General features: G+C 43.7%; 64 protein-coding genes and 2 tRNA genes. 23 read left to right on the forward strand and 43 right to left on the reverse strand.

What is annotated here, in order from left to right:
• The 5 genes from E7X57_RS00005 to E7X57_RS00025 form a co-directional block, all read right to left on the reverse strand.
• Positions 1-907: ribonuclease HIII (locus tag E7X57_RS00005; RefSeq protein WP_167880837.1), on the reverse strand; the 907-nt coding region annotated here is incomplete at its 3' end.
• 229 nt (positions 908-1,136) lie between these two features.
• Positions 1,137-1,211 (reverse strand) — tRNA-Thr (locus E7X57_RS00010).
• A gap of 70 nt (positions 1,212-1,281) precedes the next feature.
• Positions 1,282-1,803 (reverse strand): chorismate pyruvate-lyase family protein, encoded by a 522-nt coding sequence (locus tag E7X57_RS00015; protein WP_135609292.1) that lies wholly within the window; start codon positions 1,801-1,803, stop codon positions 1,282-1,284.
• A gap of 31 nt (positions 1,804-1,834) precedes the next feature.
• Positions 1,835-2,176 (reverse strand): DUF5611 family protein, encoded by a 342-nt coding sequence (locus tag E7X57_RS00020; protein WP_371413127.1) that lies wholly within the window; start codon positions 2,174-2,176, stop codon positions 1,835-1,837.
• 68 nt (positions 2,177-2,244) lie between these two features.
• The gene (locus tag E7X57_RS00025) at positions 2,245-2,940 is read right to left on the reverse strand and encodes a radical SAM protein (RefSeq protein WP_135609295.1); all 696 of its coding nucleotides are present in this window, start codon (positions 2,938-2,940) and stop codon (positions 2,245-2,247) included.
• Between the two features lie 197 nt (positions 2,941-3,137).
• Between E7X57_RS00025 and E7X57_RS00030 the strand changes: the two genes are divergently transcribed.
• Positions 3,138-3,434, forward strand: coding sequence for a hypothetical protein (locus tag E7X57_RS00030; protein ID WP_135609297.1), 297 nt, complete (start codon positions 3,138-3,140; stop codon positions 3,432-3,434).
• Positions 3,435-3,509: 75 nt separating this feature from the next.
• On the opposite strand, the gene E7X57_RS00035 is transcribed toward E7X57_RS00030, so the two are convergent.
• The 10 genes from E7X57_RS00035 to ala form a co-directional block, all read right to left on the reverse strand.
• Entirely contained in the window at positions 3,510-4,502 is a 993-nt protein-coding gene (locus E7X57_RS00035) for a methanogenesis marker 2 protein (RefSeq protein ID WP_135609300.1), read from the reverse strand.
• 42 nt (positions 4,503-4,544) lie between these two features.
• Positions 4,545-5,420 (reverse strand): nitrogenase cofactor biosynthesis protein NifB, encoded by an 876-nt coding sequence (nifB, locus tag E7X57_RS00040; protein ID WP_135610251.1) that lies wholly within the window; start codon positions 5,418-5,420, stop codon positions 4,545-4,547.
• A 138-nt stretch (positions 5,421-5,558) separates the two neighbouring features.
• Positions 5,559-5,909: a 6-carboxytetrahydropterin synthase QueD gene (gene queD / locus E7X57_RS00045; RefSeq protein WP_135609302.1), complete on the reverse strand. Its 351-nt coding sequence runs from the start codon at positions 5,907-5,909 to the stop codon at positions 5,559-5,561.
• Positions 5,909-6,625, reverse strand: a complete 717-nt coding sequence (locus tag E7X57_RS00050) for a 7-carboxy-7-deazaguanine synthase QueE (RefSeq protein WP_135610253.1) — start codon at positions 6,623-6,625, stop codon at positions 5,909-5,911. Before E7X57_RS00050 ends, queD begins: the two co-directional genes overlap by 1 nt.
• Entirely contained in the window at positions 6,625-7,182 is a 558-nt protein-coding gene (locus tag E7X57_RS00055; RefSeq protein WP_135609304.1) for a DUF366 family protein, read from the reverse strand. Before E7X57_RS00055 ends, E7X57_RS00050 begins: the two co-directional genes overlap by 1 nt.
• A gap of 19 nt (positions 7,183-7,201) precedes the next feature.
• A complete protein-coding gene (queC, locus tag E7X57_RS00060; RefSeq protein WP_135609306.1) occupies positions 7,202-7,900 on the reverse strand; it encodes a 7-cyano-7-deazaguanine synthase QueC in 699 nt (232 codons plus the stop codon).
• 156 nt (positions 7,901-8,056) lie between these two features.
• Complete coding sequence (locus E7X57_RS12310; RefSeq protein WP_167880838.1) at positions 8,057-8,209, reverse strand: hypothetical protein; 153 nt, start codon at positions 8,207-8,209, stop codon at positions 8,057-8,059.
• Between the two features lie 89 nt (positions 8,210-8,298).
• Positions 8,299-8,427, reverse strand: a complete 129-nt coding sequence (locus E7X57_RS12830; RefSeq protein ID WP_256369396.1) for a hypothetical protein — start codon at positions 8,425-8,427, stop codon at positions 8,299-8,301.
• Between the two features lie 211 nt (positions 8,428-8,638).
• The gene (locus tag E7X57_RS00065) at positions 8,639-11,029 is read right to left on the reverse strand and encodes a hypothetical protein (RefSeq protein ID WP_135609308.1); all 2,391 of its coding nucleotides are present in this window, start codon (positions 11,027-11,029) and stop codon (positions 8,639-8,641) included.
• Positions 11,030-11,347: 318 nt separating this feature from the next.
• Positions 11,348-12,328 carry an alanine dehydrogenase gene (ala, locus tag E7X57_RS00070; protein ID WP_135609310.1) on the reverse strand — a complete coding sequence of 327 codons (981 nt, stop codon included), beginning with the start codon at positions 12,326-12,328 and terminating at the stop codon, positions 11,348-11,350.
• Positions 12,329-12,443: 115 nt separating this feature from the next.
• Here ala and mptN point away from each other — a divergent pair, with 115 nt between their 5' ends.
• From mptN to truD, 4 genes are read left to right on the forward strand one after another with little or no spacing between them, the layout of a single operon-like run.
• Positions 12,444-13,373, forward strand: a complete 930-nt coding sequence (gene mptN / locus E7X57_RS00075) for a tetrahydromethanopterin:alpha-L-glutamate ligase (RefSeq protein WP_135609312.1) — start codon at positions 12,444-12,446, stop codon at positions 13,371-13,373.
• Between the two features lie 33 nt (positions 13,374-13,406).
• Entirely contained in the window at positions 13,407-13,754 is a 348-nt protein-coding gene (pth2, locus tag E7X57_RS00080; RefSeq protein ID WP_135609314.1) for a peptidyl-tRNA hydrolase Pth2, read from the forward strand.
• An 18-nt stretch (positions 13,755-13,772) separates the two neighbouring features.
• Positions 13,773-14,942, forward strand: coding sequence for a transglutaminase family protein (locus E7X57_RS00085; RefSeq protein ID WP_135609316.1), 1,170 nt, complete (start codon positions 13,773-13,775; stop codon positions 14,940-14,942).
• Between the two features lie 11 nt (positions 14,943-14,953).
• On the forward strand, positions 14,954-16,273 hold the full coding sequence (gene truD / locus E7X57_RS00090; protein ID WP_135609318.1) for a tRNA pseudouridine(13) synthase TruD: 1,320 nt from the start codon (positions 14,954-14,956) through the stop codon (positions 16,271-16,273).
• A 127-nt stretch (positions 16,274-16,400) separates the two neighbouring features.
• On the opposite strand, the gene pyrG is transcribed toward truD, so the two are convergent.
• Genes pyrG through E7X57_RS00105 form a run of 3 tightly spaced genes read right to left on the reverse strand, consistent with a single transcriptional unit; the run spans position 16,401 to position 18,918 of the window.
• Entirely contained in the window at positions 16,401-18,002 is a 1,602-nt protein-coding gene (gene pyrG, locus E7X57_RS00095; protein WP_135609320.1) for a glutamine hydrolyzing CTP synthase, read from the reverse strand.
• A gap of 15 nt (positions 18,003-18,017) precedes the next feature.
• Positions 18,018-18,695, reverse strand: coding sequence for a hypothetical protein (locus tag E7X57_RS00100; protein ID WP_135609322.1), 678 nt, complete (start codon positions 18,693-18,695; stop codon positions 18,018-18,020).
• 40 nt (positions 18,696-18,735) lie between these two features.
• Entirely contained in the window at positions 18,736-18,918 is a 183-nt protein-coding gene (locus E7X57_RS00105; protein WP_048195261.1) for a methytransferase partner Trm112, read from the reverse strand.
• A 115-nt stretch (positions 18,919-19,033) separates the two neighbouring features.
• Between E7X57_RS00105 and E7X57_RS00110 the strand changes: the two genes are divergently transcribed.
• Positions 19,034-19,975, forward strand: coding sequence for a nucleoside recognition domain-containing protein (locus E7X57_RS00110; RefSeq protein WP_135609324.1), 942 nt, complete (start codon positions 19,034-19,036; stop codon positions 19,973-19,975).
• Between the two features lie 97 nt (positions 19,976-20,072).
• Here E7X57_RS00110 and E7X57_RS00115 read toward each other — a convergent pair whose 3' ends face one another.
• The 15 genes from E7X57_RS00115 to E7X57_RS00180 form a co-directional block, all read right to left on the reverse strand.
• Positions 20,073-20,423: a F420H2 dehydrogenase subunit FpoO gene (locus E7X57_RS00115; protein ID WP_135609326.1), complete on the reverse strand. Its 351-nt coding sequence runs from the start codon at positions 20,421-20,423 to the stop codon at positions 20,073-20,075.
• Between the two features lies 1 nt (position 20,424).
• On the reverse strand, positions 20,425-21,879 hold the full coding sequence (gene fpoN, locus E7X57_RS00120) for a F(420)H(2) dehydrogenase subunit N (RefSeq protein WP_135609328.1): 1,455 nt from the start codon (positions 21,877-21,879) through the stop codon (positions 20,425-20,427).
• A 4-nt stretch (positions 21,880-21,883) separates the two neighbouring features.
• A complete protein-coding gene (gene fpoM / locus E7X57_RS00125) occupies positions 21,884-23,371 on the reverse strand; it encodes a F(420)H(2) dehydrogenase subunit M (protein ID WP_135609330.1) in 1,488 nt (495 codons plus the stop codon).
• Complete coding sequence (gene fpoL, locus E7X57_RS00130) at positions 23,371-25,368, reverse strand: F420H2 dehydrogenase subunit FpoL (protein ID WP_210409014.1); 1,998 nt, start codon at positions 25,366-25,368, stop codon at positions 23,371-23,373. The genes fpoM and fpoL overlap by 1 nt, the downstream gene beginning before the upstream one ends.
• A gap of 2 nt (positions 25,369-25,370) precedes the next feature.
• Complete coding sequence (fpoK, locus tag E7X57_RS00135) at positions 25,371-25,673, reverse strand: F420H2 dehydrogenase subunit FpoK (RefSeq protein WP_048195271.1); 303 nt, start codon at positions 25,671-25,673, stop codon at positions 25,371-25,373.
• Positions 25,673-26,023: a F420H2 dehydrogenase subunit FpoJ gene (gene fpoJ, locus E7X57_RS12835; protein ID WP_256369397.1), complete on the reverse strand. Its 351-nt coding sequence runs from the start codon at positions 26,021-26,023 to the stop codon at positions 25,673-25,675. Before fpoJ ends, fpoK begins: the two co-directional genes overlap by 1 nt.
• Complete coding sequence (locus E7X57_RS12840) at positions 26,016-26,285, reverse strand: NADH-quinone oxidoreductase subunit J (RefSeq protein ID WP_135609334.1); 270 nt, start codon at positions 26,283-26,285, stop codon at positions 26,016-26,018. Before E7X57_RS12840 ends, fpoJ begins: the two co-directional genes overlap by 8 nt.
• A gap of 1 nt (position 26,286) precedes the next feature.
• Entirely contained in the window at positions 26,287-26,694 is a 408-nt protein-coding gene (gene fpoI, locus E7X57_RS00150) for a F420H2 dehydrogenase subunit FpoI (protein WP_135609340.1), read from the reverse strand.
• Between the two features lie 4 nt (positions 26,695-26,698).
• A complete protein-coding gene (gene fpoH / locus E7X57_RS00155) occupies positions 26,699-27,733 on the reverse strand; it encodes a F420H2 dehydrogenase subunit FpoH (protein ID WP_135609343.1) in 1,035 nt (344 codons plus the stop codon).
• A gap of 5 nt (positions 27,734-27,738) precedes the next feature.
• Positions 27,739-28,863 carry a F420H2 dehydrogenase subunit FpoD gene (gene fpoD, locus E7X57_RS00160; protein ID WP_244603543.1) on the reverse strand — a complete coding sequence of 375 codons (1,125 nt, stop codon included), beginning with the start codon at positions 28,861-28,863 and terminating at the stop codon, positions 27,739-27,741.
• 9 nt (positions 28,864-28,872) lie between these two features.
• Positions 28,873-29,349, reverse strand: coding sequence for a F420H2 dehydrogenase subunit FpoC (gene fpoC, locus E7X57_RS12695; protein ID WP_244603544.1), 477 nt, complete (start codon positions 29,347-29,349; stop codon positions 28,873-28,875).
• A 9-nt stretch (positions 29,350-29,358) separates the two neighbouring features.
• A complete protein-coding gene (gene fpoB, locus E7X57_RS00165) occupies positions 29,359-29,913 on the reverse strand; it encodes a F(420)H(2) dehydrogenase subunit B (protein WP_048195283.1) in 555 nt (184 codons plus the stop codon).
• Positions 29,901-30,296 carry a F420H2 dehydrogenase subunit FpoA gene (gene fpoA / locus E7X57_RS00170; protein WP_048195285.1) on the reverse strand — a complete coding sequence of 132 codons (396 nt, stop codon included), beginning with the start codon at positions 30,294-30,296 and terminating at the stop codon, positions 29,901-29,903. Before fpoA ends, fpoB begins: the two co-directional genes overlap by 13 nt.
• 281 nt (positions 30,297-30,577) lie before the next feature.
• Positions 30,578-31,084 carry a hypothetical protein gene (locus tag E7X57_RS00175; protein ID WP_135609345.1) on the reverse strand — a complete coding sequence of 169 codons (507 nt, stop codon included), beginning with the start codon at positions 31,082-31,084 and terminating at the stop codon, positions 30,578-30,580.
• A gap of 24 nt (positions 31,085-31,108) precedes the next feature.
• The gene (locus E7X57_RS00180; protein ID WP_135609347.1) at positions 31,109-31,528 is read right to left on the reverse strand and encodes a DUF22 domain-containing protein; all 420 of its coding nucleotides are present in this window, start codon (positions 31,526-31,528) and stop codon (positions 31,109-31,111) included.
• Between the two features lie 287 nt (positions 31,529-31,815).
• Here E7X57_RS00180 and E7X57_RS00185 point away from each other — a divergent pair, with 287 nt between their 5' ends.
• The 6 genes from E7X57_RS00185 (at position 31,816) to cofC (ending at position 37,265) form a co-directional block, all read left to right on the forward strand.
• Positions 31,816-31,977: a 4Fe-4S binding protein gene (locus E7X57_RS00185; RefSeq protein WP_135609349.1), complete on the forward strand. Its 162-nt coding sequence runs from the start codon at positions 31,816-31,818 to the stop codon at positions 31,975-31,977.
• Positions 31,974-33,245 carry an NAD(P)/FAD-dependent oxidoreductase gene (locus E7X57_RS00190; RefSeq protein ID WP_135609351.1) on the forward strand — a complete coding sequence of 424 codons (1,272 nt, stop codon included), beginning with the start codon at positions 31,974-31,976 and terminating at the stop codon, positions 33,243-33,245. The genes E7X57_RS00185 and E7X57_RS00190 overlap by 4 nt, the downstream gene beginning before the upstream one ends.
• 241 nt (positions 33,246-33,486) lie before the next feature.
• Positions 33,487-34,479, forward strand: coding sequence for a 7,8-didemethyl-8-hydroxy-5-deazariboflavin synthase subunit CofG (gene cofG, locus E7X57_RS00195; RefSeq protein WP_135609353.1), 993 nt, complete (start codon positions 33,487-33,489; stop codon positions 34,477-34,479).
• The gene (gene cofH, locus E7X57_RS00200; RefSeq protein WP_135609355.1) at positions 34,476-35,546 is read left to right on the forward strand and encodes a 5-amino-6-(D-ribitylamino)uracil--L-tyrosine 4-hydroxyphenyl transferase CofH; all 1,071 of its coding nucleotides are present in this window, start codon (positions 34,476-34,478) and stop codon (positions 35,544-35,546) included. The genes cofG and cofH (E7X57_RS00200) overlap by 4 nt, the downstream gene beginning before the upstream one ends.
• Positions 35,546-36,616: a 5-amino-6-(D-ribitylamino)uracil--L-tyrosine 4-hydroxyphenyl transferase CofH gene (gene cofH / locus E7X57_RS00205; RefSeq protein ID WP_135609358.1), complete on the forward strand. Its 1,071-nt coding sequence runs from the start codon at positions 35,546-35,548 to the stop codon at positions 36,614-36,616. Before cofH (E7X57_RS00200) ends, cofH (E7X57_RS00205) begins: the two co-directional genes overlap by 1 nt.
• A 1-nt stretch (position 36,617) precedes the next feature.
• Complete coding sequence (gene cofC / locus E7X57_RS00210; RefSeq protein ID WP_135609360.1) at positions 36,618-37,265, forward strand: 2-phospho-L-lactate guanylyltransferase; 648 nt, start codon at positions 36,618-36,620, stop codon at positions 37,263-37,265.
• Here cofC and cutA read toward each other — a convergent pair.
• Complete coding sequence (cutA, locus tag E7X57_RS00215; protein ID WP_135609362.1) at positions 37,242-37,556, reverse strand: divalent-cation tolerance protein CutA; 315 nt, start codon at positions 37,554-37,556, stop codon at positions 37,242-37,244. The two genes, cofC and cutA, sit on opposite strands and share 24 nt — an antisense overlap.
• Before the next feature lie 307 nt (positions 37,557-37,863).
• Between cutA and E7X57_RS00220 the strand changes: the two genes are divergently transcribed.
• Together E7X57_RS00220 and E7X57_RS00225 are read left to right on the forward strand one after the other, a co-directional pair.
• Complete coding sequence (locus tag E7X57_RS00220; RefSeq protein ID WP_135609364.1) at positions 37,864-38,037, forward strand: 4Fe-4S binding protein; 174 nt, start codon at positions 37,864-37,866, stop codon at positions 38,035-38,037.
• Complete coding sequence (locus tag E7X57_RS00225; protein ID WP_135609366.1) at positions 38,034-39,254, forward strand: NAD(P)/FAD-dependent oxidoreductase; 1,221 nt, start codon at positions 38,034-38,036, stop codon at positions 39,252-39,254. Before E7X57_RS00220 ends, E7X57_RS00225 begins: the two co-directional genes overlap by 4 nt.
• Positions 39,255-39,309: 55 nt before the next feature.
• Here the strand turns inward: E7X57_RS00225 and E7X57_RS00230 are convergent, their stop codons facing one another.
• The 6 genes from E7X57_RS00230 to E7X57_RS00255 all read right to left on the reverse strand — a co-directional run bounded on the left by E7X57_RS00230 (position 39,310) and on the right by E7X57_RS00255 (position 46,598).
• Positions 39,310-40,749: a TrkH family potassium uptake protein gene (locus E7X57_RS00230; protein ID WP_135609368.1), complete on the reverse strand. Its 1,440-nt coding sequence runs from the start codon at positions 40,747-40,749 to the stop codon at positions 39,310-39,312.
• A gap of 20 nt (positions 40,750-40,769) precedes the next feature.
• Positions 40,770-42,104: a Trk system potassium transporter TrkA gene (trkA, locus tag E7X57_RS00235; RefSeq protein WP_135609370.1), complete on the reverse strand. Its 1,335-nt coding sequence runs from the start codon at positions 42,102-42,104 to the stop codon at positions 40,770-40,772.
• A gap of 128 nt (positions 42,105-42,232) precedes the next feature.
• A complete protein-coding gene (gene dnaJ, locus E7X57_RS00240) occupies positions 42,233-43,432 on the reverse strand; it encodes a molecular chaperone DnaJ (protein WP_135609372.1) in 1,200 nt (399 codons plus the stop codon).
• A gap of 66 nt (positions 43,433-43,498) precedes the next feature.
• Positions 43,499-45,358 (reverse strand): molecular chaperone DnaK, encoded by a 1,860-nt coding sequence (dnaK, locus tag E7X57_RS00245; RefSeq protein ID WP_135609374.1) that lies wholly within the window; start codon positions 45,356-45,358, stop codon positions 43,499-43,501.
• Positions 45,359-45,453: 95 nt separating this feature from the next.
• A complete protein-coding gene (gene grpE / locus E7X57_RS00250) occupies positions 45,454-46,032 on the reverse strand; it encodes a nucleotide exchange factor GrpE (protein ID WP_135609376.1) in 579 nt (192 codons plus the stop codon).
• Positions 46,033-46,184: 152 nt separating this feature from the next.
• The gene (locus tag E7X57_RS00255; RefSeq protein ID WP_091688434.1) at positions 46,185-46,598 is read right to left on the reverse strand and encodes a heat-shock protein; all 414 of its coding nucleotides are present in this window, start codon (positions 46,596-46,598) and stop codon (positions 46,185-46,187) included.
• A 137-nt stretch (positions 46,599-46,735) separates the two neighbouring features.
• On the opposite strand from E7X57_RS00255, the gene E7X57_RS00260 reads away from it, so the two are divergent.
• From E7X57_RS00260 to E7X57_RS00285, 6 genes are all read left to right on the forward strand, one after another.
• Positions 46,736-47,659 carry an ATP-grasp domain-containing protein gene (locus E7X57_RS00260; RefSeq protein ID WP_135609378.1) on the forward strand — a complete coding sequence of 308 codons (924 nt, stop codon included), beginning with the start codon at positions 46,736-46,738 and terminating at the stop codon, positions 47,657-47,659.
• A complete protein-coding gene (locus tag E7X57_RS00265; protein ID WP_135609380.1) occupies positions 47,656-48,645 on the forward strand; it encodes a hydantoinase/oxoprolinase family protein in 990 nt (329 codons plus the stop codon). The genes E7X57_RS00260 and E7X57_RS00265 overlap by 4 nt, the downstream gene beginning before the upstream one ends.
• Positions 48,646-48,661: 16 nt before the next feature.
• Positions 48,662-49,294: an amino acid kinase gene (locus tag E7X57_RS00270; RefSeq protein ID WP_135609382.1), complete on the forward strand. Its 633-nt coding sequence runs from the start codon at positions 48,662-48,664 to the stop codon at positions 49,292-49,294.
• A 101-nt stretch (positions 49,295-49,395) separates the two neighbouring features.
• Entirely contained in the window at positions 49,396-49,560 is a 165-nt protein-coding gene (locus E7X57_RS00275; protein ID WP_091688426.1) for an HVO_2753 family zinc finger protein, read from the forward strand.
• Between the two features lie 9 nt (positions 49,561-49,569).
• The gene (locus tag E7X57_RS00280) at positions 49,570-49,839 is read left to right on the forward strand and encodes an elongation factor 1-beta (protein WP_135609384.1); all 270 of its coding nucleotides are present in this window, start codon (positions 49,570-49,572) and stop codon (positions 49,837-49,839) included.
• Between the two features lie 81 nt (positions 49,840-49,920).
• Positions 49,921-49,992, forward strand: a tRNA-Ala gene (locus tag E7X57_RS00285).
• A 756-nt stretch (positions 49,993-50,748) separates the two neighbouring features.
• Here the strand turns inward: E7X57_RS00285 and putP are convergent.
• Together putP and E7X57_RS00295 are read right to left on the reverse strand one after the other, a co-directional pair.
• The gene (putP, locus tag E7X57_RS00290) at positions 50,749-52,236 is read right to left on the reverse strand and encodes a sodium/proline symporter PutP (RefSeq protein ID WP_210409015.1); all 1,488 of its coding nucleotides are present in this window, start codon (positions 52,234-52,236) and stop codon (positions 50,749-50,751) included.
• A 222-nt stretch (positions 52,237-52,458) separates the two neighbouring features.
• Complete coding sequence (locus E7X57_RS00295; protein WP_244603545.1) at positions 52,459-53,415, reverse strand: cache domain-containing protein; 957 nt, start codon at positions 53,413-53,415, stop codon at positions 52,459-52,461.
• Between the two features lie 376 nt (positions 53,416-53,791).
• On the opposite strand from E7X57_RS00295, the gene E7X57_RS00300 reads away from it, so the two are divergent.
• Both E7X57_RS00300 and E7X57_RS00305 read left to right on the forward strand, forming a co-directional pair.
• Entirely contained in the window at positions 53,792-54,376 is a 585-nt protein-coding gene (locus tag E7X57_RS00300; RefSeq protein WP_135609386.1) for a cache domain-containing protein, read from the forward strand.
• A 66-nt stretch (positions 54,377-54,442) separates the two neighbouring features.
• On the forward strand, positions 54,443-54,727 hold the full coding sequence (locus E7X57_RS00305; protein ID WP_256369402.1) for a cupin domain-containing protein: 285 nt from the start codon (positions 54,443-54,445) through the stop codon (positions 54,725-54,727).
• 639 nt (positions 54,728-55,366) lie between these two features.
• Here E7X57_RS00305 and E7X57_RS00310 read toward each other — a convergent pair.
• Positions 55,367-55,564, reverse strand: a complete 198-nt coding sequence (locus tag E7X57_RS00310) for a hypothetical protein (protein ID WP_135609390.1) — start codon at positions 55,562-55,564, stop codon at positions 55,367-55,369.
• Between the two features lie 79 nt (positions 55,565-55,643).
• Here E7X57_RS00310 and E7X57_RS00315 point away from each other — a divergent pair, with 79 nt between their 5' ends.
• Positions 55,644-56,348, forward strand: coding sequence for a phosphoribosyltransferase (locus E7X57_RS00315; protein WP_244603546.1), 705 nt, complete (start codon positions 55,644-55,646; stop codon positions 56,346-56,348).
• The last annotated feature ends 136 nt before the right edge of the window (positions 56,349-56,484 follow it).

A 56,484-nucleotide genomic window follows, 5' to 3' on the forward strand; every position in this document is an offset into this window, starting at 1 on the left:
TTGCAACTTCGTGTAACCTATCCCTGCCATACTTTTCAATGAACTTTGCACCAACCTTCTTAACCTTAGCCGATGCACCCTTTGGGAATGTTCCGATATACTTCTCGTTCATTTCCTGTATAGACTCAAGGAAAGCTGCACGTGCAAGGATCGATGCTGCAGCCACTGCAATTGACTGGTCTTCGGCTCTGGGTATCTGAACAGGCTTCACATCGATGTTCCATTGGCGAAGTTCATCCTTGACCATGCTGTCGTGGTATGCGAACTTGTCAATGATGATGCTATCGCCCTGCTGGTACAGGTCTTTGATCGCACTTACATGGTTTACGGTAAGCATGATGTTCAGGTTCTGAAGTTTTTCATAATATTTATTGTAGGCAACTGGCTCAAGGATCTTCACGGAGAACATATCAGCTGAAATTGAGCTCTTTATCTGCTTTGCAATAGAAATGTTCTGATGATCGGTCAACTGTTTGCAATCCCTGACACCGATCCCCTCAAGAATTGATTCAATTTCTGGAGTGGTCTTTACTGCAGCTACTACAAGAGGACCAAAGAAATCACCCTTACCTGATTCATCAGAGCCAATTACACCATGTCCATTTGTAACAGACAAGTCTATAGATGATGTTAACTTTTCTTCGGGAATTGAAATGTTCTTATTATTAGGTGAAGGCACTACACCTTCTCTTAGTGCAATACGTATTTCTTCTGCTTCAGGTGATGTGCCTAACTGGGATAGATCAACTTTAATTCCCTTCTTTCCATCGTATATTCTTATTACGCGGGAAAACTGTTTCTTTGATACGCTGAACTGAATACCGAAATTGATTTCCTTTGGTGTATCCACGTCAAACCCTGGGATCAGGATTGATCTTATCTCATTGTACTTGTCAGTTATTTTCATCTGATTCCCCTTATTGTTATTTCGGTTCTGTAGAAAACCTATCAAAATCACCATCAACGGGTGAACATAGGAAATAAGCATCAATATCTGCCATACATTTTGAATTATTGTTAACTTAAATTCTCGTCCAAATTTTGAGGATTTCTACAAAGCCAAAATTAGACTCGATTTTAATTAACTACATTATGGTAAAAATAGAACCAATGACTGGATAGTCTTGTAATAAGAATGGAGCCTCGGGTGGGATTTGAACCCACGACCTCGTCCTTACCAAGGACGCACTATACCCCTAAGCCACCGAGGCACCTTCATTGAGTGGGGGTGTGATGTGGTTCCCAAATACACAGAATCAATTATGAACCTTTCGGTCGGGTTTATAAATTCCAGCGCTCGTCTACCGGAAACTTCTCATTTATCCACATGAGGGTACTGTTATCGTGTACGATGCGGTATGACCTTGAAAGTGCTTTGCTGCTACCGAAAAGGAGGTTGTCTTCGTTGATCTCGATATTATCGAAGTCACGACGGGTCTCGATACCGCTGTTTCGGAGGATCTTGCCGATGGGGATATCTGCGCGCATGAGGTCCTGACGGATGTCTTCGGGCATTCTCTCAATAGGGGAAAGGGATAGAGCCCTGACAAAGGGTCTTGCACCTGCAAAAAGCGTCACAAGCCTGTAGTTCACATCAGACCCTACGGCAATGTCAAGAAGGGATGCGGTTTCCTCATCTGCCTTTATGAGATGCTGTGCCTCAGTGACCACAGAGACGTCCTTACGGGTCATTATCTCAAGAAGGAATGTTACAGACCCATCGGTACCTGCACATACCCTCAGGCACGTCGGTATGTCGAAGGACTTTAGTGCCTTAAGGAATTCCTTATTAACGAATGTCACAGCTGATCAATATCCCCTGGGATCAAAAGCCTTACTTGGATACTGCCTTTTTAGCCTGCTTAAGGCGTTCCTTAGCAGTATATCCTGTTGCCAGCTGAAGGAAATCCCTGAATCTCTTGTTCGTGTCAAGGATCATCTCGTCATCGCCGAGAGTAGCATCCGTAACAGTATTTACCACTACCTTCTTGCCGTCCATATAAACGGACAGTTCGGTCATCACGCCATAAGAAACTAAAAGCTTGTCACCCTCGCGTTTGATCTCGCTTGGGAAGCATTTTTCAATTTCTTCATAGATTCTTTCGATGTCCGGGGAAAAACCACGTTTTAATTTGTATTCCTGCATTGCTATCGTATTAGAGATAGCTATTAACACGAATAAATATTCCGGTATGGCAAGTCATTTGAGAAGCTTTTGGTTTTAGGCTACATTGATAAGATAAGTTACTTCTCAAGAAGCAGTTTTCCACCATCACCTAAGATCCTGACCTTTTGCACCTTCTCAAGTAACATCTCACCAAGCTTTCGAACCTCATCCCATTCCGGAGTTGGCTTATCATGTCCTTTGAACGGCAAGTCGAAATCAGGATTGCTCATGAACTGGTACAGCATGACCTCTGATGCATCCTCTATATCCGGCAGGATACGAGCTAGCGTTTCAGCATTGATAAACTCCGGAATTACCCTTATCCAGACCCTCAGCCATTTCTGTTTTGCAATATCCAGGGATTCGTGCAGTAAAGAGACGTATTTGATACTGCGCTCCTCCGAGAGGCCAGTAAGCTCCATGATCGCAGGAATATCATCAAGAGGTGCTTTGATCTCAATAACAAATCCCCTGACAAAAGGAAGTGCCTTCTCAAGTACATCCGGCTTCATGCCATTGGATTTGAGCAGTATACTTTTGCCGGCAGCGTGGAGTCCTTCGATAAGGGGAAGAAGCTCCTTCTGGAGCGTTGGTTCCGCACCACCCAGATAAACATCCTTACTTTCAGAGCTTTTTGCAAGATCCACAACATCCTCGATGGAATATTCCTTCTTGGGCTGGCGTATGTGTACACAATATGGGCATATCATATTGCATCCGGCAAATTCCACGCGTAACTGTCCCTTATTATCAGATAGGCCTATCAGTCTCATTGTGATTCATCCTGAATAATTCTAAAAAGATATCGTCATCTGAACATATAATACTTTTCTGCAATACCGGAGCAGGAAAGACATATCCATATATTTGATCGAAAAGTTCTTTAATTTCAGAAACCCGATCTATGGGGACCAGCGATTACTATATATGTAGAACGTGCCATCAGTTCTGTCATATAAAGGTGATCACAATGCCAAAAATGCTGACAATTGAAGACCTCGAAAAAAGGAAAGAGAATAAAGAGATAGAAGAGGAATTTGGAGAAGAGATCGAGGACCTTTTCGACCTGGTAATGCCTCCAGGAACACCATCATACATCATCTATGATATTGTAGAAGAATTTGGCCTGCAGCCAGTCGAAAGACAGATGACCGTTAATGTTGTAGAATCTGACAAAAGGGAAGTTATCGTTCTGAGAGGCAAGCTTGATGTCGTTAAAGAAGCAGAAGAATACTACTTCAAGGAAATGAAAGCATTCGTTGAATAATGCTGATATTTAAAAAAAGAGAACCTGTTAAATTGATCACAGGTTCATTCCACATTTTCTGACCATATATTTTGATTATATATCATCTGTTTCCATATCGATACCTGTAATGGCATCGGTGTTAAGATCAAAGACAACTGCCTTCCGGTCACCTGAATAAATATCCACTTTTTGAGAATCGTTGATCTCACCGACCACAGCCGCAGCAATTCCAACATCTTCAAATATCCGGATACACTCATCACAGTTCTCCGGTTTTGCAGTTAAAATATAGCCGGTTGCAGGATAGATTTTAAGCCACTGCTCCAGCTCAAGGCCTTCTGGCATAGGGATCTTTGTAACATCCACAGATGCGCCAACTTTGCTGGTCTCACATAGCATTCCAAGCGTTCCCACGGTTCCCGGATTGCTGATATCCTTTCCTGCTGTCAGCAACTTCTTCTCAGCGAGAGTCTGCATCACAAGGAAACGGTCGCGAACGGTTTGTGCATCCTTAAAAGAGGTAGTATCCCAGCTGTAAGGGGAATTTTTGCCCACACGGCCGTCCATATCATAGGCAGCTATTACTGCATCACCCGGCTTTGCCATGTCGCTTCTGACAATGCAGTCCTTCTTTGCAACACCAATAATAGCAACACCAAGTGAATTATAAGGAGTATCAGGATGAACATGCCCTCCAACCATGGGGACACCGAACTTCTTTACCCCATCCTTGATACCACGCATCATCTCTTTGCATGCTTCAGAATCACAGGAGGACATGACATTGACCATCGCAACAGGTCTTCCACCCATTGCGGAGATGTCATTAACATTTACAACAACGGAAGTATATCCTGTCCACCAGGGACTTTCAAGTGCGATCTTGCCCCAGATGGCATCGGCAGCAAATAGTATGACTTCATCGCCACCAGTATCGAGTACCGCTGCATCATCGCCAAAATCCACGATGGTCTCACCGTATTCACTGCGCACGTCCTCGAACATATTGACAATGTCAGCTATAGGTTTCTTGCGGGTCACACCTTCAAAGTTTCGAAGGTTTGCAGCCAGTTGTTCAATATCCAAGTATACCCTTCCCTTATGTTGTTCAGGCAGAACAGAAGAAGATCATTCTTCATGTTCCATCTTTTTTATAGACTCCATTTTGATAACGTTCCTGCGCTCCTCGCTCATCTGAGACAGGTCCTTGCCAAGAAGACCATATGCATCAGACCTGCACTGGCGGCAGTGGCGCATCTGTTGTACATAAGGCTCACAGAGAGCCTGTACTTCCTTGCGTTCTTGATCAGAAGGTGGCTCCATGTCTGCAAACTTTGCCTGACAGATAAGAGGCATTATGTTCATGATAAAGACGCCAAGTTCGCGTACTTTCTTTGCAACCTCTAAAATATGATCCTTGTTGATCTCCGGAATAAGTACCGTATTGATCTTGACAACAAGTCCGGCTTCAACTGCCATCTTTATGCCTTCAAGCTGATTCTTGATCAGGATCTCTGCAGCTTCCACCCCTGTGTAGGACTTGCCTTTGTAAGCTATATGGTCCACGATCTTTGCCTGTATCTCAGGATCAATGGCGTTAAGCGTTACAGTCAGTGTGCTGACACCCGCCCTTAGAAGATCATCCATCTTATCCGGAAGTGCCAATCCGTTTGTACTAAGACAAAGAGTTACATCAGGGAATTCGTCCTTGATGAGTTCAAGGGTCTCAAAGGTCTCATCATTGGCAAGAGGATCACCAGGACCTGCTACTGCAACTACCTTGATGAAAGGATAATCCTTGAGAACAAGCCTTGTCTTTTCTAGTGCTTCCTGAGGGGTCAGTACTTCACTTGTCACACCAGGACGGCTCTCATTTACACAATCGAACTTGCGATCACAATAATTGCACTGGATGTTGCATTTTGGAGCTACAGCCAGGTGAATGCGGCCATATTTGTGCTGTGCGTCTTTATTATAACAAGGATGTTCTGAGATCTTTCTCATAACATCAAGATCAACACCATTTTCATCGTGACATTCGTCAGGGATTTTATCAGTATCAGGCAAAGTTTGTCCTCCAGCATTAATAAAATGAAGTCTGCAATTCAATTAGAACGGTTATAGATATAGGTTGTGGAAAGATCACTCCAAACCATTCAGTTCACACCACTTACCATGACCTTCCCAGACCTTTACAGAAAGCGGATAACCCAGCTTTTCAGACAGGTCTGCATGAATATGCTCACACATATTCTCTGCACTTGGGAATGGGAGAATATCATTAAGGAGCTTGTGGTCATAGTTCTTCAGGACTTCACGCACGGTCTTCTTGATCTCATAGAAATCCATGACCATTCCGTTTTCCTTTTTCTCGCCCTCGAGAACTATCTCTATTTTATAAGTGTGACCATGGACAATGCCACAGGTCTCATGTTCAGGCAAATAATGTGCACTATCGATGTATTCTATTATTCCAAGTCTCATTTTTGTCATTATAAACAACCCCACATCTTATGTGTTTGAGGAATTATCAAAGTATCTATTGAATCAAGCAGATCCTTTTGTAACTTAAGCATAACATCAATTTCAGGAGCAAGATGTTTCTGTGTCACCGGTTGAAGTACCACACAGGAAACATATCCTGAAATAGCATCTACGATCCCCAGTACGTCATCAGATACCGTGTCCTTTGTGATGACCAGTTTGCAAAAGCATTCCCTTTCCTTCGTGTTGCGAAGCATGTGAAAACATTCTATGGTCCTTTCAAGATGAGCTGCAAAATCCTCTCCCTCGAACTCATTAATAAGCTTCACATCCCCTGACACATAGGAGACCTTGTCCTTGATCTTCTTTGCCATATGTGGAAGCGTCATATTAGATTCAAGGTACAGAGGCCTTGACACATCCAGCTCTGCAATAAAATCGGCCTCAAGAAGAGGTTCTCCGCCTGTGAGGGATATGGAATGAACATTCTCATAGCTATCCAGCAGCTCACTGACATCCCTCACGCTAAGAGGATTTGGCATGTCTTGGAATACGTTTGTCCCGGGAACTTTTTCAAATTTGCAGACGGTAGGTGTCTCAACATTTGTGTCACAGTATGAACAATTGAGATTACAGCCAACGAATCTTACGAAAGCCTGCCTCACGCCCACATGAGGACCTTCCCCCTGAACAGAGCAAAATATCTCACTGACCGGCACCTGCATCATACCACATCCAATGGCCGGGATTTGCGAAGGTCTTTTTCGATATCATCGATCTCAGATGCATATTTGTTAGATATAGCTCCAAGAAGTCCTACCGCTTTCACCTCATCGATACCAATATCCGCCAGGTTGCCATAAAAATCATGGGACACATTGATCCCGAAATGGATCTTCTGGGATACTGCAGAAGTACTTGCAATAGAGATCGTCAGTTTTTTGCCATCTGCAAAAAGGTCATCTCCCTGCCTTGTGGTCACTACACCATTCTCCAGAAGCACCTCTGCCACAATTGCAGTGAACAGTCGCTGTCGTGCATAGACGAGCTTAAGGTCAGTGGAATCAAAGTGTTCTATAAGAAAATGAAGCATGTCAGGAGAATAGATCAAATCTCCCATCCGCTTGTCCTCAAGATCGATCATATGTTCGAGCTTCACATCACAGCCACCTCTGAAAGCAACAATGGAATCCTGCTGGATACCCTTCAGGTTGTATGCCCACAAAGAGGAGATCTGACTTCCGTCATAATCCAATATTTCATCAAGAATTATACATTCCATAATAAGCACCTTCGAATCTTTAAATATCCAGTCCCAATCTAACCATAAGAGGATCCTTTAAGCCAGCCTCATGGAAACCACGCGCACGTCTTACACAGCTTTCACATACTCCGCATGGCTTATCTCCACCGTGATAACAACTCCAGCTCCACTCAAGTGGTGCCTTTGCATCCATTGCCTCATGCACTATAGTTGCCTTGTCCATATCAATTAGAGGTGCAAGAACTTTTACACCATTTGCAGTTGAGTAAGAGAAACACCCATCTGTTGCATTAACGAACTCTTTAGAATTATCAGGGAAGGTCTTTGCCTCCTCCCCATTGAATCCTGCAATAACATGATCGCAATCATAGCTTTCAGCAAAGCTTGCTGCAATGTTCAAAAAAACACCATTCCTGTTAGGAACCCATACACTCTTTGCAGAGTCTTCAGTGATGCTACCATTATCCCCGGAGAGATCCTCGACCGATAGCTCAGGAACATCCACATCCTCGTTTACAAGAGATGTATTCGTTATGTCCTGTAACCAATCCAGGCGGATGATCCTGTGCTCTATCCCATAATGCTCACAAATAATTATTGAATGATCGATCTCCCTCCGGACAGAGCGCTGACCATAATCGAACGTCAGTGCCAGAACCACATCAGAAGTCTTTTTTGCAATTGCAAGAGCAGCGATAGAATCCAGTCCACTGCTTAATAATGATATCGATCTCATAAAGAAACTCCAACTAAGCATAAGTATTACACCAGTAATACTCCAGTATTATTTAAAACTGCCGAATACTGAAGATCAAAATAAAAAGATAATACTAAAAGTAATTAAGATCGAAGTAAAAATTCCTATTTTAAAAAAATAAAGATTGGAAGCTAATCAGACTGATGCCGTTTGACTATTACCGCCTGAAGAACTTCCACCTGCAGATTCAAGACACTGTATAGTACAGTACATTTGCTTTTTCACATGAGTATCATACACAATGATCTCGCTTCCACAGTTATCACAATATACTTTTACAAGTTCCATTTGTACCACCACGGTTTATTTTTTCTTTGTAAAAGGAACATTAGTCCCAGAGTACTAAGTACTGGATGCAATTCTCGGGAATTCAGGAATTAACTGAGCATCTTCTGGTGATATACCTCCACATATTCAACCAGAAATTTTGCATCAGTGCCATTCCCATTTGTTGCGGTCAGGGATACATTGTAAACTCCAGAATTCTCGTAAACGAATACGAGCATGAAACGTTTGAATCCTTACCACCACCATTTATACCCAATTAAGATATTGGTTGGATTTGTATATAAATATATCTATAGAGAAGTGTATGCTCATAATAATGAGGTGATTTAAAGAGAGAAAAATGAGAAAAAAACAAAAAATAGATAGAACAGGAATAAAATGAAACCTGCTCTTTAACGATATAGGATCGATATTCAAAGTTAAATAAGCTCAACCATTGCTGTACAATGTACCGTTGTTATACATCTCCAGAACATTTTTAAGCTCCTCTCCGGAATCGTTCCATGCATCTTCAACCCCAGAACCAGTAGTACCTAATGGATAGGATTCCATCCATGCATCAGCAGCAGCGATGAAATCAACTGATTCACCATCTATTACATGAGGATAGTACGGACTACCGGCCATTACATTAAGTTTAGCTGCTACCAACTGGACAAACATAATGTATGGCTTACCTTCATTTGATCCCATGATATCGATAGCATCAGACTTGGTGTAAGTTTCGTTCCCGATGGTTATTTCTTCAACTGGCCAATCATCAGGATTATTCTTCCAATATCCTTGGCCCTTGAGCATCTCCACAAGCTCTTCATTAGTTATACCGAAGTAGTAACTTGGATCCTCATCTGTTGCCAGGAACTCTCCATAAGAGCCGGTCACATTTCCAATATTGCAGTACTGACCCACAATAACCGTACCACTGGCATTGTAAACCCAAACCTCACCGGGTTCGAAGTAGTTATCACCATCACCACCACGCAAGTATAATTCCGGACTGACACTGCTATCATTATCCTGCACATTTATGACGAGGTTCACATTTCCTGTGTTGGTAACATTGTAGGTCCATTCAACCGGGTAACCAACTAGAAGATATGGTCCTATAGGTTCATCAGCATCATAACCATCAGTGAACTTCTCAATGTCGATGGATGCATTTACACCGAAGTAGTGGCTAAGGTCTTCATCGTAGACTTTCTCATCTTCATAATATGCAGTGACATTGCCAAGGTTCACGTACTGACCGGCAATAGCAATATCGGATGCATTATAGACCCAGACCTCACCAGGTTCGAAGACACCATCGCCGTCATCACCGCTGATCAGACCACCGACTGAAGTACGGTTATCGAGTACGACAGGATCGGTAAGATTCACATTGCCGGTGTTATTGACATAATAGGTCCATTCAACAGGAGAACCTACAAGAAGATCAAGACCGGGAGCAGTATCATTGTCATGACCATTGGTATGCTTCTCAAGTTCAATGGAAGGGGAAGTTTCGAAGACAGACTCAGTAACACCGAAGTAGTGGCTAAGGTCTTCATCGTAGACTTTCTCGTCTTCATAATATGCAGTGACATTGCCAAGGTTCACGTACTGACCGGCAGTAGCAACATCGGATGCATTATAGACCCAGACCTCACCGGGTTCGAAGACACCATCGCCGTCATCACCGCTGATCAGACCACTGACTGAAGTACGGTTATCAAGCACAACAGGATCTGTAAGATTTACATTACCGGTGTTGTTGACATAATAGGTCCATTCAACAGGAGAACCTACAAGAAGATCAAGACCGGGAGCAGTATCATTGTCATGACCATTGGTATGCTTCTCAAGGTCAATGGAAGGAGAAGCTTTGAAGACAGGCTCAGTAACACCGAAGTAGTGGCTAAGGTCTTCATCGTAGACTTTCTCATCTTCATAATAAGCAGTGACATTGCCAAGGTTCACGTACTGACCGGCAGTAGCAAAACCGGATGCATTATAGACCCAGACCTCACCGGGTTCGAAGACACCATCACCGTCATCACCGCTGATCAGACCACCGACTGAAGTACGGTTATCAAGCACAACAGGATCTGTAAGATTTACATTACCGGTGTTGTTGACATAATAGGTCCATTCAACAGGAGAACCTACAAGAAGATCAAGACCGGGAGCAGTATCATTGTCATAACCATTGGTATGCTTCTCAAGGTCAATGGAAGGGGAAGCTTTGAAGACAGGCTCAGTAACACCGAAGTAGTGGCTAAGGTCTTCATCATATACCATCATGACCCCATGGTAAGCTGTCACACTGCCAATGTTAGTATACTGACCCTCTTCAGCTACGCCGCTGGCATTGTAGATCCAAACTTCACTCGAATCCAGGATCTCATTTTCGTTAGCATCACCACTGAGATACACAGGATTGACACTGCTATCATTATCTGCAACAGCGATATCCTGAAGGGGCAAGTCGCCTGTGTTGGTGACATTATAGGTCCATTCAACAGGAGAACCTACAATAACTTCAGGGCCAGGAGCATTGTCGCCATCATAGCCATTGGTATGCTTCTCAATATCGATAGAGATCTTATCATCGTCAGGACCAATAGTCGTACCACCACCGCTTCCACTTGATCTTGTAACTCCAACACCTTTATCCTTGGAAATTACAAAAGCATCCTCCCATTCAGAGAAAGTGCTATCATGTCGATCATCTGTAGGATTGGGGGCAAGCCCCGGCGAATTAGTTGAAATGCTAGTGAGACCACTCATTAGCAACGTGATGAAGAGTAGAAGACCTAATGGTTTGATTATTGGATGCATACCGAACCGCCACCGTTTATATTATTGTATATTAGTGGAGGTATAAAATACATTAGTATATAAATATATCTATGCCATAGTGTATAATTATTATCATTATTATGAGAAAACGTACTTGAAATAATAGCCATATCCGAGCAAACCACACGCAGTAACAATGAACTCAAATGAAGAACAGATTATGGAACATTAGCTCACAAGATCAAGATCCAAATAAATATTGAAAAACAAAAAAGATAGAAAAATCCACAAGTGAATTCCATGTCATTTTAAAGCTGAAAGGTCTTATTGAATGAGACGCGGCAAAATATCCTGCCATCAGAACATAGGAAGCTTTTTACCTACACTTTTGCCCTTTGCTGTATGATAGACAAGAAGTGCAGTTGCAACATCCTGTATCGCAAGACCCGTAGAATCAAATATCGTTATCTCCGAATTATCCAACCTTCCGGGTTTTAGCCCTGCGATAACTTCACCAAGTTCACAGCAGATATCTTCGACCCCAATAACTCCACTTGACAAAGGAACATTAACCTCACCTGAGTGTGATGCCTGAGCCATGTCATCCACAACTACCCTGGAACATACTAATATAGACGGTTCAAGTTCCTCCTTACCTGCAGCATCAGCACCAATTGCATTTATGTGAGTACCTGGTTTGATCCACTCACTCCTCACAATAGGTTCCCTTACAGGAGTTACAGTAACAAGAATATCGCAATCACATACATCCTCTATTGATGAACACACAGTAATGCTACAGCCTGCTTTACCCTCCATCTCCAGTTTAAACTGTTCACCACGAGTCCTATGTGCACTATAGACCTTGATCTCCTCAAGATCGAAAACGTTAGCAATAGCAAGCAATTGCGTTCTCGCCTGATTACCTGACCCCACGATCCCCAGGACACGGGATTCCGGACGTGCGAGATATTTTGCTGCAATACCACCTGCTGCACCTGTTCTGATATCTGTCAGGTAGGTAGCATCCATAACAGCAAGCGGAGCCCCTGTTGCTGTGGAATTCAGGATGAAAAGCGCCATAACGGTAGGCAGACCTTTCTCCCGATTATCCGGATGGACATTCACGATCTTCACACCTGCCACATCCTGCTCTTCAAGATATGCAGGCATCGTACGCAGGTCACCATTGTGGCTTTCAAAATACAGATAGGACTTTGGAGGCATCTGAACTTTCTTCCTGCCATGCTGTTCAAATGCTTTCTCAACAGCATCCATTGCATCAGGAATATTAAGCAATGACCTTACATCGTTCTGGTCCAGCCATAGAACATCCAAGATTTATCACCCATTAATAGATGGATAATGGGCCGTATAAACTTTCTGGATTACTTTAGCAGATCCAATTATATTTTGCGATATCTTGATGTACTTTTAATATCAGTTATTTATAATGAAAAAGATAGGGATCATTGTAACAGATCCTGATGATCCGACAGCTATTGCCTTTGGAAAAGCTTGCCAGAGGAACAAGGTTAGCCATCAGATCATGGATCTTAAGAAAGCAGAAGTATCAACCGGAGGTCGAACTGAGTGGCATATAGGAAAAATAGATCCACTGCAATTCGATGCCATCATTGTCAGGGACGTCGGTGCCGGAGCGTTCGAGGGAGTGTCTTTCCGCTTTGACATCCTCAGACAGCTCGAAGAAGAAGGGATCCTTGTTGTCAATTCACCCTCTGCAATCCAAAATGCTGCTAACAAATATTATGCATCCTGCCTGCTGTCCGGCAAAGGGTTACCCATCCCAAAAACAAAGGTAGTCCAGGATCCTGAAAGTGCAATAGAAGTGCTCGAAGAAATGAAGGATGCGGTTATTAAACCTGTTTTTGGATATAAGGGGATGGGAATCCACAGAATAAAGAACGGCACACTTATCCCTGGTAATGGAACAGACCAGAAAAAACTTGTTCCGGAAAAGATCGGCCAACTTATGGAACAGAGAGGGATGTTATACATTCAGGAATTTATCGAGAATCCGGGCAGGGATATCCGGGCATTTGTTGTTAATGGAAAGCTCATCGGTGCAATATACAGGACTGCACCGGAAGGATCATGGATCAACAACCTAAGTCAGGGCGGATCTGTATCCCAATGTAAATTGTCTGCGGAGCAGGAAGATATCTGCATAAAAGCTGCCGGATCCATCGGGGCTTTCTTTGCAGGAGTTGATCTTGTAGAAAAGAGAGATACAAGTGGCAATAAAGCAGACGAGAGTCTCATATTAGAGGTAAATGGTACACCATCGGTGGCAGGGATATATAAGGCATGGGGAATTAATGCTGCTGATGATATCATAAGGGATGTTATCAAAGAGATATAACATAATAATTCATATTCATCGGGGAACTTTCAAATGGCAGAATATAAACAGTGTATTGTGATCAGGGATGACCTGAAGCTCTCAAAAGGGAAACTTGCAGTACAGGTCGCCCACGCTGCGGTATCAGCTGCGGAATGGGCTGACCGGTCTGACCTTGAAAAATGGAAAGAGGGAGGACAGAAGAAAGTGGTATTAAGGGCAGAGAAACTTCAGGACCTTTTTGAACTTAAGGAAAAAGCAAGACGTGAAGGACTATCTACAGCATTGATCACCGATGCAGGTCTTACCGAGATAGCACCTGGAACGATCACCGTCCTGGGGATCGGGCCGGCAAAAGCGGAAGCTATTGACAAGATCACAGGTTCCTTGAAATTGTTATAACTTTTATGAGGCAAAGCAATGGTATGTCGTCACTGCCTGTTAATAACCATAATATATTTCCTGATAGTGGTTTCGATCGGAGCATTTGCCATATCCAACATTCCAATTGATTCCCAGGACATACAAGAGCTGCCCATATACAACTATTTAGCAGCCGACAGGGGCAATTTTGTCATCGATGCCGAAGAACTTACAGTTCCAAAGGTCGTTTATGAGAAAGCTGACCGTATCGAAGACAAACCTCGTGCCACCTCGACCAGTTCCCCGGCATTAGAGATCGCTACTTCATACTACTACACTAATTTCTATGAGAACAGTCCCGCAACAATAGAACTCATTGTTGAGAACAGGGCAGACACACCCATCTTCGTTTATAGCTATGGCGTCGAATTGTCTGATGAAAAATATAAGGGACAGGAAACAGGACATACCATAGAACCCGGTGAAAAAGAAAAGATCGGATTTATCTGTATCGATATTCCTGCAAATGTCGAATCCATGGACATAAAACTGGGATTCGGGATACTTGCAAAAACGAGCTCTGGCCAATGGTATGATTATGGATTACAGTTTTTGGAAGAGATAAGTCTTGAAGTAATGCCCATAGTGAATGAAACCACTATAGAGTACATATCTAACAAAGAACCGCTATTCACGATCACAAATGACAAGGTGGACCCAAGAAGTGAAGATGTGCGTGCACTTGCCGCCTCCGGCGCAATGGTATATCCCGGAGAGTACAACATATACCAGGTATGTTCACTTTTCGACCATGTGAAGAGCGAGATCAAATACATGAGCGACCCCAGAGGAGATGATTATTGGGCCACGCCTGATGAAACACTGAAAGTCTATGCCGGTGACTGTGACGATTCGGCCATCCTGCTTTCTTCTCTTATAGAAGCTATTGGCGGAAGTACCAGAATGTACTTTACCGACACTCATGCCTTTACAACCGTATACATAGGAAAAGATGATGAAGCAAGGGATAACATTGATGCAGTAAAAAAATACTACGAATGTGTTCCCGTGTATTATGCAACCGATGAATATGGATCATGGCTGATACTGGACACAACATCCGGCCTTTATGCAGGAGACCTTCCAGCCGGAGCAATGCCAACAGATGATGCATGGGTCTTTACGAATACAGAAACAGTTAATATAATAGATATTATTCCTGACTGAAGGAGAAAAACATGTACAAAGTCCCACCTGTAGAAGAACAGATAGGAATAGAACTTTACAGCAGCATTACCCCCGGCATAGGAGGAGCACTTCGAAGACAGATAGAGGACTTCGGAGTCATTGAGATCACAAATAGGGAAGAGGGAGATGAAGGAAAATACCTCATTGCCGAGCTTACCAAACACAATTGGGAAACACACCATCTGATAAGGGATATTTCAAGAATACTGGGGATCAGCCAGAAACGTATTGGTTTTGCAGGCACCAAGGATAAAAGAGCCGTTACAACGCAAAAGATAAGTTTTTATGATGTTACTGAGGAAAAGGTCGAAAAGATAAATCTCAAGGATGTTGAACTAAAGATCCTCGGAAGATCTAACAGGAGTGTAGAGCTTGGGGATCTTACAGGAAACGAGTTCGTGATAACTGTAAGGGAAATCGATCTTGAGAAGGCTGAGCTGGAAAGCAGAATGCAACAGACCACAGAATCCATAAAGGAACAGGGAGGAGTCCCTAACTTCTTTGGGATCCAGCGTTTCGGAGCATTCCGTCCCATCACTCATGTTGTCGGCGAATCCATCGTAAGAGGAGATATCGAAAAAGCAGCTATCGACTATATAGCAGCTGCCTATCCCGATGAGCCGGAAGAGACAAGAGAACTACGTGAAATGGTCTTTACCAAACGGGATTATGTAGAAGGATTGAAAGGTTACCCATTACAATTGAGATATGAGCGTGCTATGATGCATCATCTGGTCTCCAATCCGGAGGATTTTGCCGGAGCTATTGAGACCTTACCAATGAACATCATGAAAATGTTCGTTCATGCATACCAGTCATACATCTACAATACCATTATTTGCCAGCGTATAAAGAAGGGATTGCCACTTAACATGGCTGTCGTAGGAGATATTGTCTGCTTTAAGAACAAGTCAGGTCTTCCTGACAATTCCCGTATTGAAAGGGTCACCGAGGATAACATCGATGGCATGAACAATCTTGTAAAGAGGAAAAGAGCATTCGTGACAGCGCCTTTGATCGGTTATGACACGGAAATTGCATTAGGAATTCCAGGAGAGATCGAAAGAGATGTACTGGAAAAGCTGGATGTGCCTCTTGAAGGGTTTAAAGTGCCTGCCATGGAGAAGATGGGATCAAAAGGTCTTCGACGCGAGATCTTACTTGGAGTGGAACCGAAATATAGCATCAGTGAAGACGAACTGAACGCTGGAAAATATAGTGTTAAACTTGATTTTAGCCTTCCAAAGGGAAGCTACGCCACAACTGTTCTGAGAGAATACATGAAAGTGGAACCTTCAAGAATGAGCTGACCGGCAAAGATACAAAATAAGATCTAAAATCAGACCTTAAATAAGATCAGAGATCGGATCTGAAATACGCATAAGTCCAAGTATAAATATAAAAGCAAAAGTAAAAGAAAAAGGAATGATCTTTTGATCAGTCCTTTCTTTCCTTGCTCTTTTTAAGCATTGCATCCATAAATGCCTTGAACGGCGGGGATGGCCTTCCGGGTCTTGATCTGAATTCCGGATGGAACTGGGATGCAAAATAGAAATCATTTGCAGGAACCTCTGCGATCTCCATCCTGTTCTTGTTCTTCCCGGAGAAGATCATACCAGCTTCCTCAATACGATCAACATAGTTCGGATTTACCTCATACCTGTGCCTGTGACGCTCGATAATGGTACTTTCACCATAGATATTCTCTGCAAGTGAACCTTCCTTGAGGGTAGCTTCATAGTCACCAAGACGCATTGTTGCACCCATATCAACCACATTTTCCTGCTCAGGAAGCAGGTCTATAACCGGATAAGGCGTAGCTTCATTAAATTCGCTACTGTTTGCACCTTCAAGTCCAACTACATTCCTTGCAAACTCGATCACTGCAAGCTGCATACCAAGACAGAGTCCAAGGTAAGGTATATTGTTCTCCCTTGCAAATTTGATAGAGAGGATCTTGCCCTCAGTACCACGTTCCCCGAATCCGCCCGGAACAAGTATTCCATCAAAACCAACCAGATCTTCAACAGCTTTCGGATCATCATCAAAGGCTTCTGCGTCGAACCATGTTATATCGAACTTGCAACCAGACCCAATAGCACCGTGTTTAAGAGATTCCACAATACTAATGTAGGAATCTTCAAGGTGGGTGTATTTTCCGACAATTGCAACCTTAACCTTACCGGTTGAGTTGTTCATCCTCTGAACCATCTCTTCCCACTTTGTATCTCCCAGAGTGGATTTAAGATCAAGTTTCTTTAAAAGGAAATTACTGAGACCTTCCCTCTCCAGCTGGAGCGGAACCTCATAGATGTCAGCAGAATCGTGGGCACTGATGACCGCTTCCACCGGAACATCACAGAAAAGAGCGATCTTGGAACGGGTGCCTTCCATAAGTGCAGTTTTACATCTTGCAACGATCACATGCGGAGTTAGACCCAATTCCCTTAGCTCTTTAACAGAATGCTGTGTAGGTTTTGTTTTCTGGTCACCCTGTGAATCCATAGGTACCAGGGTCACATGAAGGAATGCAATGTCCTCAGGAGACTCTTCCCTGTACATTTGCCTCAATGCTTCAAGGAATGGCATGCTCTCGATATCACCAACAGTACCTCCAACCTCAATGAGACAGACATCTGCACCACTCTTTGCTGCTATCCTGCGTATGCGGTCCTTTATCTCATTGGTTATGTGAGGAATGATCTGTACGGTCTTACCAAGATACTCTCCTCTGCGCTCTTTGTTTATGACTGCCTCATAGATCTTACCGGTTGTCAGGTTGTGATCCCTTGTAAGTTCAGTATCAAGGAAACGTTCATAATTTCCAAGGTCAAGATCAACTTCGCCGCCGTCTTTCAGAACATAGACCTCGCCGTGCTGATAAGGACTCATGGTACCTGCATCAATATTGATGTAAGGGTCGATCTTTATGGCCGTAACATTGTAACCTTTATTTTTTAGATTTCTGCCGACAGATGCTGTGGTGATCCCTTTCCCCAGACCACTCATAACTCCACCGGTGACGATGATATATTTCATGTGGATTCAACTACCTCATTTATTTTTAAATATTGGAAGCCTCGTTAACAGGTAAGCAATTAAAGATGTGAATACTATGGTAAAAGCTAATGCTGTATAAAAGTCGACCTCAAGTCCAATTTCCATATTGTTGCCTGATACCAGGCGTACAGCTATATAGATCAGAGCTAAAATAATTAATAATGCCGAAAATAATACAAAATTCCGTGCGTCAAATACCTGAATAAAAGACTCGGAAATTCCCGGAAATATATCTGACAAGTGCTTTCTTGTATCGGATCTTTTATTTCTGGCCATGACCGGAGCAGGTGATGACAAACTTTCATCTATATCGACCAGAGCAGGAACATTGCCAGTGTCCGACATTCCGATATTTACAGTGAAACTTTCTGTTTTTGAACCATACCCCACCGTTACAAAGATCTTACCTTTGTTCAAAATGCGCCCGTCAAAAGGAATGCGTGCAATGACAGGTATATATTCCTCATGTGAGACATAGGGATTATCCTCCAGAAATGTAAGGTTATCCTGAAGTCCGTCGCTGGCAGATAAATGTACATGGGTCGGTGAACCGTAATTTATGATCACTATCTCAAAACTGTGCTCTCCACCGGGAGATAAGGGTATATCCACTATATCTGATTCAAATTCAATGGAATTTACACCAAGACGGTTTATGTGTACCTGTTGCAAGTGTACTCAACCTCGTTTATTAGATAATTCCTTTTTTAGATCATTCCCTCAGCTCAGGAGGGAGCATGTTAGGGATACCATCCTCAATAGGGAAATACTCGTTACATTTCGAACAATAGAGTGTTCCAGAGATGATTTCCTTTTCGTCTTCTTTTGAGATATTCAGGACAAGATCACCTTTGCATATAGGACATGCCAAAATATCCATGAGATCTTTCTTCATTTACTATCACCAGACAAAAAAGCATTACAATTCATATCAAGGTTTTGGTTTTTTACAAAAATATGATCCCTTCATTCAAATAGATTAATCTACCAGTTATTCTCATTATAGGATTATGTTCGATCTGCTTATAAGGGTGCTTGATTTTGCATTCCCTATAATAATTACTATATTTATAGGACTTTTTGGAACCGGCTTCCTTATTGAGATGGGACTTATGCAAAAGTTCTCACGGTTCACAGAACCTCTTTTCAAGCATACACACCTCCCACAATCCTGCGCATCTGCGTTCCTTGTATCACTGGGATCGACCGTCGCAGCGAATAGCATGGTTGTGAAGATCAAGGACGAAGGATGCCTTGATGAGCGTGAAACAATGCTTTGTGCGATCCTGAACAGCACGCCTGCGTACATAAGGGAGATATTGACCTACCAGATACCTATCGTGCTTCCTGCACTTGGTCCCGTGGTAGGCGGTTTTTATGTTATGGTCTTCATACTAAGTGCCTTCGTGAAGGTCTCTGTCGTTATCATCCTGAGCAGGATCTGGTTCAGGGAGCACGATTGTGCAGTTCCTAAGCCTGAAAAAGCAGAACGCCCACATGTAAAGGATGCTATTGGAAAAGCATTCAAAAAACAGAAACGCCTCTTTACAAAGATAGCTGTCATTTACCTGACAATGACAACACTTGTCTTTGCTTTAAGGGAAAGAGGTCTCTTTGAGATGTTCAGCGTCCTCCCACTTGCCGATATCTTTGGCATACCGCCGGAGAGCATAATCCCCCTTACAACATATGTTGCAAGTCCTATCCTCGGAGTATCACTGCTTGGACCTATGATAAGTGATGGAGGAATATCCCACCTGCAGGCAATGATAGTGCTTATGCTCGGAAGCATGTTCATGCTACCCATATTCAGTGTCAGGGCAATAATTCCACGTTACGTATCGATTTTCGGACCAAAGATCGGATTGAGGATAGTGGCATTTTCGACCGGAATGAGCATGCTTGTAAGATTCATACTTTTGATCGTATTGTTATCCATAGCAAGAATATGAGTTATGGATAAGAAAAGTTGATCAAAAAGAGAAAACGAACACAAAAATAATAAAACCAGTACAAAAAAGAAGAAAGAAAGGTCAGTTAAACTGACCTTTAGTGATGTTCACCTAACAGTTCATCCTTATTTTCATAAGCTTCACTGCTTTGCTCAAGGCATTTCATGCAGATCTTTTTCCTCTCGATCTCATAACCTCTTGAGAAGGAGGGGATGTTTATCTCAACATCCTGCAACTGCCCTTCTGTGCCGCAAAGGTCGCATTTTCCAAATGTCCCTACAGCTTTGCTTTCGGTAGCGTCGTCAAATGCCTTTTTGGCATTCTCAAGACAGCCTCCACAAAGACCTTTCCATACACCTTCAGGATAGGAGTTCTCGAACTTTGGTGCGAAAACCTTTACCGGGCATACGGTTGGAATTGCTACTCCGCAAAGATCACAATCTGCCATTTTAAATTCCTCCTGGGATCAAAACTTTTGCGGCTTCCATTGCCATGTTCACAAATGGTTCCGGCCAGATACCTATTGCCAGTACACCTACAACAGCAAGGAGAAGTGCAACTACATATGGCGCAGGTTCTGATACCTTGTCACCCTCTGCCGGCATAGCATACATGTATCTGACAACTCTTGCGTAGTAGTACAGTGAAAGTGCGCTGTTAAGGATAGCGATCACTGCAAGCCAGACAAGACCGGATTCAATGGTTGATGAGAACAATACAAATTTGCTCATGAAACCTGCTGTTGGTGGGATACCGGCCAGTGCCATTACAAAGATGGTCAGGCAGAGTGCAGTTATAGGCATCCTCTTGCCAAGACCCTTGAAGCTGTCAAGATGATCAGCTTTCAGTATATCCTTGTTCTCCGATGTTGCCATGTAAACCACAGCAGCTGTTGCAATAAAAGCTCCTGCTTTCATGAAGCCGTGTGAGAGCGCATAGAGTATACCACCGGTCAATGCCATTGGGGTCATGACCACAAATGCAATTGAAATGTATCCTGCCTGAGCAAGGGATGAGTATGCAAGCATGCGCTTTACACTGGTCTGGGACAAAGCCACGATGTTACCGTAGGTCATTGTGATAACTGCAAGGATAGCAAATGCCATCTGCCAGTCTGCCTGAAGGGCGATCAGACCTGTGATAAAGACCTTGAAAGCTGCAACAAAACCCATCTTCTTGGAACCAGCTGCCAGAAGTGCAGATACCAAGGAAGGTGCACCCTGATATGTATCAGGTGCCCACATGTGGAATGGTACAAGAGCGATCTTGAAACCAAAACCTGCGATGAGCAGCACCAGGGAAAGGATTCCCATTGGACTGCTTGCCAGAAGACCGATGTTCTGGGCAACTTCAGGAATGTTAGTTGTTCCTGTTGCACCGTAAACATATCCGATACCGAGCAGCAGCAGAGCAGCTGAAAGGGATCCGATCATGAAGTACTTCATTGCGGCTTCGGTTGATGCAGGGTTCTTCTTCTCGAAACCTGCAAGAGCGTATGTTGCAAGACTTGCGAGTTCGAATGCTACGAAGAGAACCATGAGATCATTTGCTGATGCTACCATCATCATACCGATGGTTGCGAAGAGCATGAGTACATAGTACTCATCAGCATGGTCGTTGCCATCAGTGTATTTAATGGATGCTATGGACACAAGTGTCGCAACGGTAAGGAACACGAGCTTGAAGAACTGTGATAGTGCATCAATGCTCAGTGAGTTCGAGAACATGACCGCAGTGGTGCCAAAGCTGTTGAGTGTCAGCGCAAAGGCAATTAGACAGCCAAGTGTTGCTATGTATCCGAGTATTTTCTTAGAGTGAGCTGAAAGGAATAATCCTAACAGCAATACAGTAAGTCCTGTTACCAGGAGCGTTATTTCAGGTGCGAGTAACATTAGGTTTACCATAATCTCACACCCCCATTACAGCCATAAGGCTGACGATCTTTTCTGAATTCGTTATCATCATATCCAGCACCGGACTTGGGTTTATTCCAAAGTACAGTACAAGCAGGGCGATTATTCCCATGGACAGTGTCTGGTAGGACGAAATGTCCACGATCTCACCAAGCTTCTCATTGAAAGTACCAAACATTGCCCTTTGCAATGCCCAGAGGTGATATGCTGCTGTGATCACGATAGCCAGCAGTGCAATGATCACATAGATCGGCACATTAATGAAACTGAATGTCAGCACAAGGAACTCTGCAATGAAACCGGTAAGGCCAGGCAGTCCAAGTGATGCCATGAAACCGAGTACCATTATCACTGTGAGCTTTGGCATCTTCTGTGCCAGGCCACCAAGTTCGTTGATGATCCTTGTACCTGTTGCAGTCTGGATCACTCCGCATGACATGAACAAAATGCTCATGATCAAGCCGTGTGAGAACTGCTGGAACATTGCACCGGATACTGAGAGGCTCACAAGACCAGCGCAACCAAGGGTAACGTATCCCATGTGACTGATACTGGAGTATGCGATCATTCTCTTCAGGTCCTTCTGTGCAAGTGCAAGGAATGCACCGTAAAGGATGCTCACTGCACCAAGAGCTCCCATGATCGTGATCATAAGACTTGGAGTTGCTGTGAATGGTAACATTGGAAGCATTACCCTGAACAGTCCGTATCCACCGATCTTGAGCAGTATGAAAAGCACACTGCCAGCGGTTGGTGCCTCGGAATATGCATCCGGCAACCAGGAGTGGAATGGAACTACAGGAAGCTTTACAATGAATCCAAAGAGCAATGCAAGGAATATTGCATCTCTGAGAATTCCGGATTCAAAGAACTGGAACTGGGTGATCAGGTGATCGATGCCCATGTTCGGAGAACCGGTAAGTGCCCATGCGTTGAAGTACAGTCCAAAGATACCCAAAAGCATCACAAGGGATGCAACGTGAGTATAGATGAAGAATTTGATACCTGCATGCTTCTTGTTGGAGCCACCCCAGATATTCACCATGAAGAACAATGGTACGAGGGTAAGTTCCCAGAAGATGTAGAATACGAAGAAGTCAAGTGATACGAAAACACCAATGACTGCTCCCTGCATTGCAAGCATCAGACCATAGAATCTGTTAGGAGCTGATCTGACATCATCCCATGTATAAATGATCAACAGTGGGATCACTATAGCATTGAGCAGTATAAGAGGCATGGAAACGCCATCAACACCAAGGTGATAGTTGATACCCAGGGATGGGATCCAGTTTGCCATTTCCTCGAACTGCATAGCTGCGTTCGTACTGTCGAATGAGAAATACATGTAGAGGGTCAGGACCAGCGTGATGAGAGTACCCACTAAAGCGGATATCCTTGCCTGTTCCTTTGTTTTTGTTAAGAATGTCACGGCTGAGAACAAAATTGGTATCAGCACGATCAAAGATAATATTGGTAACATTAGAAGACCTCCATGACCAACTTGATCAGAACGACCAGTAGTCCTACACCTGCAACAACTGCTGCTGCATAGTGCTGTATGACACCTGTCTGGAATTTCCTCAGGGAGTCACCTGCCTCAATAAGCACGGTACTGGTACCGTTGACAAGCCAATCCAGCATCTTGTCTGAATAGAAACCTGCGAGTGCTAAGCCCTCATAGATTATCTTTATAGAGAAGATCTCAACAAAGATCTGGTGCTGATAGTACCTGTTGTAGAGCAATTTGTAAACAGGGTTGTTCCTTGAAACAATTCTGCTCATGTCAACTACTCTCCTGTTGTAGATCAGGTAAGCAATTACAAGACCTGCGACCGCTACGATCAGAGGCATCCAGAGGACAAGAAGTGGTTCAGCTCCATGGTGTGCGAGATGGTATCCGCCAAGCTCTGCAAGTGCTTCGATGTCCATGTGTGCAAAGTTCTCTTCGATGAAGTGATAGAACGAAGTCCTTGTCAATGCACCGAATACCACTGCGAGCACAGCAAGGATAGCCAGAGGCACTGTCATGGATGAAGGAGACTCGTGTCCACCATAATTTGTCCTTGGTTTCCCTGTAAAGGTCATGAAGATCAACCTGAAGATATACAGGGATGTAAGGAATGCTGCTGAGATAGCGAACAGATATGGTAACCAGTTTCCGGTAGATTCTGCGAAAAGGTATGCACCCTCGATTATCGGATCCTTACTGAGGAAACCGCTGAAACCAAGTTTTGTACCAGGAATACCGAAACCTGCCAGTGCAAGTGCTGCAGCTGTCATTGTGGCAAACGTGATAGGCATTATTTTACCTACACCGCCGAGCTGTCTCATGTCATGTGTACCTACAGCGTGGATGACGCTTCCTGCACAGAGGAAGAGCAATGCCTTGAAGAATGCATGGTTGATGAGGTGGAACATTGAAACTCCAACTGCCTCTGCACCGATCACTGCACCAAGACCAAGACCAAGGACCATGTATCCAAGCTGACTGATGGTTGAATAAGCAAGTACTCTCTTCAAATCGTTCATTACGATACCCATTGTCGCTGCGAACAGTGCAGTGAAAGCACCAAGATATGCAACGATGATCAATGAATCAGGCGCTGCAAGGAACATTGGGAAGGTACGTGCTACAAGATAGACACCAGCTGTAACCATTGTTGCTGCGTGGATAAGAGCTGAAACGGTCGTTGGACCTTCCATTGCATCAGGCAGCCACACATGAAGCGGGAACTGACCTGACTTACCAACTGCACCACCGAAGAACAACAAGGTAACAAGTGTCAGATGACTTACTTCCATACCCAGTATCGTTGAATTGATAGCAACGAGGTCAGGGATCAGTTTGAACATTTCGTTGAACTGAAGGACATATACGCCTTCCGGAAGATTTCCATTGAATACTGTGAATATGTCTGAAAAGAGCAGGACGATACCTGCAAGGAACATAACATCTCCGACCCTGGTGGTCAGGAATGCCTTCTTTGCTGCGGAAGCTGCTCCAGGTTTATGGAACCAGAATCCAATAAGCAGATATGAGCTAAGACCTACAAGCTCCCAGCAAATGAACAGCTGAAGAATGTTGTCTGAAAGGATCAGACCAAGCATAGCTGCTGTAAAGAGAGCGGTCTCTGCAAAGTACCTTGGCTTAGCGGGGTCGTGTGACATGTAACCCACAGCATAGATGTGAATAAGCAGGCTCACAAAACTGACCATTGAAAGCATTACCGCTGCAAGCGGATCGATCAGTATTCCGAGATTGAGTATTGCGAACCAGTGAACTGACTGAATAACGACATTCTCAGGGTTCTGCAACAATCCAATTGTGATAGCCAGTGATATTATACATGAAATGGCTATTGCCACGATCGGAATAATTGCACCGCCAGATGGCAATTTCTTCCCAAGGAAGAACGTAACCACAAAGGCAAGTGCGGGAAGTAGTGGTATTAAAAATGCAAGGTTTTCCATTGCCATTTTTACCACCTCAATATGTTAAGTTTATCAACATTGATCATATCTCGCATCCTGTAAATTGACATGAGTATTGCAAATCCGACAGCTGCTTCTGCTGCAGCCAGTGCAATAGAGAACAGTGCAAATACCTGCCCTGTCATGTCATCATTGTAACTTGAGAAGGCGACCAGGTTCATGTTTGCGGAGTTTAACATAAGTTCCACACACATAAGCATCCTGATACCGTTCTTCTGTGACATGAATCCATAGAGACCTATGGAGAACACGATAGCTGAAAGACCAAGATACCAATTTAACGGGATCATCAGTTATCATCTCCTTTTGCCAGATAGATGGCACCTATCAGTGAGGAAAGTAACACTACTGAAAGGATCTCGAATGGTATCACAAAGTCTGTAAAGATAAGGACACCCAATCCTTTGATGTTACTTGGATCAGCGATATTCTGGGGAAGCTGTTCAACAGTTGTCCATCCTGTACCATAAAGTGAAACCAGTACCACTGCAAGGAACAAGCCTGCAATGATCATCCTTGTAAATGACTTAACGATGGTCTCGAGTGAAGGAAGCTTCATATCCATCAACCTTAAGATCTGCCTCTTTGGGTTGAACTGATGGACAATTGAATCCATTATAGTTGGACGTTCGTTAGTCATTGTTCTCACTTCCCATATTCTTCTTAGTCAGCATAACTGCGAAGAGTATCAGAACTCCAATTGCTCCGACATACACAAGGATCTGGACAACACCCAGGAACTGTGCATTGAGCATAATATATACGATAGCCACTGTGAACATCGAGAGAACTAGTGCAAGTGCTGCACGTACTATGTCCCTTGAGACTATTGTCAGGATCGCTAACGAGATCAACACAAGAGCGACAATAGCAAAAATGGCACCTTCGATTATACCTGTCATTTCACTCACCATTCTCCCCTACCGGAACTTCACGTGCCAGCATGTCCGGAGTATATAGTAATTCCTCATGTGTCCACCTGATCACACCTGTGGTGTAGACCTTTGTGCTTGAAAGAGCACCGTGTGGACATTGATCAATACAGAGACCACAGAACAGGCAGTGACCGATATCAATGGCAGGGAACCATCTTGTCTTTTCACTGTCCGGACTAACCCTCGCCCTTACGATCTTTATCGCACTGTTAGGGCAGGTATTAGCACAAATTCCACAGCCTATACATTTACTTTTATCAAGTTTTTGAAGCCCTCTGAACCTGTCAGGCAACTCGGAGGGAACCTCAGGATACCGTCTGGTAATAGGGGGCTTGTAGATGTTCTTAACAGCTCTAGCAATATTTTTCAATACCATGGTATCACACTCCCAGGTAAATACCCAAAATTATTGCCCATCCAAGGTTCAATAATGATAATGGGAGAAGTCTTTTCCAGCTAAGGTCAACAACCTGATCGATCCTGAACCTTGGAACTGCCCATCTTAGCATGATGATTGTCAAAATGACAAGAGCAACCTTCAACAGGAAGTACATTGTTGGAAGCAAAATTCCCAGGATAGTAATGTTTGTCAGGGCTGCAGGTAAATTCCAGCCACCGAGGAACAATAATACAACAAGCATTGAACCAAGGATCAGGTGGATATATTCTGCAAAGAAACCAAGACCGAATCTCATACCACTGTATTCAGTGATCCAACCTGCTACCAGTTCTTCTTCAGACTCGTTCTGGTCGAATGGAAGACGTCCCATATCGGCCATCAAAGCAACGAAGAAGACAAGGAAACCAAGAGGTTGAAGGAATATGAACCAGATCGGGCTCTGTGCCTGTGCGATCTCAACAATGTTCAGTGAACCTACCATGATAGCTATACTTACCATAGTGATACCGAGTGGAACCTCGTATCCGATCATTCTTGCAAAGTTCCTGAAAGCACCCAGAAGTGAGTACTTGTTGTTTGAACTGTATGCATACATGAACGCACCGATAATAGAGATAGAAGATACCGCTTCAATGTAAAGAAGACTTATATCCATCTCAGTTGCCACGATCGGGTACTCTACACCATTAATGACAACAGCACCGAATGGGATCGCAACAAGCATCATGAAAACAGATCCCATGAGAGCGATAGGTGCAGAAACGAAAAGCAACTTATCAGCTTTTGAAGGGATCAGATCCTCTTTGGTCATCAGTTTGATAGCATCAGCAACAAGCTGGAATATACCAAAAGGACCTACATATTTAGGACCAAGCCTGAACTGGATATCGCCTGATAGTTTACGCTCGAACCATACAACTAACATTGCACCGCCGAAAACCGCGCCGATCAAACAAAGGCCAAGTAAAGTACGGAGCCAGGGGTTGAATATAATATCAATACTTTCTGCTGACATTGTAATCACCTGTCCGCCTCACTGGTACAACCGTCCATACTACCTGCAATAGCTGCCACATCAGCAACAGTGGTTCCTTTTATGAGTGGAGGCAATGCCTGCATGGTCGGATAGACCGGTCCCCTTATCTTTACACGATGAGGTTTATCTGAGCCATCTGAAACGACATAGAAGCCCATCTCTCCACGTGGGTCTTCTACCCTGTGGAAAACATCGCCTTCAGGAACCCTCATTGTAGGGGTCCTAACACCATACAGGGAATCCTCATAGAAGAGGGGTCCACTTGGCATCTGGTCCAGACACTGTTCTATAATGTACATGGCCTCTAGCATCTCATCGAGCCTTACTTCGATACGGGCTGCAATATCACCGTCTGTAGCTGTGCACACCTTGAAATCAAGGTCCTTGTAAACAAGATATGGTTCATCTTTCCTTATATCAAAAGCAACACCTGTTGCACGAAGAGCTGGTCCGGATACACCCAGATCCCTTGCGGTCTTTGCCTCAAGGATACCTACACCGAAACAACGCTGCTTGTAGATCTCATCGCCATTGAACAGTCTTCTGTAGTCAGCGATCTGTTCCTTAAGACCGGCGAAGATTACAGCAGATTTTTCCTTGAATCCTTCAGGAAGATCGCCACGTACACCGCCGTACTTGAGGAATGTGTGTGTAACACGTGCTCCTGTTACCATGTCCATCAAAGTCAGAATATCTTCCCTTTCCTTGATGGTGTACATGAACATTGATACAAAGCCAATGAACTCACCGAACTCACCCATACCAAGCAGGTGGCTCTGAAGTCTTGAGAGCTCCTCGAGGATGACCCTAATATATTGGGACCTTTCCGGAACTTCGATATCTGCAAGTTTCTCTACAGCACCAACGTATGCTTCTTCGTTGGTCATTGCTGTTAGGTAGCAGATCCTATCAACGATAGGAATACCCTGGAGATACGTCTTGTTCTCTAAAATCTTTTCAATACCCTTGTGAATGAAGCCTAACTCAATCTCAGCATCAACTACAGTTTCTCCCCTGAGCCTCAGGTTCAACCTGAAAGGTCCGGGCTGCATTGGGTGCTGTGGTCCGAGGTGGACTATCATTTCTGATGGGCCTACATTTTCATCCATATTTAAGCCTCACACCAAATTTCTGGCAGTCGTGTTCGGGAAGCCTTCATAATCTTTTCTCAGAGGCCAATCCCCTAACAGCTCCTCTGGAAGAACAAGCTGTCTGAGGTCCGGGTGGTTGTTGAACTTAACACCGAACAGTTCGTAAGTTTCTCTTTCGTACCAGTTTGCATTCCAATAGACAGGAACAATGGACTCGATCTCCGGAGCATCCCTTGGAAGCTTCACCTTGATGGTAAGCAACACAGGATGGTCGTATGAAGCTATGTGATAAACAACAACGATCTCGTCTTTTTTAGGATAATCTATTGCAGTTTCGCTTGAAAGATGGTCAAATGCAAGTTCATCTTTCAGGTACTGGCAAACATCTTTGATCTTTTCAGGTTCCAGGTAAGCAGATATCCTTATGTCAGAATCTACTTTTGCGTCCGTAAGGGAATCCTGGAACTTGTTGACCAATGAATCAATAATGCTTTTTGCATCCATGATATAACCTCAATAATCCGTCCCATGGTCCTTTTTAGCCATGATCTTCTTCTGAAGCTCAAGGAATCCCTGAAGCAGGGCTTCCGGCCTTGGTGGACATCCTGGAATAAAAACGTCTATAGGGAACAATTTGTCAATGTTCTGCACTGTACTGTAGGATTCATAGAAAGGACCACCACTAATAGAGCAGTCACCCATGCATATTACCCACTTTGGTGCAGCCATCTGTTCCCACAGTTTCTGGAGTGCAGGAAGGTACTTCCTTGTCACGTATCCACTGATGATCATGACATCTGCGTGCCTTGGGGAATTACGTGGAATGATACCGAACCTGTCAGTATCATAGTGAGCACAACCTGTAGCGATCATTTCCACACCACAGCAACCCATTGGCTGAGTCATGAACCATAGGGAATTTTTCCTACCCCAGTTTATTGCATCCTGTGCTTTTGTCTTTTTCAAGAAATCAGTGATAGCCATGGAAGTGGTGGTAATGACACCTGGAATCTCTTCCACGTACTCCTCCTGATCCTCTACTGGTACATTATCGTTTAATTCATCCATTTAAGAGCACCCTTCTTCCATAAGTAGGCATATCCAAACAACAAAACGAAAATGAAGATCAACATCTCAACGATCGCTGTTACCATATCGACACCATTGCCTATGTATACCATAGCCCATGGGTAAAGGAAAAGAACTTCGATATCGAACAGAACGAATGCGATCGCATAAAGATAATACTCAACATTGAACTGTATTCGCGCATCTCCTAACGGATCGGAACCACATTCATAGGTCGCATATTTATTAGGTGATTTGCTTCTGGGGCTTAGCAACTTGACCATAGCCATTGTTGCAGGTGGCATCAGAAGCGAAACTACAAGAAACACAGCAACCGGAATGTAACTATTGATAATATTGCTACTATCGATTATTACTGACATGATGAATCACCTGATGATTACTAATCGTAGATATTACAATCGTAGATATAGTATTCTCTATATAACTATTTCCAAAAAAGAGTCATTCATGATAAAACATGACGATATATAGCATAGAAAGTATACAGAATGAAAGAATAAAATAAGTAATAGATATTTCTATTTTGAGTAATAATAAACAGGATTTACAACAAATAATAGGAATGATAAAAAAAGCGATCAAAAAATATTAATAAAAATAAGAATGCTGAGAAGCAGGTAACATCCTACTTCCCCGTTCTTCAGACCATTTTTGGCGAGAAGTATTTCTTTATCATTGCACCACAGTTCGAGCAGGAGATCACGAGCCATTCGCCAACTTCTTCCGATTCATACTTGTCAAAGATGGATGAGCCGCAACTGGGGCACATATAATGCTCCTTAAAGTAGTAATGATAGAACTGAGGAGTCTGCTCAAGCCAGTCAAGAACTTCATGCATGCGCTCAAAATAACGCTGTTTTGAAGGTGTCTTGCTTTCCTGAATAGCATCTTCAGCACGCTCAGTGACACCTTTTGCATATTTATGCGATTTAGAGGTTATCTTCTTGTAATCGCTTACATAGCGGGTAGTATTGTCCAGATAGTGCAGATATCCTTCATGTGCTTTTGGTTTTGAAGCATCCTGCACGGTCTTCATGAAATACTCGCCCATTACATCTTCCATAATATCTGCACATGCAGTACAGATATTATAGCCCTCATATTGCTTATAGTCCTGATCTTCTCCGCAGATCACGCATTTTTCCATATAGGACACCCCCTGCAGTAATTCTTATTTGACCAGTACAGGCTTCATAGCTTCCCTTGTGAACATGATCGGGAAGATGTTAAGTACTCCAAGCAGGTCTCCTGCACGAACCTTTCCGGTCTCCTGTCCGAAAACATAGACATATTTGATCGTTCGTGGCTTCTCAACAAGACAGTTACCTTCCTTGGAAGCTACCTTCAGGACAGAAGCTACCGCGTGGTAAGTAAAAGCACACGGAATTGCAAGAGTATCCGCATCCAGTGTGACCTCCTGGATAGCGATCTTCTTGTATTCGCCAGCACGGAGTTCTACATCCTCATCAGAGATCATCATCCCCCACTTCGCACGGGTGGCGATAGTGAATTCATAGGGTGCGGCCTTGAACTTCTTTGAAATCAATTCACCGTCTTTACGAGCTACTACTTGTATCGTTTCCGTGGACATAAAATCACCATAATATATGTTGGTATTTTAGTATAAATAGATTATCATTATTGTTAATGAACAATTTAAAGTTGACACTAGCAGAAGTTAAAAAAAGAATTGAACCAGGTACCCAAAATAATAACTATAAGATAATATGGCATTTCAATATTAATAATTATTTCAAGACTGCCATATAGAAAAGAGCAGATTCAAAAATGAAGCTTCAATTAATTGCTGACATATGAATTGAACAAAATCCTTTTGAGCATTGAAGGACTTAAAAGGACCAAACTCGAGGGAAATTAATGAAAGTCAATGAAAACTGTGTTGGATGTGGCCAGTGCACTGCATTTTGTAAAAAGGATGCGATCATTGTTAAAAGTAAGGCACATATCACAGATAAATGTGTAGAATGCGGAATATGTGCAGCATACTGCCCCATGAAAGCTATAGAGGTAGCTGAATGAAGGTCATAGTGATAGGTGCGGGACTTGGCGGTTTGCTAAGCGCGGCAAAATTATCAGGATCAGGATATGATGTTGAAGTCTTTGAACGCCTGCCTATGACAGGAGGACGGTTCACCAATATTGATGTTAAAGGATACAAATTGACCACAGGCGCGCTCCACATGATACCACATGGCCCCACCGGACCATTGGCACAACTCCTCGAGGAAGTGGGCGCAGAGGTCACCATCGAGCGCGATGAAGGAATGGCTTTCATGCGCATCTTCGAAGACATTGAGAACAACATTTATGAAGACGTACCTTTTGGAAAGTTCGGAAAGATGTTCTCACTCTGGAACAGGATAAAACTTGCATTTTTCATGATGACCACCAGAAGAAATCCCCCCAGAGACTGCTCCTTTGCAGAATGGCTTTCAAAGCACCTCGATGAACCTCTTGCACATCAAATGGCAGATTCTTTCTGCGGCTGGGCCCTTAGCCTGAAAGCAGCTGATGTTCCTGTGGAAGAAGCATTTGAGATTTTTGAGAAACTATACCGCCACGGCGGTCCCGGAGTGCCGATCGGAGGCTGTAAAGCTGTTACTGATGCACTAGCGGATGTTGTCAGGAACAATGGTGGAACCATACATACTGATAAAGAGGTCTCAGAGATCATCATCGAAGATGGAAAAGCTTCAGGCGTCATTATAGACGGTCAAAAATATCCTGCAGACCTTGTTCTCAGCAATATCGGACATAATTTCACACATGGCCTTTGCAAAGATGTTGATATTAACGAGGAACACCAGCAGTACCTGAACAAAATAAAAGTAATAAAGCCTTCTGCCGGAGTTAAGATCTGCCTTGCTGCAAATGAACCACTGATCGGACATGGAGGCGTTCTGTTCACACCCTCGGCCAGACGTGTGAATGGTATCAACGAGGTTACCAACATCGATCCTGATCTTGCACCACAAGGCAAACACCTTGTTATGGCCCACCAGACAACCCAATGGAATAGGATCCCTTATCTGGAGGATGAGATCGACTTGGGCATAAAGGATCTTAACGAGATCTTTGCAGGCAAGGATTTCGACGTGCTCCTCACACAATCCTATTATAATGGCTGGCCTGTCAACAGGTCATCATCAGGTTCAGACATCGGCAATACAACACCCATAGAAGGATTGTACGTAGTGGGCGATGGTGCAAAAGGCAAGGGCGGCATCGAAGTTGAAGGCGTAGCCCTTGGTGTAAAGAACACCATGAATCTCATTCTGGACAATTAAAACCTGAACATAAATCATTTTGATGGCGGAGCGCTAACCGTCAACAAAATTTTACCATTTCTGCTCAAAGAGAACTGCCACCATCAGCATATTTCCATTATTACTTTGACCTCTGGAAACCCGGTATGATATTTTCCAACACATTTTAGTTATTACCAAAATTTACCCTCAGGTATGATCTGCATCACAAATGTACCTTCGATTAAACTTATGTACTAATTCCTTCATTCATTCACCAATTATGCCCGAATTTGTGACCTTCTCACGCAATGTTTTCATCCCTGTTACGAACATTTGCAGGAACCGTTGCGGATATTGTACCTTCAGGCGCGACCCGGACCACCCGGAAGCCCGTCTTATGAGTGCAGAAGAGATTATACAGATCCTGAAAAATGGAAAAGAAGCAGGATGTACTGAAGCGCTTTTTGTTTTTGGAGAATATGCCGAAGAGGTTCCCGAATATAGAAAGGAACTTAAAAAAATGGGCTATTCCAGCACCATTGAGTATGTCACTGAACTTTGTGAACTTGCCATCGAGATAGGAATGTTGCCGCATACCAATGCAGGCATTCTCACCCGGCATGAACTCGAGATGTTAAAACCACTAAACGTTAGCATGGGCCTTATGCTGGAAACAACTGCAGAACTGAAAGCCCACAGTGAATCTCCCGGAAAAGCTCCTTCAAAACGGATCGAGATGATACGCACTGCCGGAGAACTGCAGATACCTTTCACAACAGGCATACTGGTAGGCATCGGAGAAAGCATAGAGGACAGGAAGCATTCCCTGGAAACCATCGCAGCGATCCATAAAGAGTTCGGACATATCCAGGAAGTCATCATCCAGAACTTTATGCCTAAACCGAACACACCGATGGCAGATCATGCCCCACCTGCAAAAGAAGAGATGATTCGGACAGTCTCCCTTGCGCGAGAGATACTACCGGATGATGTCTCTGTTCAGGTCGCACCAAATCTTATTAAGCCCCATATACTGATACAAAATGGAGCTACCGACCTTGGAGGAATTTCTCCCACCACCATCGACTGGATCAATCCCGAAGCAGAATGGCCAAGTGTGATCGACCTTCAGCAGATGACAGGAGGGATACCCCTGAAGGAAAGATTACCGATATATCCACATCATATTAGGAAAGGCTGGTATAGCAACGACCTTTCTGACCTAATCGAAACACTTACCGATAAAAACGGATTCAAGAGGAAACAGCAATGATCCCTGAAGATATCGTAGAAAGAGCATACATGGGTACCACTACCAAAGAAGATGCTCTTAAATTACTGGAAGTGAAACCCTTTGAACTATATGCACTGGCAGACAAGCTAAGATATGAAGCAGTTGGAAATAACGTCACCTACGTTGTCAACCGTAACATCAATTTCACCGACAGATGTGTCGGAACATGTGGATTCTGTGCATTCAAGGATAAAAAGGGATACCTGCTCTCACCTGAACAAATAAGGGAAAAGATTGATGAAGCAATTGCATCAGATGCCACCGAACTGTGTATTCAGGGAGGATTGATGGAGGATGTAAAACTCGATCTCTACCTGGACATTCTCAGGGCAGTAAAAGAAGACCACCACCACATCCATACTCATTGTTTCTCACCAATGGAAGTTTACCATGCTGCCACTTCCAATGGACTGACCATTGAAGAAACCCTGGCTGAACTTAAGAAGAACGGATTGAACACCATGCCAGGGACCGCTGCAGAGATACTGGCAGACCGGGTGCGCGACATCATCTGCCCGGAAAAGATCACGAGACAGCAGTGGATAGACATAGTAACATCCGCACACCGGGCAGGGATACCCACAACTGCCACGATGATGTACGGACATGTAGAAACATGGGAAGAACGCATTGACCACATACTCGCCATCCGTGAGATCCAGAAAAATACCATGGGCTTCACAGAGTTCGTGCCACTTCCCTTCATGCCTTACAATAACAGGATCGGAGAAGAGATGCTTAAAAACGGCCAGTTCATGACGACAGGAGTGGAAGACCTGAAAGTATATTCACTTGCACGCATTTTACTCAATACACATATAGAGAATATTCAGGTAAGCTGGGTAAAACTTGGAAAGAAGCTTGCACAGCTTGCCTTGCTATGCGGTGGCAATGATCTTGGAGGCACACTAATGGAAGAAAGTATTTCGAGATCAGCAGGTGCATCTAACGGGGAAGTCATCACAGTGGAAGAGCTCGAATGGATCATAAGGGGTGCGGAAAGGACACCTGTCCAGAGAGACACACTTTACAGGAGCATATTATAATGACAATTCCCGAAGATATCATTGAACGGGCCTACAAAGGAAGTGCAACAAAAGAAGATGCACTTAAACTTCTGGATGTAAATCCCTTTGAGCTTTACGCACTGGCAGATGAACTCCGCAAGGAGGCTGTCGGGGATACAGTGACCTATGTCACAAACAGGAATGTCTACATCACCAACATGTGCAAAGGAAACTGTGGATTCTGTGCTTTCAGGGAAGGTGAAGGATACATCCTGACCATCGAAGAGATACTTGAGCAGGTCGGGCAGGCAGAAAAGGCCGGTGCTGTGGAGATCTGCATCCAGGGCGGTTACCTCCCACAACTCGACCTTGAATTTTACAATGAGATCGTAAAGAGCATACACACCACCTATCCAAATATGACCATACATGGATTCTCCCCAATGGAGATCCATTATGCATCATCCCTTTCAGGAACACCTCTTGAGGATGCTTTTGCCGAACTGAAAAAGAACGGACTGGGCACACTTACCGGAACATCTGCAGAGATACTTTCGGACCGCGTTCGAAAGATCATATGCGAGGATAAGATAACAACCGACCAGTGGATAGAGACAATCAAAGCCTCCCACAGGGTCGGCTTGCGTACCAATGCCACCATAATGTACGGTCATGTGGAAACATGGGAAGAACGGTTCGACCATATACTGACAGTGCGTAATATCCAGGAAGAGACCGGAGCATTCACCGAACTGATAACAATGCCTTTCATGCCTTACAACAACCGTGTTGGTGAGGAGATGCTGAGTTCAGGGAAGTTCATGACCACCGGAACGGAGGATCTCAAACTAATAGCAATTGCAAGAGTTCTGCTCAACAAACAAGTGGACAACCTTCAGGCATGCTGGGTCAAGCTCGGCAAGAAGCTTGCACAGGTAGCTTTATCCTGTGGCGCAAATGATCTGGGAGGTACACTTATGGAAGACCAGATCACTCTTGCATCCGGAGGAGCGAACGGGGAATACCTATCACCGGAAGAACTGGAGTGGATCATCACAAGTGAAGGCCGCAAACCGATGAGAAGGAATGCATTATACGAGGAAATCTAATATGCGGGCAGTGATCCCATATAAGAAAGAGAATGCCAAATCCAGGCTATCTCCGGTACTTTCACAGACAGAACGTGAGGAATTCGTCGAACTCATGTTAAGGGATGTGGTCAGCTCATTAAACTCCGCAGGGATCACAAAAATAGACATCCTTACCACCTCCAGTGAAGGAGTGCCCGATGATCTGGATATAGATCTTATTGTAACCGACCCCGGACTTAATGCATCTATCAACTCATACCTGCAAAATGTTGATGAACCAACCATGATCATCATGGCAGATCTCCCCCTTGTGAGAAGCAGTCACATCAAAAAAATAGTATCATATCCCGAAGATGTTGTTATAGTTCCCGGGAAAGGTGGTGGTACAAATATACTGTTCATCCGGCAACCAAATGATTTTACAGTAAAATACCATGGCTGCAGCTTTATAAGCCATTATGAGATCACAGAAGACCTTGGGAAGAGCATACGGATCTTTGACTCATTCCTTGCAAGTATCGATATCGATGAACCTCATGATATTGTAGAGCTACTCTTATACGGAAATGGCCTTTCAAAAGAATATGCTGAAAAAAGATTTTGTGCCGAGACAGGTAAAGGGCGCGTGAAGATATCATCGCTTTCAAAGCTTTCTGATTTCATCTGAGATCCAGTGGAGATACTTATTTTCACCATTTATCTCCCATGAAATTATGCATGGTAGCTCATAGCTGTGAAGCGATACAACGGTTTCTTTAATTTCCTCGAATCTTTCAGAGGTCGTTTTCAACATCAGTGCAACTTCATTATCCTCCACCATTTCATCGTTCCACCTATAAATGGAATTTATCGGATAGATATTAGCACATGCGGCAAGCCGCCTTGACACCAGTTCTTTTCCAAGCATGCGCGCTTCGTCCATATTTCCGGCTGTAATGTAAACTATAATATGTTGCATAATACAAAATATTGGCAGAGAACATATCTAGATATCGTCTGCTCATCTGCAGGTGACATATACTATCGGGCATGAGGAGTCATAATATAACTCAATGTTAACAAACATATGAGAAATATGCAAGACATTAGTCTCGAAGGTTACAAATGTTTACAACCGTGTCCAAAAAAGACATATTTTTTCTTATTATTAGCTTCCGAGAAATAATCACATATAAAAATTTCCATAAGCCAGTGAGCAACTCACGAAACCTATATTATTGTCGAAGTAATAATGGTACATCACATCTGACTATCGGTGATAATGAATGAGCATCATTATAAATAAATATAAATGTGGGTACTGCGGTGCATGTGTGGGCGTCTGCCCAACTGGAGCATTAGAGCTCATCGAAACATGGATAGAAGTAGACAATAAATGTACAGGATGTGGCATCTGCCAGAAGATATGCCCACTTGGAGCTATCGAGGTGGACAGATGAAAAAAGAGTATGATCTTATTGTAGTTGGTGCAGGTCCCGGAGGATCCATTGCTGCCAAAACCGCTGCAAAGGAAGGACTTGACGTACTTTTGATAGAGAAAAGACAGGAGATCGGAGATCCGATCAGATGTGCTGAAGGAGTGGGCAAATACAACCTGAAGCAACATATCGAACCTGATCCCAGATGGATATGCGCAGATCTGAAAGGTTCACGCATATTTTCCCCGGATGGAACTGAGATCGAAATGGCAGAAGAGATCGCAGGAGGAGAGGTTGGATATGTACTTGAAAGAAAGATATTCGACCGGGCACTTGCAAACGAGAGTGCTATTGCCGGGGCAGAAGTGATGGTCAAGACCAGGGCCACTGACCTTATAATTGAGAATGAGACAGTCTGCGGTATCAAGCTCATGCATATGGGTGAAGAATATGAGGTGCGATCAAAGATCGTCATCGGTGCTGACGGAGTGGAATCAAAGGTCGGCCGCTGGGCAGGAATAGACACATCAGTAAAGCCCGCAGACATAGAAACATGTGCACAATATCTGGTATCCAATGCAAATATCGATCAGGAATTCTGTTATTTCTACCTTGGGAATGAGATCGCACCTGCAGGGTACATATGGTTGTTCCCAAAAGGTGGCAACAAAGCCAATGTTGGAATTGGAATACTGGGTAGTAAATCCGGTGAAAATAGACCTATTGATCTTTTGAATGAATTTATTGAAAAGAACATGCCTGATGCAAAGATCATCGAAATGGCAGTCGGAGGAGTACCTGTATCAGGTTCCATGGACAGGACAATTGCCAATGGCCTTATGCTTGTCGGCGATGCCGCCCGACAGTCAGACCCTATCACCGGCGGAGGTATCATTAATGCCATGGATGCAGGAAAGATCGCCGGAGAAATTGCTGTAAAAGCAATAAAGAAAGGAGATTATTCTACAACTACCTTGCAGGAATACGAAGAACTCTGGAGAGAAACAATTGGCAGGGAGATCGACAACAGCCTGGTAGTCAAGGAAACATTTGTCAATTTCACAGATGACGACCTGAACTCACTTGCTAACTCGCTCAAGAACGTTAACTTCACAAGCATGAGCCTTATGGACCTCTTACTTGCTCTTTTCAAGGCAAACAAGAAACTTCTCTGGGACCTCAGAGGACTCTTTAAGGACATTGTTAAGAACGATATTGACTTTAAATATAGATCCTGATCCGACATTTTTTTGTTCCATTCTGAAAATGGATGGAACAATATCTCATTTTGAATTATTTTCTCCAGAACTCAGGAGTAAGCATAACTATAACAGTGAAAACTTCAAGCCTGCCTATCCACATATTGGCGATCAGCACTAGCTTTCCAATAGCAGGGACAGTACTGAAGTTTGCCATTGGTCCGACCATATTAAAACCCGGACCTATATTGCCAAGAGTTGCTATGGATGCTGTAACGGAACTGGTAAGATCCATTCCAAATATTGAAAGGATGGCAGAGCTTATCAAAAATATCAGGAAGTATATCACAACAAAAGAGATAATCGCATGCATGATGTCAACTGGAACGCTCTTACCATTAAATTTGATAGGCCTCACAGCTTTAGGGTGGATAGCTTTAAAAAGCTCGCTTCGTGCGTATTTCAGCAAAAGGAGAAGACGTACGACCTTTATACCACCTGCAGTAGAACCAGCACAACCACCAATGAACATCATCGCCAGTAAAACAACCTTCCCCGAATCTGTCCACAAGTTGAAGTCAGTGGTCGCGTACCCTGTTGTCGTCAGTATAGAGACAACCTGAAAAATAGCATACCTGAAAGATGTGGGGATAGAATCGGGCGTGTCCCTCCAGAGGATCAATGTCAGAAGGACAGTCGCAAGACCTACGATCACAAAATAAAACTTGAACTCATTATCCTTTAGAAGGCTTTTTTTATCAGAATATAAGGTCTTGTAATGCAAAGCAAAGTTCGCACCTGCAATGAACATAAAAAGCGTGATGATACCTTCGATGAGAGGACTGTTAAAAGCTGCAACACTGTCTGCATAAGGTGAAAAACCGCCACATGCCATCGTAGTAAAAGTATGCGTGCAGGCGTCATAGAAAGACATACCCGCAATGAGCAGTAGAAGAAGCTCAACTACGGAAATGGAAACGTAAACAGTCCAGAGTATCTTTGCGGTTTCCCTTATCCTTGGCTTTAGCTGGTCCTCTTTGGGACCCGGGGCCTCAGCGCGGAACATCTGGCGACCTGCAACTCCAAGCTTTGGGAGAATAGCAATGAACAACATGATAATTCCCATGCCACCAATCCATTGGGTCATACTTCTCCAGAACAGCAGACTTCTTGAATGAGACTCAATGTCTACGAAGACCGTTGCTCCGGTCGTTGTAAACCCTGACATTGACTCGAACAGGGCATTAAGAAAAGTTACTCCGTCGAACATATACGGAATTGAACCAAATAGTGCTGCTGCAAACCATCCAAAAGCAACTATAGCAAAGCCTTCACGTTTCTCCCATTCCCTTTCATCTGATGAAGAATACCTGAATGAAAGTATAGATCCAACGACAGTAGTAAATGAAAACGCGACTGCAAAAGGATATGGAGATTCACCATAATAAAGGGCAACACCAAGAGGTAGTAGCATCATTGGACCAAGAAAACGAAGAAGTAAGCCCAATACATTAAATACGATACCAAAATTCATCAAAACACGCCTATTTAAAATTACTTGAACAATCTTTCGACAGCCTGATGTGCAGAAGGCAATGAGAATATAAGCACACGGTCACCTTCCTTGATAATATAGTTACCGCGAGGTACGAAAGTATCGCCTTTATGAACAACCATACTGACAAGTGCACCTTCAGGGAACTTGACGTTCTTCAAAGGTCTTCCAACTACTTTTGAATTGCTTGATGCAGTATATTCAATGATCTCCGCTTTTTCGCCCTCGATCATGGTCAGGGCTTCAATGCCTGTTCCCATGGTCAGTTTCAATACTTCATTAATGGTAGCTTTCCTTGGACTTACAGCACGATCCACACCTACAAGTTCGAACAGTGGAACATAATCAAGATGATCAGCACGTACAATGACCTTTTTAGAACCAAGCTGCTTTGCAAGCAGAGCACATAACAGATTCTTTTCATCACTATCCGTCACAGAGATAACGACATCCATATCCTGAACACCTTCTTCCTTGAGAAGGTTGATGTCCGTCCCATTGCCTTTCAGAACAAGTACTTTTGGGAGTGCCTCAGCAATGAACTCGCACCTTTCCCGATCCTTTTCGATTATCTTTATAGTTGCATGGCTTTTTTCAATAAGCTTTGCAAGATAGAAACCAACGGTACCTCCACCGATGATCATCACCCTACTGACGTTATCCTCATGACCCGCAAAGAGACTTCCCACATTAGCCATGGCATCCGATTTTCCGATGACAACAACATGATCAGCACTATGTATGACATCATCCCCATGAGGAATAATAATGTCGGATTGCCTGTAAATAGCACTCACAATGCAGCAATCAGAAAGATCTAGGTCCTTCATATTCTTGTCCACAAGATCGCTTTCTTCAGATACAACGAATTCCATCATCTTGATCTTTCCATCTGCAAATATCTCAGCATCAATAGCTGATGGAATAGAAAGGATCTCGGCGACCTCTGAAGCAAGGGATAGTTCCGGACAGATCATGACATCGATGCCTATCTGTGTGCGGGTTGCAATCGGCCTGTCAATATAATCAGGATTTGTTACCCTTGACATTGTTTTGAATGGCCTGTAAGAAGGAGCCAGCAGTTTGGCTGCGGTACATGCAACAATATTCACTTCATCTGAACCGGTCACAGCAACAAGGAGATCAGCATCGTTGATCACCTGGCCTAATATGGAGATATTAGCACCATTCCCATGAATGACCTGTACATCAAGTTCGTCTGCACGTGCACACGCATCCTCATCATTATCAATGACGATAACATCATTGTTGAGATAAAGGGAACTTGCTATATGATACCCTACCTCTCCGGCTCCGACGATTATGATTTTCATAAAGATCACACTAACCTATGAAAATAAATTGGAAGTATAAGATATGGTTAATAACCGGTATCTGTGTTAAAGTTTACTCCACAGAAAGAGAAATATAAAAAAAATAAGAGAGGTCTCCGACCCTGTGATCAAGAATTTACAGAGTCGGAGAAAGTATCTGAAATTGCAGTTTCAAAAGCGTCTTTAACCTTGTCAAAGAAGCCTTTGCCACCTTTTGATCCTTTGGATTGAGTACCACTGACCTTGTCAAGCTCTTCCAGAAGACCTTTCTGTTTGTCTGTGAGATTCGTAGGCGTCTCAACAACGACCTTCACAAGCTGGTCACCCTGACCGTGTCCATGAAGATGTGGCATTCCCTTACCTTTCATACGTAGTATTGAATGGGTCTGGGTTCCTGCTTTTATCTTCATCTTGACCTTTCCATGAAGTGTCGGGACCATTACTTCAGAGCCAAGAGCTGCCTGAGAGAATGCGATCGGGACTTCATAGACAATATCATCACCTATGCGATCGAATATCTCATGAGGCTTTATGTGGATCACAACATAAAGGTCACCTGATGGTGCACCCGGACTTCCTGCTTCACCCTCACCGCTTACCTTCAGACGCAAACCAGTATCAGAACCTTTTGGAACCCTTACTTCGATCTTGCGCACTTTCTTCTGCTTGCCTGAACCTTTACAGACAGGACACGGGGATTCGATGATCTGACCCCTACCATGACAATTGTCACATGTGGTAGTGGTCATGAAGTTACCAAGAGGTGTCCTTCGTGAATGGGTCATCTGACCGCTGCCACGACATTTCGGACAGGTGGTTGGGCTTGTACCTTCCTTTGCACCTGTACCTCCACAGGTTTCACAGTTCTCTGCCCTTGGAACATTGATCTTAACCTGTTCACCGAAAGCAGCCTGCTCCAGAGTTACAGCCAGATCATATCTCAGATCAGAACCCCTTGTAGGACCCTGCCTGCGACGACCTCCGCCGCCAAAACCTCCGAAACCGCCAAAGCCGCCTCCGAAGATACTGCCAAAGATATCACCAAGGTCTTCGAAACCGCCAAAATCAGCATTCCTGAAAATATCTTCGGTGCTATATCGACCGTCTATACCTGCATGGCCAAACCGATCATACTGTGATCTTTTCTCATCATCGGACAGCACAGCATAAGCTTCAGATATCTCCTTGAACTTTTCTTCAGCACCATCATCCTTGTTCTTGTCAGGATGGAATTTCATCGCAAGTTTGCGATATGCTTTCTTGATCTCGGTCTCAGAGGCATCCTTGGCTACACCAAGTATTTCATAATAATCACGTGTGGTCGACATTAAATCTCCTTCATGGATAAATTAAAGTGCAGATGGAAAGCATCTGCACCTATACCTTCAAGATATTTATTTGTCTTCGTCGACAACCTCATAGTCCGCATCGACAACAGTTTCATCGGATCCGGAGTCAGAAGTGGATGCACCTGCATCTTCAGAAGCTTCAGCACCTGCAGCTGCTTCCTGCTGTGCCTTCTCGTACATTGCAGAGGATACCTGATAAACAGCTTCCTGTAATGCTTCGGTCTTAGCCTTAATAGCTTCGACATCTTCGCCTTCCAGAGCCTCTTTCAGATCAGCCATAGACTTTTCGATCGTGGCTTTCTGTTCATCGGTTGCGACATCTCCGGCTTCTTTCAGGGTCTTCTCAGAAGCATTGACAAGGGATTCTGCATTGTTCCTGATATCCACCTCTTCCTTACGTGCCTTATCCTCTTCTGCATGGACTTCAGCATCCTTTACCATCTGGTCGATCTCCTCATCGGACAATCCACCAGGTTTCTGGATAGAGATAGACTGTTCTTTACCGGTACCAAGATCCTTTGCATTCACATGGAGGATACCATTAGAATCAATGTCAAAGGTCACTTCGATCTGTGGCATTCCCCTTGGTGCAGGTGGTATACCATCCAGTACAAAGCGGCCAAGTGTCTTGTTAGCAGAAGCAATTCCTCGCTCACCCTGCAGGATGTGGATCTCCACAGATGGCTGGCTATCTGCAGCAGTTGAGAATATCTGGCTCTTCTTTGTAGGGATAGTAGTGTTCCTCTCGATAAGCGGTGTTGCAACGCCTCCAAGGGTCTCAATACCAAGTGTCAGAGGTGTGACATCAAGCAAGAGGACATCATGGACCTCTCCACCAAGTACACCTGCCTGAATAGCTGCACCGACTGCAACTGCCTCATCAGGATTGATGTTCTTGTATGGATCCTTACCAATGAAATTCTTCACAAGATCATATACTGCAGGGATCCTGGTAGAACCGCCGATAAGAAGTACCCTGTCGATGTCCTTTGGAGTGACCTTTGCATCACTAAGAGCCTGTTTCATGGAAACAAGTGTCTTTTCTACAAGGTCTTCGGTCATCTTCTCGAACTGGGCCCTTGTAACATCAATATCAATGTGTTTTGGCTGTCCGTTAGAATCTGCTGTAATGAAAGGCAGGTTCACGTTAGTTGAAGCAACGCCTGAAAGTTCGATCTTTGCCTTCTCAGCAGCATCATTAAGACGCTGGAGTGCAGCTTTATCGTTTGAAAGGTCAATACCTTCAGCTTTCTTGAACTCATCGATAAGGAATTCTGCAAGCCTGTGGTCAAAGTCATCGCCACCAAGATGCGTATCCCCACTTGTGGAAAGTACCTCAAAGATACCCTCTCCAAGCTCAAGAACGGATACATCAAAGGTACCGCCTCCGAGATCGTAGACCAGGATCTTGTGGTCGCCTTCCTCTTTGTCAAGACCGTATGCAAGAGATGCAGCTGTAGGTTCGTTGATGATCCTCATCACCTCAAGTCCGGCGATAGTACCGGCATCTTTGGTAGCCTGCCTCTGGGAATCATTGAAGTAAGCAGGTACAGTGATAACAGCCTGTGTGATGGACTCACCAAGATATGCTTCAGCGTCATCCTTGAGCTTGCGAAGGATCATTGCAGAAACTTCCTGTGGAGTGTAATCCTTATCATTCAGGTTTACTTTATAGTCACCCTCACCGATGTGACGCTTAATGGAGCTTACACTGTTATCAGGGTTGGCGATCATCTGCCTTTTTGCAACCTGTCCTACAAGCTTTTCTCCTTTCTTGGAAAAACCAACAACTGAAGGAGTTGTCCTTGCGCCCTCTGCGTTAGGGACAACAGTAGGTTTTCCACCTTCGATAACAGCCATACAGGAATTAGTAGTTCCAAGATCAATACCTAATATCTTTCCCATGATAATACCTCACTTGTCTTTGATTATTAAATAGTTAATAGCAATTTGATTCTCTTTATGACATTACTAAAGCAATAAGCTCATAATATCAGATGTTAGTTCTCATCCGGATTATCTGCAATTGTTACCATTGCATGACGTATGACCTTCGAGTTGAGTTCATAACCGGGCTTGCAGACATCAACAACATGATGATCAGGATATTCCGAGGTCTGCACATGCATCATTGCCTCATGAAGGTGCGGATCGAATTCCTGACCGGTGCAATCGATCTTTTTCAGGCCTTCCTTCTCAAGGATAGAGACAAAATGCCTGAATACCATCTCAACGCCCTCAATAACTGAATTCACATCATCGGTCTTCTTTGCAGATTCAAGAGCACGCTCAAAGTTATCATACACTTCCAGCATTTCGACCATCATATTCTCCAGAGCGAACTTGCGGAACTCTTCCTTTTCACGCACACTTCGCTTTCTGAAGTTCTCGAACTCAGCCCTCTGCCGGATCAGTTGTTCTTTGAGTTCCATCATATCAGAATCCGTGGAAGTGACATCTTCGTTTTGGTCATCGGCTCCATTACCAGCCAGATTTTCCGACATATCGTCGTCTTTGCAACCAGTACACGAATCCTTCTCTTCTTTAAGTTTAGATTTCTTTCCAAATTTACCTGCCATTGATCACGACTCCGCCATAATTTATCAGCGGTATAATTAACAGCAGATGATTGTTTGAAGTTCTATAAATACGTTATGGTTTGGTTTGCACGCTACACTAAAAAAGAACAGACCAAAAACAAGCCCCAACAAGCGCCTTTGGTCAAATTGGTTCAGGCATATTCTGCCTGCATCTTATAAGATAGTAATTTTACAAGCAACATGCTTGCGATCATACAGATGGCAAGTGCTGACACCAGTCGATCCCACCCCAATACACTGAGGCCGTCCTTGAGGACAAAATCAACGCCTCCAAAAAATGAAAAGATGGAGATGGTAGCTGCAAGTGACACGACACATCCACCGATAAGTGCACCTATCTGGTCGGCACCCCTCTTCTCAAAGAATACTGAACCTACTATGAACACCACAGCAAATATCAGCAATATTACAGAAGAAGGCATTGGACTGATGCCACTGGAAAGAATGTTCATAACTCCAAGAGCCATACCGATCATAAAAATGGACATGGTACCTGAAACAGCAAGCGCCTGTAAAAAAGGATTATCTGAAATTTCCGCATTCATCCTTCATATCCCTCGCGTTGTAATTTGTGTTGCTGATATATATAGTAATTGTCGAAGACACACAATAAATAGGGAATATATTCACAGCACCATGATCCACAGTAAATAACAAATAAGATGATAGAATCTCACCTTACATGAAAATACTCCTTTCGGAATATGCCCTCAGCACCGGCATGGGTGGAACCTACCTTTTAGAAGGTAAAGCAATGCTCCACACCCTGACATCCAGTTTTTCGCGCCTTGGACACGAAGTAGTATACACATCGTCAGGACCAACGATAGAATATGGCAACCCAATTGATTCCAACGAGGACAATATCAATGAAATTCTGGAGAAACAGGCAAAGGATTGCGATGCAGCCCTTGTGATCGCACCTGAAGAGCTTCTACCCGATATCACAGCCATAATCGATGACAATACACTGAACCTCGGCTGCCCCTTTGAGTCAGTATCTATTTGCTCGGATAAGCTGGAATGTACCAGAAAACTGGAAAACGCATCAATTGCGACTCCGGGAACTTATTCTGCTGACCAGGAAATACCAAAAGAGAAACGCTGGGTAGTAAAGCCAAGATACGGGTGTGCATCAGAGGATACATTCGTAAGCCACTACCCGAAATTGAAAAAAGGTCAGATCGCAACAGAGTATGTCGAAGGAGAACATTTAAGTGTCAGCCTCATCTGTGGAAAGAAGACACTCCCATTAACAGTGAATAAGCAAATGATAGATATCGATCCCGAAAAGGATTCGTCTTCTGTTGATTACTGCGGCTGCACGACGCCATACCCTACCGAAAGGATGCAGGAGCTTTATGAAACAGCTATCGAGGCAACCAGCATACTGGGATGCAATGGGTACACCGGAGTGGACATAATACTGAGAGACAGGCCATATATAATAGACATTAATCCAAGACCTACGACATCTCTTGTAGGCATTACTAAAATAATGGACAGGGAGATAGCAGAGCTTCTGATAGCTAATGCTCTTGGGCAACCACTCCCACAGATAAATATTACAGGAAATTACTCGTTCACCAAAGAGGAATTGATATGAAATATATTGGAATAGATATTGGCGGAGCCAATACAAAGGTCGCCTCCTCTGATGGGGAAATCAAAGAACTGCTCTACATCCCGCTATGGAAAGATACAACACTTCCATCAGCACTTAAGGAACTATCAAAAAAGCTCAACCCCGATGGCCTGGCTGTTGTAATGACAGGAGAACTTGCAGACTGTTTTGTAGACAAGGATGAGGGAATCAGCTTTATTATGAACGCTGTGAACAACGCTTTCGATTGCAAGATAGAATACGTGAACAACAGTGGGCACTTCCAGGACAGTACCCAGAACACAAGGGACCTTGCTGCTGCCAATTGGGCTGCATCTGCCCGCATGATAGGAAAAGAGGTAGGAGATTGTATTTTTGTAGATGTGGGCAGCACCACCAGTGATATTATTCCCATTAAGAACGGCAAACATATGGCAGGATATACCGATTTTTCCAGGCTGCTTCGCAGTGAGCTGGTATATGCAGGAACCCTGCGCACGAACCTTGCAGCCCTGCTTAAGAGCGTAGAACTAAAGGAAGGAACATGCCGCATCTCTTCCGAACTTTTTGCAACCACTGCTGATGCATACATGCTTCTTGGTGATATAGACAAGGAGCTGTTCACATGCGAAACCTCAGATGGTGCCGGCCGGGACAGAATTGATTGCATGAGAAGGCTTGCACGAGTAGTATGTGCCGATCTTGCAGAAATATCTGAAGAGGACCTGCTTATGATAGCAAAAGATGTGAAGGAAACACAGATATCCCTGCTTTGTGATGCAATATCCACTGTTGCTGAGAAGAATGGTCTTGACACTATTGTCTCCGCAGGACTGGGAGAATTCATGATAGAAGAAGCTGCAATGCGTCTTGACCTTGATTGTTTCTCAACTTCCGACAAGTGGGGACCTGAGATATCAAAGGTGTTCCCTGCTTATGCTGCTGCAAAGCTGCTTGAAGAAGAGGAAAACGAAAAAAATACGAATTGAGATCCTGCGATAAGAAATGAAAGTAGTCCTTAAGATCGGTGGAAGCCTGATAGAGCAAGCTGATGATCTGCTAAAAGCAATCATGGAACAAATTGTCAGCACAGAAAGCAAAGTAAAGATAGTGGTCGTACCAGGAGGAGGTGTCTTTGCCAATGGAATTCGAGAAGCAAGCAGAGCATATTCGATCGGTGATGAAGCTGCCCACTGGATGGCTGTGGCAGCAATGGAACAATATGCGTACCTTCTTGTGGACAAAAGTGGCATGCCTTCAATTGATGATACGGATAATGTGCCTGAAGGAATGTCCATCCTGTTGCCATATAAATTACTAAAGACAACTGATGAGCTCGAACATTCATGGGATGTTACATCAGACACCATAGCAGCATGGGTTGCGCATCGGATCGATGCAGCACTTATCAAAGCCACAGATGTTGATGGAGTTCTAAATGAAGGTGAACTTATCGAAAAGATCACTGCTAAAGAACTTGAGAGCATGGGAGAGACATGTACTGACCGGATACTACCGCACATATTGGATAAATATGGCATGGACTGTGTCATCGTTAATGGAAACATTCCAGAAAGAGTGGTTGCTGCTATCGAAGGGAAAATGGTTAGGAGTACATACATCAAGGGGAATATTTAAATTATATACCGCGTATGTACAGAAACCGTTATAGCTTATCGCGACACGAAGCGTTTCGTTCAAGCATTATACATATTTACAGAATCAAAAGGAGTATTACAATGGCAAAAGTTGAACAATGCACATCATGTGGAGTTCGCCTTGTTGAGAAGGGTTTCACAAGATTCCCATGCCCAGCATGTGACACCGAGCTTGGAAGATGTACCAAGTGCAGACAACAGAGCAACCCTTACACATGCCCTAAATGCGGCTTTGTAGGACCCTGAGGGACCGATATGGGAGAAGTAGCAGCAACAATGAAGATCATGCCAGAAGGTGTCGACACCGACCTGGATGACCTGAAGAACAAACTAGAAGCAGTATTGCCAGAAGGCTCATCAATGTTTGGTTCAGAGGTAGAACCTGTTGCTTTTGGTCTGAAAGCACTCAAGGTAGTAATCCTTGTAGGTGACCTTGAAGGCGGTACCGAATCCGTTGAAGAGGCTTTTGCAGCAGTTCCTGGCGTAGAAAGTGTACAGGTCACTGAATTAGGCAGACCTGTATAATCGCAAAGAGCTTTTTCTTATCTCTTTTTCTTTTCTTTTAATTTTCCTTAATATCGTAGTAATTACTCTAAATATTATGACGGGCTCGTAGATCAGGGGGAGATCGTTACGTTCGCAACGTAAAGGCCGCGGGTTCAAATCCCGCCGAGTCCAGTAAGAAAGTTTAGATAGACCTAAGAAGATAGCGATTTTCTGCAAGAATTGAGTATATAAGTCTCTGTCTTTTTTGTACTTAACCCAGCTGGTTAGTTGTAATCTTGATCAAAAGTTAAGCAGGATTGTATCTGCTGGAAGGCCACAGCTCGCTTGTGCACAGGCATCTCACATAAAAGAAAACACATATGCATACGTTCACAAATCACTCTACATCCTTCTAGGGGCTTCTGGAGATATGCCTACATGTCTTTTCTCAGTTATTCGGAAATATGCTGAGTTGAGATTGCGGTACCAGAAGGGTTTGACGAGATTGAGAAAATAGAGCAAAAATCCTGAACCATAATTTGTTTTTACTCAAAAAACAATATATAATGTGGGAGTGGGAGCTAAAGGATTCTTTGTCAATCGGCTGTGACTCCAATTAGACAAACTATCCAGAAAAACGTCAACTACCTGGCTTCTGTTCCCACATTATACTATTTTTGTAGAAGCTTGAGGTTCTGTTTCTTTTTGCACTTTGCTTTTTGAACAGTTAAGATTAAAAGTACCTCTGATTACAAAATATTATACTTGACAATAAAGTCCTGCAGTTATACAGGCAACGCGGGTTACTGGAAAGTCCTTGGATAAAAAGAAGAATTCACGACTCTTGGCTTAATTGCCAGGAATGTGCGCGAATTGTCTTTGTTGGAACTGGGTCTGGTTATTTTACATTCGCCGAAGTAGTTAGAAGTAAGTAAAAAAGGTAAAAGTTCAGACCGACCTCTGAACTTTCTCAAACTCATCCTGTATTTCCTGCTCCGGCTCCTCACCAAATCTGGTAACCAGCCAGATGACAATGCTGGAAAGCACAAATCCCGGTACGATCTCGTAGAGATCGAAGATACCTCCTGTGAGCTGTTTCCAGACGATAACCGTGGTACCACCAATGAGTATTCCGGCAAGGGCTGCATTCCTTGTCATTTTCTTTGAGAACAGTGAGAAGATGATGGCAGGGCCAAAAGCTGCACCGAATCCTGCCCATGCATAGGCTACAAGGTCAAGGACAGAACTTTCCGGGTCGAGTGCGAAGTAGTAGGCAAGAAGGGAGATCCCGATAACCGTGATACGCCCCATCCAGACAAGCTGCCTCTGGCTGGCATCTGACTTGAATAGCAGCGTGTATATGTCTGTAAAAGCAGAAGATGCCACAAGTAACTGTGAGTCAGCAGTACTCATTATGGCTGCCAGGATCGCTGCCAGCATTATTCCTGCAACGACCGGGTGGAAGAGGCTGTTGATCATTACCATGAACACGGTCTCGCTTGTAGCTCCTGCAAGGAACTCCGGGACATATGCCCTTCCCACAAGACCGACGATCACTGCAAATGCGAGGGAGATGGTTACCCATGACATGGCTATTGCACGGGACTGTTTTATCTCCTCAGGTTTTTTGATCGCCATGAAACGTACAAGTATGTGTGGCTGTCCGAAATACCCGAAGCCCCATGCCATGAGGGATACGATTGCCATCAGTGAGATCATGGTTCCGTCAGAGCCTGTAAATGGGCTCAGGAGGCTTGGGTCGATGGTCCTTATCATGTCAGTGGTCGAAGTGATCCCTCCAAGGCCTTTCATGGCTGTCAGAGGCACTAATGTGATAGCAAGGATCATGAGCAGGCCCTGGAAGAAATCAGTCCAGCAGACCGCCATGAATCCTCCCATGAAAGTATAGAAGATGATGGCAAGCACTCCGATGGTAAGCGCTGTGACATATTCGCCCCCGAAGACCGTGCTGAAAAGCTTACCGCCAGCAACGAAACCGGAGGATGTGTAGAAGAGGAAGAATATCAGGATGAACAGGGCTGAGATCGTTCTCAGGAGTTTGCTCTTATCGCGGAAACGGTTCTCGAAATACACCGGGATTGTGAGGGCATCACCTGCTTCCGTTGTGTATTTTCGAAGCCTCTTGGCAACGAACTTCCAGTTAAGGTATGTTCCGATTCCCAGCCCAAGGGCGATCCATATAGCTTCCATTCCTGCAAGGTATGCATAGCCGGGTAATCCCAGAAGCAGCCAGCCGCTCATGTCTGATGCTTGGTAACTTAAAGCGGTTACCCATTTGTTCAGTTTCCTGCCACCAAGAATATAATCGGACAGGTTCTCGTTTCTCTTATAATAGTAAAAACCGATCGTTAGCATAAAAAGCAGATATAATGCAATTACAATCGCAACACTCTGGTTTCCGGATATAATTTCCATGACTAATGTTCTCCTGTGGGTATTTGTCTTTGGATTGGCCCTAGATACAATTTTTCCGTTATTAATGTTATAATTTTTCAGTAAAGCATTAAAATCCTTGAACAACGACTGTTTTGCAAAGCGATTCTGCTCTACATGATCTATACTTTCGAAAGGTGTATAGAATAAGAAGTGGATTCATCAAAGAACTGAAGGGGATCTGGATGCATCTGCCCCCGTTTATTAGTTCAAATATACTCCGGCACCGAGCCACCAGGTATCATCGACCTTTTGGACGTAGCTCATCTTGGGTTCAAGGGTCATATTGTGGGCCGGGTTGTAGTAATGGTAGAAGATGAAACCGCCGCCTTGCTGTGCCAGAAGGATCTCGACATGGGTGTAATTTACGCCATAGGGATCCTGAAGCCCGGAAAGATCGGTTCCAATCAACTGGGGCTGATAGGGGAGCGCCAGGGTCGTTCCATTATGATCGAAGGCGTAGATGTAGAGATTATCACGTACAAACGTACCGTTCTGGTCATTGAACTCCGCGATCGCGGCATCCTGTCCGTTCGTATGGGCATACTCAATCGCTTCCCCTACAAAGGATTCCAAGCTCTCTCTTACCTGGGGATCTGTGCCCGTCCTCACGACCGGCGAATCCTCCTGCGGATCGTAGATGCCGGCTCCGATGAACCAGCCCTCGTCCACCATCATCACGTAGCTGAGTTTCTGTTTGACCGTGAAATTATCTGCAGGGTCTACATAGAGATACCGGGCGAAGCCGCCGTCGGACTGTGCGGTGGTTGCCATATCCTGGATAAATGCGGTGCCGTTCGCATCAGTAATGTTCCAACGTTTCGTCCCGATTATCTCGGGCTGGAATGGAAGGGCCAGTGTGTTGCCCTCGGTATCGTAGGCGAAGATATAGAGTTCGCCGTCAACGAACTGGCCAGTCTGGTTATTGAATTCCCGTAGAGCGGCTTCCTGTCCGTGGACGTGCGCATATTCATAAGCTATCTCTACGAATGCTACAAGCTCTCCTGGAGACACGGTGGAACTGGGAGCTAGGGACAGTGCATTGGTCGGCGTAGCTTCCGATTGGTTCTGAGGAAGAGTTGTATCGGTGTCCGTACAGCCGGCACCAAGGACAGTTATCAGTACGAGTGTAACAGTAAAAAGGATTGTAGAAGTTCTCATAAATAAGAATTAGAGTTTCTATTAATAAAGATTAGGTTTTTTCAAGATTGCTCCAGAATTTCAGTCATAATCTTCTTACAATCACCCCTTTCCCCTGCTTCCACATCGTAATATGTTTTAACGTTGAATGCAATATATTGAATGAGAGTGGGAGTTGTAGAAAACAAGGCGATTTTTGGAACTTGTGGGGAATCCACAGGGCAAAATCGAGAACGTGGCGAATTGAGACGAACAAACAGTTGCATTGGGTCTGCAATGCATCGGTTGAAAGTCTGCAGAACCCTACGAATTTTAGTCGTGGGAGCAGTCACGAGATAATGACCCAATAAGTCGTATTTGTTTTCTAAGAACATGTATGTTATAGGAGTGTTGCGACATGATCGAGCTGAAGAAAGTAATTTGCGTTCTATTGGTCCTTGTAATGTTCTTCGTAGTTGCAGGGTGTGTGCAACCAGATGATACTGGTGAAGGACTAGATGATATTGATGAAGACGAACAAGGCATAGTTGAGGAACAGAATGAACTGGCTTCCCAAAGAGAATTTACGGTCTCACAGGTCAATTTAGCCGTTGAGCTAATCGAGGAGGAAGGAGAGCAAGCCTTCCCACAGTTCAGGGAGAAGAGCAATCAGTGGTTCCATGATGATTTCTACATTTTCGTCTGGAGAACTGATGGAATACGTGTGGTATATCCACCTGATGTCAGCGGTGAGGGGGAGGATGTGAGCAATCTTGAAGACTTCAACGGTAAACCAATAGGCCAGATGTTCATAGACATGGCCCAGAGCGAAGAAGGAGAGGGCTGGATTGATTACTACTGGCCAAAACCCGATGAGATCGAGCCTTCAATGAAGCACACCTTCATCAAAGTGGCATCCTTTGATAACCAAACCTATATTGTGGGATCAGGGTTCTACGTTGATGACTATATCTATACCGAGACTCTTGAAGACGTTAATTAAACCCGCTATGGAAACATATCCGTTGGATATCTCATCCACCCAGCAAAAGTTGACTGGGATCTGGGTATAGATTACAGCTTTACACATGTGATAATCGATGCAGGGCAGTCGATTGAACCTCACATAATGAAGAAAACCGAGGTATACTATGTTCTTGAAGGTGAAGGTGTGCTCTACATAGAAGATGTGCCATTTGAACTGAGTAAAGGAAAAGTTGTCCACATACCTGCAAACTCAAAGCAGTACACGGAGAGCACTGGGGATGTTGACCTTGTGGTCTTTGTTATAGACCAATCTGCCTGGGCAAAAGAAAATGTCTTCTCTTTTGTTCCGTTTTTTACTTTTTTTTAGGAAATCCGATTGTAACTAATACTGCAATCCACAAGACAACAAATTCCAATGAAACAAAAACCGTCATTATAGCTGGTACAACAATAACCAGGATGAAAGCATCAACTGTAAGTTCTAAAGTGAAACCGTTTCGTCAACAAATCCGCCGACATCTATTCTGTTGTTTTTGACCTAGGCAGAACCATTAATTTGATATCTCCACTTAAGATTAAAAAATATTGGTGAAGAGCGCCTTCATATTAATCGATTCTTATGTTCAAATCCTGGGCACCATATTGGAGATTTATGGGATTCAACTGTTTCATGTTTGATTAAACGATTCAACCTGTTACACGTATACTCATATCCCCTTTCGCTTGGGAAGTCGTTCCAGCATTTAAAATGTTCACATAAGGTGCAATCGTCGCGTTTTAATTCAGGGTCATGGTAGTCTTCCCATTCTCCACACCACGTATCGATATCAGTTTGAGGGAATCCCTCAAGGAAGAGAGTATGCTTCCGGCACTCTCCTTTAGCTGATTCCGAATTTACATCAATTAGTACCCAATTTTTGCAATATAAGCATTTTTTTATTGAATCCATACTACCACTTTTATACAAACTTCTCACTCATATAAAAATATTTATACTAATGCCGATTCAGTGCAACACTGCATAAGACAAGAACTTCTTCTTCTGCATCAACATGCTTGCAGCACCACTCAATGCATCAACCTGATCATCCTGAGCTCCTTCAGAGAACTGTTCAAGCTCTGCCAGAAAAGCATTAATCCAACTGTCCTTAACAAGCTTGAAATTTCTGAAGAGATTCTGGATATAAAAATGATTTTTTGCCATCAATGAATGCATGGTTGAAACGAAGTATAAATATCAATATTCGAAACATTTTTACAGAATGGAAACTAATTTTATATTTATGGTAGTTGTGAGCAGATATCCACCTGCTGATCGTACCTCTTTTAAATGCGATTTGATGGGTTTTGGGGAAACATATAACCTTGCTAAGATACTTGCCAAAAAAATAAGAGATTCAGGGGATTTGCCTGACATAATAGTTGCTATAGGTAGAGGTGGCTATGTACCTGCCAGGTTAATATGTGATTTTCTTCTTTTTGATGACCTGACAACAATAAAGATCGAGCACTACAAAGGGGCCGCAGACATTCAAGAGATGGCAACGCTCAAGTTCCCAATCTCTGTTGATATTCATGATAAAAAGATCCTTGTTGTGGATGATGTTACAGATACGGGTAAAACACTAAGTCTTGCTGTAGAATATCTGGAAAGCCTTAAGCCAGCAGAGATCAAAACTGCAGTTCTCCAGCACAAAATATGTTCGGATTTCGTGCCGGATTATTATGCTAAAAAGGTTGTTAAATGGAGGTGGATAATTTACCCATGGGCTGCTTACGAAGATCTTGCAGGATTTACCGAAAATATAATTGCTGACAGGACTTTAACCCCTAAACAAATTTGTAATGAATTTGATGCCTGCTACAGTATAACTATAAAAGGATCTGATCTGACAAAGATACTTGAAGACTTGAATGAAAGGGGACGCATAGAGTGCATTGATGATAAAAGGAAGATGCTATGGAGAAAAGCAAACGTTTCGAAATAAGCCGTAGCTAAGTGTATTACACGTCCTTTGATGTGTATAAAATAGAGTTCTTTAAGGTCTATGTTAATTGCTGTGCCAATTTATGTAAACCCCGTCCTTTTAGGACTCACGTCACTCCTTTTTCTTCATGATTTGA

Source organism: Methanococcoides sp. AM1 (genome assembly GCF_900774055.1).
Lineage (GTDB): Archaea > Halobacteriota > Methanosarcinia > Methanosarcinales > Methanosarcinaceae > Methanococcoides.

Excerpts from the sequence above, each read along its gene's own strand:
- nifB (WP_135610251.1), bottom strand. The coding sequence starts at position 5,420 with ATGAGAAAGATCTCAGAACATCCTTGTTATAATAAAGACGCACAGCAC.
- truD (WP_135609318.1), top strand. The coding sequence starts at position 14,954 with ATGTACAAAGTCCCACCTGTAGAAGAACAGATAGGAATAGAACTTTAC.
- putP (WP_210409015.1), bottom strand. The coding sequence starts at position 52,236 with ATGGAAATTATATCCGGAAACCAGAGTGTTGCGATTGTAATTGCATTA.
- fpoJ (WP_256369397.1), bottom strand. The coding sequence starts at position 26,023 with ATGACTAACGAACGTCCAACTATAATGGATTCAATTGTCCATCAGTTC.
- E7X57_RS00025 (WP_135609295.1), bottom strand. The coding sequence starts at position 2,940 with ATGAGACTGATAGGCCTATCTGATAATAAGGGACAGTTACGCGTGGAA.
- E7X57_RS00115 (WP_135609326.1), bottom strand. The coding sequence starts at position 20,423 with ATGGCAGATTGTGATCTTTGCGGAGTAGCAATTCCAACCGTATGCCCG.
- cutA (WP_135609362.1), bottom strand. The coding sequence starts at position 37,556 with ATGCAACATATTATAGTTTACATTACAGCCGGAAATATGGACGAAGCG.
- fpoK (WP_048195271.1), bottom strand. The coding sequence starts at position 25,673 with ATGATCCCGTTAAATTGGTATCTTGGTCTTTCAGCTATCGTGTTCTCC.
- E7X57_RS00315 (WP_244603546.1), top strand. The coding sequence starts at position 55,644 with ATGGTAGTTGTGAGCAGATATCCACCTGCTGATCGTACCTCTTTTAAA.
- E7X57_RS00050 (WP_135610253.1), bottom strand. The coding sequence starts at position 6,625 with ATGCAGGTGCCGGTCAGTGAGATATTTTGCTCTGTTCAGGGGGAAGGT.
- E7X57_RS00185 (WP_135609349.1), top strand. The coding sequence starts at position 31,816 with ATGAAAGTCAATGAAAACTGTGTTGGATGTGGCCAGTGCACTGCATTT.
- E7X57_RS00220 (WP_135609364.1), top strand. The coding sequence starts at position 37,864 with ATGAGCATCATTATAAATAAATATAAATGTGGGTACTGCGGTGCATGT.
- E7X57_RS00065 (WP_135609308.1), bottom strand. The coding sequence starts at position 11,029 with ATGCATCCAATAATCAAACCATTAGGTCTTCTACTCTTCATCACGTTG.
- trkA (WP_135609370.1), bottom strand. The coding sequence starts at position 42,104 with ATGAAAATCATAATCGTCGGAGCCGGAGAGGTAGGGTATCATATAGCA.
- grpE (WP_135609376.1), bottom strand. The coding sequence starts at position 46,032 with ATGGCAGGTAAATTTGGAAAGAAATCTAAACTTAAAGAAGAGAAGGAT.
- fpoB (WP_048195283.1), bottom strand. The coding sequence starts at position 29,913 with ATGGATGAATTAAACGATAATGTACCAGTAGAGGATCAGGAGGAGTAC.
- E7X57_RS00310 (WP_135609390.1), bottom strand. The coding sequence starts at position 55,564 with ATGGCAAAAAATCATTTTTATATCCAGAATCTCTTCAGAAATTTCAAG.
- E7X57_RS00300 (WP_135609386.1), top strand. The coding sequence starts at position 53,792 with ATGATCGAGCTGAAGAAAGTAATTTGCGTTCTATTGGTCCTTGTAATG.
- cofC (WP_135609360.1), top strand. The coding sequence starts at position 36,618 with ATGCGGGCAGTGATCCCATATAAGAAAGAGAATGCCAAATCCAGGCTA.
- E7X57_RS00225 (WP_135609366.1), top strand. The coding sequence starts at position 38,034 with ATGAAAAAAGAGTATGATCTTATTGTAGTTGGTGCAGGTCCCGGAGGA.
- E7X57_RS00055 (WP_135609304.1), bottom strand. The coding sequence starts at position 7,182 with ATGGAATGTATAATTCTTGATGAAATATTGGATTATGACGGAAGTCAG.
- E7X57_RS00280 (WP_135609384.1), top strand. The coding sequence starts at position 49,570 with ATGGGAGAAGTAGCAGCAACAATGAAGATCATGCCAGAAGGTGTCGAC.
- E7X57_RS00230 (WP_135609368.1), bottom strand. The coding sequence starts at position 40,749 with ATGAATTTTGGTATCGTATTTAATGTATTGGGCTTACTTCTTCGTTTT.
- E7X57_RS00255 (WP_091688434.1), bottom strand. The coding sequence starts at position 46,598 with ATGAATGCGGAAATTTCAGATAATCCTTTTTTACAGGCGCTTGCTGTT.
- queD (WP_135609302.1), bottom strand. The coding sequence starts at position 5,909 with ATGACAAAAATGAGACTTGGAATAATAGAATACATCGATAGTGCACAT.
- E7X57_RS00175 (WP_135609345.1), bottom strand. The coding sequence starts at position 31,084 with ATGGAAAAATGCGTGATCTGCGGAGAAGATCAGGACTATAAGCAATAT.
- E7X57_RS00190 (WP_135609351.1), top strand. The coding sequence starts at position 31,974 with ATGAAGGTCATAGTGATAGGTGCGGGACTTGGCGGTTTGCTAAGCGCG.
- E7X57_RS12830 (WP_256369396.1), bottom strand. The coding sequence starts at position 8,427 with ATGCTCGTATTCGTTTACGAGAATTCTGGAGTTTACAATGTATCCCTG.
- cofG (WP_135609353.1), top strand. The coding sequence starts at position 33,487 with ATGCCCGAATTTGTGACCTTCTCACGCAATGTTTTCATCCCTGTTACG.
- dnaJ (WP_135609372.1), bottom strand. The coding sequence starts at position 43,432 with ATGTCGACCACACGTGATTATTATGAAATACTTGGTGTAGCCAAGGAT.
- E7X57_RS00270 (WP_135609382.1), top strand. The coding sequence starts at position 48,662 with ATGAAAGTAGTCCTTAAGATCGGTGGAAGCCTGATAGAGCAAGCTGAT.
- fpoA (WP_048195285.1), bottom strand. The coding sequence starts at position 30,296 with ATGTCAGTAATAATCGATAGTAGCAATATTATCAATAGTTACATTCCG.
- pth2 (WP_135609314.1), top strand. The coding sequence starts at position 13,407 with ATGGCAGAATATAAACAGTGTATTGTGATCAGGGATGACCTGAAGCTC.
- fpoN (WP_135609328.1), bottom strand. The coding sequence starts at position 21,879 with ATGGTAAACCTAATGTTACTCGCACCTGAAATAACGCTCCTGGTAACA.
- fpoD (WP_244603543.1), bottom strand. The coding sequence starts at position 28,863 with ATGGATGAAAATGTAGGCCCATCAGAAATGATAGTCCACCTCGGACCA.
- cofH (WP_135609355.1), top strand. The coding sequence starts at position 34,476 with ATGATCCCTGAAGATATCGTAGAAAGAGCATACATGGGTACCACTACC.
- E7X57_RS00030 (WP_135609297.1), top strand. The coding sequence starts at position 3,138 with ATGCCAAAAATGCTGACAATTGAAGACCTCGAAAAAAGGAAAGAGAAT.
- queC (WP_135609306.1), bottom strand. The coding sequence starts at position 7,900 with ATGAGATCGATATCATTATTAAGCAGTGGACTGGATTCTATCGCTGCT.
- pyrG (WP_135609320.1), bottom strand. The coding sequence starts at position 18,002 with ATGAAATATATCATCGTCACCGGTGGAGTTATGAGTGGTCTGGGGAAA.
- fpoL (WP_210409014.1), bottom strand. The coding sequence starts at position 25,368 with ATGGCAATGGAAAACCTTGCATTTTTAATACCACTACTTCCCGCACTT.
- E7X57_RS00105 (WP_048195261.1), bottom strand. The coding sequence starts at position 18,918 with ATGAAGAAAGATCTCATGGATATTTTGGCATGTCCTATATGCAAAGGT.
- dnaK (WP_135609374.1), bottom strand. The coding sequence starts at position 45,358 with ATGGGAAAGATATTAGGTATTGATCTTGGAACTACTAATTCCTGTATG.
- mptN (WP_135609312.1), top strand. The coding sequence starts at position 12,444 with ATGAAAAAGATAGGGATCATTGTAACAGATCCTGATGATCCGACAGCT.
- E7X57_RS00110 (WP_135609324.1), top strand. The coding sequence starts at position 19,034 with ATGTTCGATCTGCTTATAAGGGTGCTTGATTTTGCATTCCCTATAATA.
- fpoC (WP_244603544.1), bottom strand. The coding sequence starts at position 29,349 with ATGGATGCAAAAAGCATTATTGATTCATTGGTCAACAAGTTCCAGGAT.
- E7X57_RS00265 (WP_135609380.1), top strand. The coding sequence starts at position 47,656 with ATGAAATATATTGGAATAGATATTGGCGGAGCCAATACAAAGGTCGCC.
- fpoM (WP_135609330.1), bottom strand. The coding sequence starts at position 23,371 with ATGTTACCAATATTATCTTTGATCGTGCTGATACCAATTTTGTTCTCA.
- E7X57_RS00260 (WP_135609378.1), top strand. The coding sequence starts at position 46,736 with ATGAAAATACTCCTTTCGGAATATGCCCTCAGCACCGGCATGGGTGGA.
- E7X57_RS00180 (WP_135609347.1), bottom strand. The coding sequence starts at position 31,528 with ATGTCCACGGAAACGATACAAGTAGTAGCTCGTAAAGACGGTGAATTG.
- fpoH (WP_135609343.1), bottom strand. The coding sequence starts at position 27,733 with ATGTCAGCAGAAAGTATTGATATTATATTCAACCCCTGGCTCCGTACT.
- E7X57_RS00085 (WP_135609316.1), top strand. The coding sequence starts at position 13,773 with ATGGTATGTCGTCACTGCCTGTTAATAACCATAATATATTTCCTGATA.
- cofH (WP_135609358.1), top strand. The coding sequence starts at position 35,546 with ATGACAATTCCCGAAGATATCATTGAACGGGCCTACAAAGGAAGTGCA.
- E7X57_RS12310 (WP_167880838.1), bottom strand. The coding sequence starts at position 8,209 with ATGGAACTTGTAAAAGTATATTGTGATAACTGTGGAAGCGAGATCATT.
- E7X57_RS12840 (WP_135609334.1), bottom strand. The coding sequence starts at position 26,285 with ATGACAGGTATAATCGAAGGTGCCATTTTTGCTATTGTCGCTCTTGTG.
- E7X57_RS00295 (WP_244603545.1), bottom strand. The coding sequence starts at position 53,415 with ATGAGAACTTCTACAATCCTTTTTACTGTTACACTCGTACTGATAACT.
- fpoI (WP_135609340.1), bottom strand. The coding sequence starts at position 26,694 with ATGGTATTGAAAAATATTGCTAGAGCTGTTAAGAACATCTACAAGCCC.
- E7X57_RS00275 (WP_091688426.1), top strand. The coding sequence starts at position 49,396 with ATGGCAAAAGTTGAACAATGCACATCATGTGGAGTTCGCCTTGTTGAG.